Raw genomic sequence first — 57,671 nt, 5'->3', positions numbered from 1 at the left:
GGCCGTATCCGAGGCACGGGCTGCTCGTTGGCAGGAGGAGAACGCGGAAGCAATCGCGTACTACAACGACTACATCGAAAAGAACGGGCTGCCCCTCGAAGCCTACAGGATGTTTTGATGGAACGATTCACTGTCTATCCACATCCGGATAATCGTGGATACCTGCTGAACATTCAGGCCGACTCGATGGGACACCTCGGTTCCAAAGTGGTGATCCCGTTGCTACAAGCGTCCGAATATCGGCTTCCCGCGTCCAGGCTCAATCCACAGTTCGAAATCCTGGGGAAGCAGTACGTATTGCTAACACAGTCGATGGGCGCCATGCCCGTCAAACTGCTCAAGCAAGCCGTCTGCAATCTTTCAGATCGAGCTCACGAAATAGTTGCTGCAATCGACGTTCTGTTCAACGGCGTCTAATGCCCGTAACCCACGCCCGCCGTGTGCACCCTATGGGGCACCGGCGGGTTTGTCTTTTGGTTCGCAGGTCCGCAGGTTTGCTGTCGAGCTCCGCGGATTTGACGGGGCAGGTCAGATGGTTCCGGATTGTGAATTTTCCTAGAACCTCAATGAATTCGGGGCTAGCAGCGATTCCGCTTGCTACCTGAAAACATCATCGGAATACAATCTCCAACCGTTACATGCAATAGCCTAGACTAAATCTGACAGTGGTTGGTTTTTGGCGCTGCTGCGCGCCACGGAAGCGACAAGCTGCCTGCTCTTCGCTATCTGTACTGGCAAACCCACTGTACTGGCAAACCCACGCGGGTTCATCGACTGCCAGCGCCAGTGATCGGCGCACATGCGCTCGATGCCGAACTCCGCGCGCCAGCCGATGATCCGCTCGGTCGCGGCCGGATCGGCAAGGCACGAAGCCACATCGCCCGGCCGGCGCGCCACGATCGCGTAAGGCACCGGTTTGCCCGACGCCTTCTCGAACGAGCGGACCACGTCCAGCACGCCATATCGTTGCCCCGTTCCAGGATTCACGACGAAACTCGCATCGCGCTCGACCCGCGCATCGGGCGCGGCCAGGTGTCCGCGCGCCAGATCCACCACGTGGATGTAATCGCGCACCCCGGTGTCATCCGGCGTCTCATGGTCACCACCGGACACCCGCAGCTTCTCCAGCTTGCCAACAGCAACCGGCGCCACATACGGCATCAGGTTGTCAGGAATCCCGGCCGGATCCTCCACAATCGACCCGCTCTCATGCGCGCGAACCGGATTGAAATAGTGCCGCGTCGCGATCTGCCAGGAAGCATCCGCCAGGACGCATCCGCCACTTCCAGATCACGCAGAACCTGCTCCGCAATCAGCGTCGACTGCCCATAAGGACTGGTGGCCGATAGCGGAAACGATTTATCGATCGGCGAGGTCTTCGGCACGCCCACGCCATACACCGTCGCCGATGAACTGAACACGAACTGCTTCACTCGGCGATCGCGCATCACGCCGGGCAGACTCTTACGAGCCCGATGCCTTCTCCGCCCGCCCATATGTGTCTTCGAATCGCACAATGTCGTCTTCGCCGAGATAGGCGCCGGATTGCACTTCGATTAATTCGAGCGGGATCTTGCCCGGGTTCTTCAGGCGGTGCGTGATTCCAAGTGGAATATAGGTCGACTGGTTCTCTGTCAGGATGATCTCGTTGTCACCGTTCGTGACGAGTGCCGTGCCCTTCACGACGACCCAGTGCTCGGCACGGTGATGATGCATTTGCAGGCTTAACTGCGCGCCAGGGCGGACCACGATGCGTTTCACCTGGAAACGATCGCCGCCGTCGATGCCTTCGTATGAGCCCCAGGGACGTGCCACACGACGATGCGTGACTGACTCGTGGCGGCCCGCCGCATTTAACTGGGCAACGATTTTCCTGACGTCCTGCACCTGGTCCCGATTGGCGACCAGTACCGCGTCAGCGGTCTCGATGATGACGACATTGTCGAGACCGATGGCGGCCACCAGTCGGTGCTCCGCGCGCACATATGAGTTGCTCATCGATTCGGTGAGGACGTCGCCGAGAAGTGAATTGCCCTGGGCATCGTGTTCTGCAATGTCAGCAAGCGCAGTCCACGAGCCGATATCGTTCCAACCGAGGTTCGTTGTGGCAATGACCGCTGCGCGTTTCGTTTTCTCCATCACGGCGTGGTCGATCGAAATGTTCGGGCAGGCGGCGAACGCCTTAGCGTCGAGACGCGTGAAGTCGTTGTCGAGCTGCGCCCCGTCGAGCGCAAGTTCTGCCTGTGCAGCGATTTCTGGCTCGTAAAGGCGCAGTTCTTCCATGAAGGTCGAAGCCCGCAGCATGAACATGCCGCTGTTCCAGAAGTAACCTCCTTCACGAAGGAAACGCTGCGCCGTGGTCTCATCCGGCTTTTCGACGAATGCGTCCACGGCGAACGCATGGGTGTCGCCGTCAAGCTGCGCACCCGCACGGATGTAGCCATAACCGGTGTGCGGCTCAGTGGGTGCAATGCCGAAGGTGACCAGATAACCGTCGTTGGCGATCTCAGCCGCGGCTTCGGCTGCCTCGACGAACGCCGCCTCGCCGGTAATGACGTGATCCGACGGCAGAACGAGCAGGATGGATTCCGCGGATTCGCGCATCGCTGCCAGCGCGGCAACCGCAATGGCAGGCGCGGTGTTACGGCTGACAGGCTCCAGTACGATCGATGCCGGTGCAATATCCACCTGTCGCAACTGTTCAGCGACCAGAAAGCGCTGGTCATTGTTCGTGACGACGATGGGAGCCGCAACGTTCCTGATGCCGCGCAGGCGCAATACAGTTTGTTGAACCAACGTGTTTTCGCCGGTCAACCTGAGGTACTGCTTCGGGTATCCGCCGCGCGACATCGGCCAAAGTCGGGTACCGCTTCCGCCGCAAAGAATCACTGGATGAATGTTCATGGTCTCACTTCCTCCCTCGGTTTTATTTTTGTAGATGCCCATCTTAGCGCAAGCATAAGACGAAGCATTGAGTCACGCCCGTGCTCAAGAATGGCGGCACGCCCCGTGCGCTTTGCCTGCCAACTGCAAGAGCGCGCCACCGCCGAGCTTCGATCGACTCAGGCGAAATCGAATCAGGCGAATCCGTGCGGATTCGCCGCCTGCCACCGCCAGTGATCCGCACACATCCTCTCGATCCCAAACTCCGCGCGCCAGCCGAGCACATCCAATGCCGCCGCCGGATCCGCAAAACACGAAGCCACATCACCCGGCCGCCGCGCCACGATTTCATAAGGCACAGGGCGCCCCGAAGCTTTCTCGAACGCCTTGACGACGTCGATCACGCTATACCCCTGCCCAGTCCCGAGATTCACGACAAAACTGGCATCGCGCTTAACCAGCGCATCCAGCGCCGCCAGATGCCCGCGCGCCAGGTCAACAACGTGGATATAGTCCCGCACTCCGGTGCCATCCGGCGTCTCATAGTCGCCACCGAACACCCGGAGCTTTTCCAGCTTGCCGACAGCAACCTGCGCCACATACGGCATCAGGTTATTCGGAATACCGGCCGGATCCTCCCCAATCAACCCGCTCTCATGCGCGCCAACCGGATTGAAATAGCGCAGCGTCGCGATCCGCCAGGACGCATCCGCCACTTCCAGATCACGCAGAACCTGCTCGGCGATCAGCTTCGACTGCCCATAAGGATTGGTCGCCGACAGCGGAAACGATTCATCGATCGGCGAGCTCTTCGGCACGCCATACACCGTTGCCGATGAACTGAACACGAACTGCTTCACATTGCGATCGCGCATCACGCCGAGCAGCGTCAGCAAACTGCCGACGTTATTGCTGTAGTACTCGATTGGCTTGGCGACCGATTCGCCCACCGCCTTCAGCGCGGCAAAGTGAATCGCGCCGGTGATCGGGTGTGCGTCGAAAATACGGTTGAGCGCCGCGTCGTCTCGTGCGTCGGCTTCGTAGAAGCTCACGACCTTGCCCGTGATTTTCTCCACGCGCCGCAACGATTCGCGGTTGCTGTTCACGAGATTGTCGATTACCACGACGTCGTAACCGCCGTTGAGCAGTTCGACACATGTGTGCGAGCCGATAAATCCTGCACCGCCCGTTACCAGAATCGTACCCTTCGTGGTCATGCTGTTGCTCCGTTAAAGTAAAACGCCCGTCATTTTCTGCACCAGGTCTTTATACGTTTCGACGACCACGCGTTCGTCGAATTCTTCCGCGACTTTCTGTCGGCCGCGTTCTGCCATTGCACGGCGCTCGGCGCCGCTCATGTCGAGCATCTGCGCCAGCTTCTCCGCGAGACTCGCGGCATTGCGCACTTCGCACAGCAATCCATTGACGCCGTCCGCCACCACTTCACGGCAGCCGGGCACATCCGTCGTAACAATCGGCCGGCCCATCGCCGATGCTTCCATCAGCGTGCGCGGCACGCCTTCGCGATATGAAGGCAGGACGACGCAATCCGCATCGGCGATGAAAGGCCGCACGTCGTGCGCTTCGCCAAGATACTCGATGATGCCTTCCTGCTCCCACGCGGTCACTTCTTCGCGTGTGATTGCGCTCGGATTGTCGACGCCAACCGGGCCGAGCAATTGGAACCGCGCCTGAGGATAACGTTCACGCAAGCGCCGCGCGGCTTCGACATATTCGGCCACGCCCTTGTCCCACAAGAGCCGCCCGATCAGCACGAACTTGAATTCCGTCCGCTCCGGCAGCGGCGTGAAGGCGAATTGCTCGAGATCGACGCCTTCGCCGTGCAGGAGACGCGCACGCTCAGGATGCACCAACAAATTCTGCTCGACAAACGCGGCCTGGTCGTCGCGATTCAAAAACCAGATTTCGCGCGGGAAGCGGAAGGCGAAACGGTACAGTTTCTTGGCGACTTGCGCTGCGCGGCTGTGCTGGATGAACACGTAACCGAGCCCGGTCGTCACCGCCACCGACTGCACGCCCGCCAGTTTCGCGGCGACCGAGCCGTAAATGTTCGGCTTGATCGTGTAGTGGAACACGACGTGCGGGCGGATGCTTCGATACAAACGATACAACGACAAAAGTGTGCGCAGGTCCTCGCGCGGACTGGTGCCTTTGGACGCCACCGGCAATTCGATGCAGCGGCAGCCCATCGCGGTGAGCAGCTCGAACGTGCGGTCGCGCGGCGCGAGCACCGTCACGTCGACGCCGCGCCCAACCAGCGTGCGGATCAGCCCTTGCCGGTACGTATAGATTGCCCAGGCGGTGTTACAGACGAGTGTAATGCGCAGCGCGGGAGTCGATTTCAAGGCAGGCTTCATGCGGGAACGGGCTCGACGGTGAATGACAGGGTGAATGACGGCATAACGGAATCAATGGCCCGCACGCGGCGCGAGCAGCGTGCGTTTGACCCGCTGCAATGCGCGGTAAGGCGTCACGAAGTGCAGCAGATTTTTGGCGAGACCCAGCCAGTCGTACAGATTGGTGACGTTGAAGTAGCGCAGTTGCAGCCCCAGCGTCGAGCTGACCTGGCGGCGCCGTTTGGTCGCGCTGATGCCGCCTTCGTTCAGCTCGTAGTAGAGCCCGAGTTCCGGCAGGTTCGCGCAGTCGTAGCGCGCCATCAGGCGCACGAACAGATCGAGGTCTTCGGCGGAAGGATACGCAGCGCGATAGTTGCCGACCGCGCGCACTGCGTCGATGCGCAGCATCATCGAAGGATGCGCGAGGCATGAACGGAAGAAGCGCAGACGCCGGATCTCGTTCGGTTCGGCGGGCGGCGTCAGCATGAAAAGCGGCTTGCCTTCACGCGTAACGACCTGCGTCCACATGCCGAGGCCGGCCACTTGCGGATGCAATTCCATGAACATGCGTTGTTTGGCCAGGCGCTGCGGCACGCTGCGGTCGCCCGCGTCGATGCGTGCTGCGTAGCGAAAGCCGCGCTGCGCAAGGGCGTCGATGCCGGTTTGCAGCGCGCGCTCGATGCCGCCGTTCTGCGCCATGCGCAGCACTTCGATCTTCATGTTGGCGATCGCCGGCGCGACGATCGGCGGCGTGCTGCCGTCGTCGACGATCAGTACGTGGATCAGCGCGCTTTCGCTGAACGAGGCCAGCGTGAGATCGACGTCGGCCTGACCGTTGTACGCGGGCATCAGGACGGCGACGTCGTCGAGAGAAATCTGCGCGGCGGATGAATTCGTCATGGGCGCAATTTGAAACGAATGTAATAAAGATTAACTGACGCGGCGGCGAGATAACCGGCCGCGAGGCCGACCAGCGCACCGTAAGCGCCAAGCCGCGGAATCGCCAGCAGATTGACCACGAACGCAACGGCCAGCGCCAGCAGCCACTTCGAGAGCAACACGAATTTGGCCTGATATTTCAGCACGATCAGATTGCCGATCGCTTCGATGCCGGCCGGCACGGAAAGCCATACGGCCCAGCGGAAAATCTCGATGGCGCCTTCGAAGTCCGGTCCGAACACGCGGCGAATGATGAAGCCCGCCAGCAGATCCAGCACGATCGCGCCGCTTACCATCAGCGCGGCGGTCATGGCGGTCAGCCGCCACACGTTGCGGCGCAATTGCGCGGCATCCTGTACGCGGTAGACAAAGGCGGGCGCAATCGTCTGCGCAAGCATCAGCGCGAGCGTGATCCAGTTTTCGTTCAGTTGCTGCGCGGCGGAATAGCGCCCGAGATCAGCGAAGGAAATCGCCCGCTCGAGCATCAGTCGGTCCAGTTTCAGGAACAGATACATACAGATCAGCCCGATCCAGAACACCGTGCCCGCGGTCGCGAAGTGCTTGAAGAGCGAACGATCGAGGTGCCAGCCGAGCTTGCCGCCATGCCGGCCGGTGTAATAGATCAGCAGAACCGCGCCAATGGCCGCCGATTCGACCGCCCACAGCCAGCCAAAGCGCGCGGGCGTTGCCATTGCGCGCACCATCAGATAGGCGACACCGGCCTTCAGCACCGCGGTGCTCATGCTGGTGAGCAACTGCGGCTTGCTGTACGTCATGCTTTGCAGCCACGCATTGATCACGCCAACGAACGGTTCGCGAAACAGCATCGTCACCGCGAGGCCGGCGAGCATGGCGCCCACCAGCGGGTCGAAAAAGTGCAGCGCGATGCCGAGCCACGTGAGCAGCAGCGCCGCCACGGAAACCGAAAAGCGCAGCGCGAAGGCGCTGCCGAGCACCGTGCCCAGTTGACTTGGCGGCCGGCCGACGATGGTGGGAACCAGAATTTCCGCCCCGCACACCCAGGTGATCGGCGACAGCACCAGCAGCAGCGTGTTCGCGTACTGCCATTTACCGAAGGTGTCAGGTCCGAAGTAGCGCGCCAGCATGCCGCTGATCGCGATCGCCACGCCGATCTGCGTGAGCCGCTCCAGCCCGAGCCAGACGATGTTGGTGAAGGCGCGCGTGACGTCGGGATTGGCGAAGCGTTTGAGCGTCAGCATCCGGTGGACACTCGCCTGTGCGGTTGCACGCGTTGTAGGTGTTGCAGGTGTTGTGCGGGGGACGCAACGTGCGCCAGGGCGCAATGTGTAACAGCCCACCTGGCCGACTGTCGCGGCAACATTGCAAAAGCAGGGCGTCTAAGCATTAGAATGGATGTCTATTAGGGCATGTCCGAAAGGCGCAATTATAAGTTGGAACCGGATCGCTTCCGGCAAGGGCGCATCGCTCGGTTTAGCAGGTAGTTTTACCGATCTCTCGGCAATACGCCGGTCAAATTTTTCCATTGCACGCAAGTGAGCCAACATGATCTCCAAATCTATTTTCAAGGCATATGACATTCGCGGTGTGATCGGCAAGACGCTCGACACTGACGCAGCGCGTTCGATCGGTCTCGCTTTTGGCAGCGAAGTGCGGGCGCAAGGCGGCGACGCCGTGGTGGTGGCGCGTGACGGCCGCCTGTCGGGTCCCGATCTGATCCAGGCGCTATCGGACGGTCTGCGTGCAGCCGGCGTCGACGTGGTCAACGTCGGCATGGTGCCGACACCGGTCGGCTACTTCGCGGCCAGCGTGCCGTTGAAGCTCGACGGCGGCGAGCGCCGCGTCGATTCGTGCATCGTCGTGACGGGCAGCCACAATCCGCCTGACTACAACGGCTTCAAGATGGTCCTGCGCGGCGCGGCCATTTACGGCGAGCAGATCCTCGCGCTGCATCAGCGCATCGTCGACGAAAACTTTTCTGCAGGCAGCGGCACGTACACCGAGTACGACATCGCCGATGCGTATCTGGATCGCATCACCAGCGACGTCAAGCTCGCGCGCCCGATCAAGATCGTGGTCGATACCGGCAACGGTGTGGCTGGTGGCCTGGCGCCCAAGCTCTTCAAGAAGCTCGGTTGCGAGCTGGTGGAACTGTTCACCGAAATCGACGGCAACTTCCCGAACCATCACCCGGACCCGGCTCACCCGGAAAACCTCCAGGACGTGATCCGCGCGCTGAAGGAAACGGACGCTGAAATCGGTTTCGCATTCGACGGCGACGGCGACCGTCTCGGCGTCGTCACCAAAGACGGCCAGATCATCTATCCGGACCGCCAGCTGATGCTGTTCGCCGAAGAAGTGCTGTCGCGCAACAAGGGCGCGCAGATCATTTACGACGTGAAGTGCACGCGCAATCTGGGCAAGTGGATCAAGGAGAAGGGCGGCGAACCGCTGATGTGGAAGACCGGCCACTCGCTGGTCAAGGCGAAGCTGCGCGAAACCGGCGCGCCGCTGGCGGGCGAAATGAGCGGCCACGTGTTCTTCAAGGACCGCTGGTACGGTTTCGACGACGGCCTGTACACGGGCGCGCGGCTGCTGGAAATCCTGACGCGTGTGGCAGATCCGAGCAAGCTGTTGAACTCGCTGCCGAACTCGAATTCCACGCCGGAACTGCAATTGAAGCTCGAAGAAGGCGAAAACTTCGAACTGATCGCGCGTTTGCAGCAAAACGCGAAGTTCACCGGCGCGGACGACGTTGTGAAGATCGACGGCTTGCGTGTCGAGTATCCGGACGGCTTCGGTCTGGCGCGTTCGTCGAACACCACGCCGGTGGTGGTCATGCGCTTCGAAGCCGATAGCGACGCAGCGCTCAAGCGCATCCAGGAAGACTTCCGCCGCGTAATCATGGCGGAGAAGCCGGACGCGAAGCTGCCGTTCTAAAAGCTCCAGCGGCGGCGCGGTTCTTCGTGAACCGCGGTTGCTGTCGAACGCGGCGCGGGTTTCACTTACCGCGCCGCGTTTTTTCATGCCATTTACCGGTGTCGCGATAGAATTGCCGTCCTTTCATAGCATCTTCGGGCCGGATAGCCGGTTTTCCCACACTTGAGCGTGCAAAAGATACTAATCGTGAGGGTGTCGTCATTGGGCGACGTCGTTCACAACATGCCGGTGATCGCCGACATCCGACGCCGCCATCCCGAGGCCCAGATCGACTGGCTCGTCGAAGAAAGCTTCGTGGGGCTCGTGGAACTCGTCAGCGGCGTGCGGCGGGCGATTCCCGTGTCGCTGCGGCGCTGGCGCAAGCGCATCCTCTCGGTCGACAACTGGCGCGAGATCAGCGCGTTTCGCCGCGCGCTCGCCGCCGAGAACTACGACCTCGTGATCGACTGCCAGGGGCTCATCAAGACCGCGTGGGTCGCGAGCATGGCGCGCGGGCCGCTGGTCGGCCTCGCGAACCGTACCGACGGCGCGGGCTTCGAATGGCCGGTGCGCTTCTTCTACGACAAGCGCGTGCTGATCGAGCCGCGCACCCATGTCGTCGAGCGTACGCGCCAACTGGTGGCCGCGGCGCTGGACGACCCGCAGCCGCACCCCACCGACGAGATCGACTTCGGCATCGACACCGGGCGCGCGGCGCTGGCTTTGTCGGAGGCGAATCTGAATCTGCCGGTGCCTTACGTGGTGTTCGTGCACGCCACCTCGCGCGCCGACAAGCAGTGGCCCGATACCGCGTGGATCGAACTTGGGCAGTCTTTGGTGCGGCGCGGCGCGTCGATCGTCCTGCCCTGGGGCAGCGAGGAAGAGCGCGTCACCAGCGAGCGTCTGGCGAAGGAATTCGGCGGTGCGGCGATCGTGCCGCCCAAGCTGTCATTGCCGGCGGTGGTCGGCCTGATCGAAGGCGCTGCCGCGACAGTCGGCGTTGACACAGGTCTAGTTCACATTGCAGCGGCGCTGAAGCGGCCGACAGTCGAGTTGTACAATTTCGCCACCGCGTGGCGCACTGGCGGCTACTGGTCGCCGAACGTCGTCAATCTCGGCACGGCCGGCAAGCCGCCCACGCTGCAGGAAGTGAAGTCCGCGCTGGCCGGTTTCGGCCTACTCTAATGCTGTAGCGCTGTAATGCGGTGTGCTTCGCCTTACGCTCCATCCGTTTTCAAGGGCGACCATGAACGAAACCCAGATCATCGAAGTAGCGAACGCCGACTGGCACGGACGCAATCTGTCCGTGCCGCGCGAGATGCTGCTGGCCGGCGTCGAACGCGGCAAGGTGCTGTACTTCCCGAACCTGAACTTTGCCATCGAAGGCGGCGAACAGGCCTTGCTCGATCCCGCATTGGCCGATCCGAATCGCAAGAACATCAGTCTTGAGCCGAATGGCGGCGCGCTGCATGGCGTGGCCGGCGATGCGGTCACGCAATCGGCCGTGCGCGCGTTGATCGCGCGTTATCAGGCCAATGCGCGCACGCTGGTCGATGGGCTCTTTCCTGAATACAACAGCAGGTTGCGCGTCGCGCCGACGAGCCTGCGGCTGCATCAGGTGGAAGGGCGCGAGACGTCCTGGCGTAAGGACGACAGCCGTCTGCATGTCGATGCCTTTCCGTCGCGGCCGAATTACGGCGAGCGCATTTTGCGCGTGTTCACCAACGTGAATCCGCATGGCGCGCCGCGGGTGTGGCGCGTCGGCGAACCGTTCGAGGATATGGCCAAGCGCTTTCTGCCGCGCATCAAACCTCAGATGCCCGGCTCGGCGTGGCTGTTGAATCTGCTGCATGTGACCAAATCGCCGCGTAGCGAATACGACCATTTGATGCTGAATCTGCACGACGGCATGAAGGCCGATCTCGAGTATCAGAAGTCGAGCCCGCAGGAGACCATGCCGTTTCCGCCGGGCAGCGTCTGGGTGTGTTTCTCCGACCAGACTTCGCATGCGGTGATGTCCGGCCAGTTCATGCTGGAGCAGACCTTCTTCCTGCCGGTCAAGGCGATGGCGCAGCCGGACTGCGCACCGCTCGGCATTCTCGAGCGCCTGAAGGGCAGGGCTCTCGTTTGAGCGCCGCTGTCTGTTTCGATCGTGCGGTGAAACGCGCGCTTGCATTCGGATTCACGCTCGGGCGTGCGGAGTCCCGATGCTGAGGGCGATTTATAACGCGCTCTGGTGGATCGTCGCGCCGCTTGCCGTGCTGCGCTTGCTGATTCGTTCGCGCAAGGAGCGTGGCTATCGTGAGCATATCGCCGAGCGGTTCGGTTACTCGCGCGGTCGGCTGCCGGAAGACAATGCACCGCTGATCTGGGTGCATGCGGTGTCGGTGGGCGAGACGCGTGCTGCGCAACCGCTGATCGATGCGTTGATGAAGGCGCGTCCCGACGCGCGAATTCTTTTGACGCATATGACGCCGAGTGGCCGTGCCACCGGTGAGCAGATTTTCGGCGACCGTGTATTGCGCAGCTATCTGCCTTACGACATGCCGCGTGTGGTGCGGCGGTTTTTGCGGGCGTGGCGGCCGTCGCTTGGACTGGTAATGGAAACTGAAGTGTGGCCCACGTTGATCGACGAATGTCGTCGCGCGGATGTGCCGCTGGTGCTGACCAATGCGCGGATGTCGGCGCGCTCGTATAAGCGCGCGGCCAAGTTCGGCCATGCGACCAAAGACGTATTTGGTGGATTTGCGCGAGTGCTGGCGCAGAGTCCGTCGGATGCGGAGCGGCTTACTGCACTCGGTGCACGTAATGTCGCGGTGCTTGGGAATTTGAAGTTCGATATGAGCACGCCACCGGAATTGGCGGCGCGTGGTCATGCATGGCGTGCGGCGATCGGCACGCGGCCTGTGTGGGTTGCGGCGAGTACGCGTGAAGGCGAAGAGGAACTGGTGCTGCAGGCGTTCGCGGCGCTGGGTACCGAGGAGGCGTTGCTAATTCTGGTGCCGCGTCATCCGCAACGGTTTAATGAAGTGGCGGGGCTGGTCGAGAAGGCTGGTTTGCGTCTTGAGCGGCGTTCGATATGGGCGCCTGCTGCGACGGTGGCGTCGGGTGCTGCTTCAACTGTAGGCGGTGGTGTGCCTGTTTTGCCTTCTGACGTCAACGTGCTGCTCGGCGATTCGATGGGCGAGTTGGGCGCTTACTTTGCGGCTTCGGATCTGGCGTTTATCGGCGGGAGTTTGCTGCCGCTGGGCGGGCAGAATCTGATCGAGGCATGCGCGGTTGGGGTGCCGGTGCTGATCGGGCCGCATGTGTTCAACTTCACGCAAGCGACTGCGGATGCGGTCGCGGCGGGTGCGGCGGTGCAGGTGCAAGATCCGGCTGATCTGGCGCGGGCGTTGCGCGAGCTCTTCGGCGATAAGGCAAGGCGGCTGGCGATGGGCGGTGCAGCTTCGGCGTTTGCCGCGCGCCATCGTGGCGCGACGGCGCGGACTGTTGATGTGTTGATGGCGGTGTTGCCGGAGTAGTCGTTCGAGCGCCGCTAAGGCGGTGCTTGCGTTATCGCTTCGCGCGCCGATAAATCGTATATTCTGCCAACACTGGGCTTAAGCGCTGACGGTCCTGTGATCCAAACTGCCTTTTCCAATTTGCCATGACGCTTTTCACCGACCTCGGCTTTCAATGGGATCGCGCCGCGATCCCGCAAGACTTGCCGACCCATTCCATTAAACGGGTGTGCTTTCGCTTTCATCGGATGCTGCCGGAATTCGTGTGGGATGCGAGCGTGCTTGAAGGCAATCCGTTCACGTTTCCCGAGGTAAAGACGCTGCTCGACGGCGTAACGGTTGGCGGGCGGAAGATTTCTGATCAGGAGCAGGTCCTGAATCTGGCGGAAAGTTCGAAGCATTTGCTTGCGATCGTACAAAACGGTCGGTTTGCTCTCGACAAGGCCACGTTTTGCGACCTGCATCGGCTTGTTGCACGCAATGAGGCCCTCGAGTGGGGTATGTTCCGCGGCGAAGGAGAGGAAACGCGATACACGCCGGATGTGGCGTTAGGTGAAGCAGGGCGGCACACACCGCTACCGACCTTGCCTGGTGCTCCTGAACTCAACCGGGTTTTTGCCACTGGCACGCGCTCGCTGACCGATCAGGTTTCGAATGCCTTTGAGCGGGGTTGCGCTTTCTTCCTGTTCGGCGCGTTGCAGCAGTTCTTCTTCGACGGCAACAAACGCACGTCACGTTTCATGATGAACGGCGTATTGATGTCGAATGGTATCGACGCCATTAGTGTCCCAGCGCAGCGTGCCGGCGACTTCAATGAGAAGATGGTGCGATTTTATCTGTCGAAAGACGCGACGGAGATGATGGCATTCCTGCTTGAATGCCATCCGGGTGAATGAGGCTTTAAGCCTTCAACAACCCCTTCTTCTCGATAAATTTCACCACCACATCCAGTCCGTCGAGTGCCTTCAGATTGCACATCACGTAGGGACGCTCGCCGCGCATCTTCTTCGCGTCTGAAGCCATCACCTCCAGATTCGCGCCAACCATCGGTGCGAGGTCCGTCTTGTTGATCACCAGCAGATCCGATTTCGTAATGCCTGGGCCGCCTTTGCGCGGAATCTTCTCGCCGCCTGCTACGTCGATCACGTAGATCGTCAGGTCTGACAGTTCTGGACTGAAGGTCGCCGCGAGGTTGTCGCCGCCCGATTCGATGAACACGATGTCTGCATCGGGAAAACGCGTCAGCATGCGGTCGACGGCTTCGAGGTTGATCGACGCGTCTTCGCGAATCGCCGTGTGCGGGCAGCCACCCGTTTCCACGCCCATGATTCGTTCTGCGGGCAATGCGCCCGCTACGGTCAACAGACGCTGATCTTCCTTCGTATAGATGTCGTTGGTGATCGCGACGAGGTCATACTGTTCGCGCATCGCCTTGCAGAGCATTTCGAGCAACGTTGTCTTGCCCGAACCGACCGGGCCGCCGACGCCCACGCGCAGCGGCGGCAGTTTCTTCGTGCGGACAGGCGAGTGAGCGGGGTGATGAGGTGCGTTCATGATGGATTTGTTTAAGAGCGGAAGAGCCGCGAATACTGCGACTCGTGACGCGCCGACAGAATGCCCAATTGCGGCGCGAAGGTGTTGATGTTGTCGGGTGGCGTGGCCAAGGCTCGTGTGACGGCTGCGTCGATCGGCTCACGCAACGCGACGATGATGCGCTGGCCGGCGAGTTGGCCGAGTGGCACGGCCTTCAACGCGGCAGCGGCCTGGTTTTCCACCCAGCTGAATGCGTAGGCGGCGAGCGCGGCGTCAGGCGCTGCATCGTGTGCGTACGCGGCGAAGGCGAAAGCCGTGGGTTGGGCCAAGGGCTTGAGCGATGCCAGCGTCGTGCGCCGTTCGGCGTCGCCCCATTCAAGGGACACGCACAACTGGCGTAGTGACCAGCCCATCTGTTCCGTCTCGCGTCTTAGTTCCACAGACTCGCGGCTTGCCAGGAATTCGCTGTTTGCTTCCTTCAGACCATCAGCATCGTGCGCTCGCCAGCGTTCCATCTGATGCGCAAGAAACGGCAACTCGCCTCGCGCAAGCACGTCGGTTAAACCGCTCGCGATCCAATCGCGTGTGGAATCCGCGTCGGTGATGAGTTGCGCTTCAATCGCCGCTTCGAGACCCTGCGAGTAGCTGAACGCGCCGATCGGCAATGCCGGCGACGCGAGATGCAGCAGCGCTGTGAGTTCACCGATGCGCATGGTGATGATGTCCGTGGCCGCACGATTCGTCGTGGACGTGATCGCTTTCTTTTTGATCGTGCGAATGGTCGTTGCCGTGGTCATGGTCGTGCGAGTGACCGTGTGCGTGGCTGTGACCGTGTTCATGATCGTGTGGGTGGTCATGGCCATGCGAATGCCCATGCTCATGCTCATGATCGTCCGAATGCTCATGCCCATGATGCTCGCCGAACACCTGCTGAGCTAATGCATAGTCTTCAGCAAAGGTCTCATCGTGACCATGCTTGTGACCACCGCCGTACGCGCCGGATTCCGGTTGGAACGGCATCGACACCTGATCCACGCTTGCGCCGATGCGCTTCAGCATATCGGCCAGCACCGGATCGTATTCAAGCTTCAGATAATCCGCGCCGACTTCCACTGGCGTGTGACGATTGCCGAGGTGATACGCGGCGCGCGTCAACGTCAGGGCATCTTTCGCGCGGACAACCAGCACGGCTTCAGGAGCAGCGACCACGCGCACCAAACCACCATCATCGGCGACCAGAACATCCCCATCGCGCAGCACCGTGCCGCGCGGCAACAGCAGCGCGATTTCCTCGCCGTTATCCAGCGTTGCCGCGAGACGGCTCTTACGGCGATCATCAAAAGCAAGCGTCAAAGTCGGCGCGCGCTTCACCAGCACCGGTGCCAGCTTCAGATGCGGCGCAATCAGTTTGTCGATAGTGCGCATGGCTTAGAACAAAAAGTAACGCTGCGCCATCGGCAGCACAGTGGCCGGCTCGCAAGTCAGCAACTGCCCGTCGGCGATGACCTGATACGTCTCAGGATCGACGCTGATCGCCGGACGCCACGCGTTGTGAATCATGTCCGCCTTCGTGATCTTGCGGCAGTTCTTCACAGCAACGATACGCTTATTCAGGCCATAGCGTTCGCCGACGCCCGCATCGGCAGCCATCTGCGAAACGAAGGTCAATGAAGTACGTCCCAACGCACCGCCGCGCGTCGCGAACATCTCGCGATAGTGGACTGGCTGCGGCGTCGGAATCGACGCGTTCGGGTCACCCATCTGCGCCATCGCGATCATGCCGCCCTTCAGGATCAGCGACGGTTTGATGCCGAAAAACGCCGGCTCCCAGAACACCAGATCGGCCCACTTGCCCGGCTCGATCGAGCCGACTTCGTGCGAGATACCGTGCGTGATGGCCGGGTTGATCGTGTACTTGGCAACGTAACGCTTCGCGCGGAAATTGTCGTGCCGTGCGTTATCTTCAGGCAGCGCCCCGCGTTGCACCTTCATCTTGTGCGCGGTCTGCCACGTGCGGATGATCACTTCGCCCACACGTCCCATCGCCTGCGAATCCGACGACAGCATCGACAACGCGCCGAGGTCGTGCAGAATGTCTTCGGCAGCAATCGTCTCGCGACGAATACGCGACTCGGCAAACGCGATATCTTCCGCAATCGATGGGTCCAGGTGGTGGCACACCATCAGCATGTCGAGATGCTCTTCGAGCGTGTTGACGGTGTACGGGCGCGTCGGATTGGTCGACGAGGGCAGCACGTTCGCTTCGCCGCACACCTTGATGATGTCCGGAGCGTGGCCGCCGCCCGCGCCTTCCGTGTGATAGGTGTGGATCGTGCGGCCCTTGAACGCAGCCACGGTCGCTTCAACGAAACCGGCTTCGTTCAGCGTATCCGTGTGGATCGCGACCTGCGTGTCGGTGTCGTCGGCGACGGAAAGACAGTTGTCGATTGCAGCCGGCGTCGTGCCCCAGTCTTCGTGCAGCTTCAAACCGATCGCGCCCGCGGCGATCTGTTCAAGCGCCGGTTGCGGCTGGCTCACATTGCCCTTGCCGAGAAAGCCGAGATTCATCGGATAGCCATCGGCCGCTTGCAGCATGCGTTCGAGATGCCACGGACCCGGCGTGCAAGTCGTCGCGTTCGTACCGGTTGCCGGACCCGTGCCGCCGCCGAGCATCGTCGTCACGCCGCTCGCGAGTGCTTCTTCGATTTGCTGCGGGCTGATGAAGTGAATGTGCGTATCGATGCCACCCGCCGTCACGATCAGGCCTTCGCCGGCGATCACTTCGGTGGACGCGCCGATCGCGATCGTCACGTTCGGCTGAATGTCGGGATTGCCCGCTTTGCCGATCGCGGCAATGCGGCCGTTCTTGATGCCGATGTCGGCCTTGACGATGCCCCAGTGATCGAGAATCACCGCATTCGTCACGACGGTGTCGACCACGTCGGCGTGCACGCGTTGCGACTGGCCCATGCCGTCGCGAATCACTTTGCCGCCGCCGAATTTCACTTCTTCGCCGTAAGTCGTGAAGTCGCGTTCGACTTCGATTAGCAACTCGGTGTCGGCGAGGCGCACACGGTCGCCGGTCGTGGGGCCGAACATTTCCGCGTATGCGCGGCGGCCAATGCGTAATGTCATGGTGTGGGTCCGGAAATGAGCAGGGTGGTCAAAGCAAGCTTGCGCGGATCGCGCATCAGAGCTTGCCCATCACCTTGCCGTTGAAGCCGTAGACGACGCGGTCGCCCGCCAGTTCGACCAGTTCGACGGTGCGTTCCTGGCCGGGCTCGAAGCGCACGGCGGTGCCTGCCGCGATGTTCAGGCGGAAGCCGCGCGCCGCTTCACGATCGAAGGAGAGCGCCTCGTTCACTTCATAGAAGTGATAGTGCGAGCCGATCTGCACCGGACGGTCGCCGGTATTCGACACGACCACCGTGACGGTGGCGCGGCCCGCGTTGAGTTCGTGTTCGCCGTCGTCGATGAGGAGTTCGCCGGGAATCATGAGGCTGCCTTGCGTGATTAGGGGATCGGGTGATGAACGGTGACGAGCTTGGTGCCGTCGGGGAACGTGGCTTCGACCTGGATGTCGGGGATCATTTCCGGCACGCCTTCCATCACATCGGCGCGCGTCAGCAGCGTGGTGCCGTAGTGCATGACCTCGGCGACGGTCTTGCCGTCACGGGCCGCTTCCATCAGCGCGGCGGTGATGAAAGCGATCGCTTCCGGATAGTTCAGTTTGAGGCCGCGAGCGCGGCGCCGTTCGGCGAGCAGCGCGGCGGTGAAGATCAGCAGCTTGTCCTTCTCGCGAGGTGTCAGCTTCATCGGATGTCAAGTTGGGTTACGCCTGTCCCAGCGAGGACAGGCGTCGGATGCGATCGGGGTCGCGCTTCGTTGTGCGCCATCGCGGCCGCTCGAAATGCGACGCGAAACAGACCGCGACAAGCTTACTGCCAGATCAGCTTACAAAGATATCAAGCTGAATTAACGACCCGCTTACAGATTGGTTGGCAAGGGCGCGCCGAACCACTTCTTCGACATCGTGTCGAGCGTGCCGTCCGCCTTCGCTTGGGCGATGGCGGCGTTGACCTTCGCCTGGAGCCGGCTTTCATTTTTGTTCATGCCGACGAAACATGGTGAATCCTTTATAACGAACTTCGGTTCCGGACGACGCGGCGGATTCTTCGCATTGATTGCGGCGGCGACGATATTGCCGGCAGCGATCAACTGCACCTGACCCGAGAGGAACGCGGCGATGGTCGCGTTGTTATCTTCGAAGCGTTTGATGGTGGCGTTCGGCGCCATTTGCGTGAGGCCGATTTCTTCGAGCGCGCCGCGCGTAGCGCCGACAGTCTTGCCGGTGAGATCGGCGGGGCCGGTGACCTTGATGTCGGCGGGACCGAACACGCCCTGGTAATACGGCGCATAGGCCGTCGAGAAATCGATGACCTTGTCGCGCTCAGGCGTTTTGCCGAGCGACGAGATCACCAGATCGACCTTACCCGTCTGCAGATACGGAATACGGTTTGCGCTGTTGACCGGCACGAGTTCGAGCTTCACGTTCATCGACTTCGCGAGCAGGGCAGCGGTATCGATGTCATAGCCTTGCGGCTTCATATCCGCGCCGACCGAGCCGAACGGCGGATAGTCTTCGGGAACTGCAACTTTCAGCACGCCGGCTTTGGCGATGTTGTCGAGCGTATCCGCGTGGGCGGCGGGCGCATTGATGGCGAGGACGGGCGAGAGCAGCAGTGCGGCGAGCCAGGCGCGACGCGCAGGGCGAAGGGTCGATCGGGTCATGTTAGGCGAGCGGTGGTGGCGAGTGGTCGGCTGCCGTCAGGATGCGGCAGCATCGTGGGAGATTTCGATGCAAGGTATGTGCCATGGCGGGGCAGCATGGCTTGGCGGGGCGAATGACACGGTGATGCACCGACTTGGAGTGGTCGGCTGCGCCAGATTGGTGCTTGCGACGTCTTACAAAGGTGAAAGGCACGCTGAGCTGCCAGGCGGCAATGTTCAGCGAATCAGGTCGACCAGATTCGAAGTGGCACAGCGTCGACGCCATGCACGACCGGGCGCAATTGAAGCCAACACTGAGTTAAGGCACGTTGCAGCGTCTCCATAGACCGCGACACCGCCCGCACGAGCAAAACCCCTTCAGTGACACAGGAAGCCGCCGCCCGCAACGAATCGTCAAACGGTAGCTGGGCAGTGAGCGCTTCAGCGAGTGCATCATCGCAGGCCGCCCCGACCGCCCAGAGCGTCCCATACGCAGGAAACCCGGCAAGGCCTTGCGCGGCATCCCGCAATGAATCTTCCGCGCTGAGGCTCGCACGTTCGAGCCACAGCGCCTCGCCATTCGCCCCAACGATCCGCGATACGGCTCGCAACTGCCCCTTTGACCACCGCTCACCAGCCGCTTGCCGCCCAAGCTGAGTCGCATCCCACCCAATTGCGCTAGCCCCTTCGCCAAGCGTCAGCGAAAAATCCAGCATTGCGTTGGCGTGATCGAAAACGATATTGTTTTGCGGCAGCCAGTCGAGCTTCGCCTGAGGGCCGACACGCACCGCAATATTCTGCCGTGCCGCACGGCCATTGGATTTGTACCACTTGGTTGCGCCGGGCGTGGTGATAACGGCGTGCGCACTATCGCCGACATCCACGTCGATATCGAGTTGATCGCCGCCCGCGATCCCACCCGGTGGATGCACGATCACCGCGTGGCAGATCGCGTGGCCTTCCGGATAGAGCGGCCGCTGCACGCGCAACGGACCATCATGCAGCCGATGCTTGAGCGTCGTCCGTTCGCCGTCTTTGACGAAGCCGAGTTCGAGGCGCGCGCGCCATTGCGAGTGCGCGGTGGGATGCGCGGTGGCGAGTGCAGCGTGGTTTTCGTGAAGCGACATGCGAGCGGACTTGCGAATGAATGAGCGGCTGGGCGCGATATTGGGCACGGTAACAGACGCGGCAACAGACGCGTCAATGCGCAGCGTGCCTGCACGCGTTAGGCAGCGACGAGCCGTGTTGCCACAGGATGCGGCGAGAATAGCACGCTGCGGTGCTTGCGCCGGTCAGACGGCGATCAGTGCGCGCACGCCATCCGTATCCATGTTGGCGCCTTCACCGCCCGCGACGATTTCACCACGGCTCATGACCCAATACCGATCAGCGATCTCTTTGGCGAAGTCGTAATACTGTTCGACGAGCAGCACGGTCATGCCCATTTCTTCGACCAACTGACGCAGCGTGCGGCCAATGTCCTGAATGATCGAGGGCTGGATGCCTTCGGTGGGTTCATCGAGGATCAGCAATTGCGGATCGCTCATCAGCGCACGGCCGATCGCGAGCTGTTGTTGTTGACCACCGGAGAGGTCGCCGCCGCGGCGGCTGCGCATGTCCTTCAGGACTGGGAAGAGTTCGTAGATACGGTCCGGGATTTTTTTCGGGGCTTTTTTGCTGGCCGCACCGACCAACAGATTTTCTTCGACGGTCAACCGCGGGAAGATGTCACGGCCTTGCGGAACATAGGCGAGACCTTTTTCTACACGCGAGTAGGTCGGCAGCTTGGTGATCGGCGCGCCGCGCCAGGCGATTGAGCCGCTCTTGGTTTGGACGACGCCCATCAGGCATCTAAGCAGCGTTGTCTTGCCGACACCGTTGCGACCCAGTAGCACAGTGAGCTTGCCGTCAGGCACCGTGAGTTTCACATCACGAAGAATGTGGCTACCACCGTAGTACTGGTTGAGGTTCTCTACTTCTAGCATGTCGGTCGATCCTTGAATTCTGGTGGCTTTTTGCGGCCGTGATTTGATTGTGGCCATTACCGCCCGAGATAAGATTCGATCACCGTCTCATCTCTCTTCACCTCATCAAGCGTGCCGTGAGCGAGAACCCGCCCTTCGGCCATCACCGTCACCTTCCCCTTCTCACCCGACAACGCCGCCACAAACTCCATATCGTGTTCGACAACCATCATCGAGCAACTCCCACGCAAATGATTGAGCAGCTCGGCTAACTGCATGGTCTCGTCATCGGTCATGCCCGCGGCAGGCTCATCGAGCAAAAGCAGCGCCGGTTGCTGCATCAGCAACATCCCGATCTCGAGCCGCTGTTTCTGCCCATGCGACAACTCGCCGGCAAGCCGCCGCGCTTCGCTCTCCAAGCCAATCAAAGCCAGCGTCTCTTCAATCCGCGCTTGCGCCTCACGATCCAATCGCGCACGCAAAGAAGCCCACCATCCCTTGTCAGCCTTCATGGCCAACTCAAGGTTCTCCCACACAGGATGCTGTTCAAAAACAGTAGGCTTCTGAAACTTGCGCCCAATCCCTGCGCGCGCAATAGACGGCTCATTCATCCGCGTCAAGTCGATCGACTGCCCGAGAAAGACCTTGCCGGAATCGGGCTCGGTCTTCCCGGTGATGACATCCATCATCGTCGTCTTGCCGGCCCCATTCGGCCCGATGATGCAGCGCAACTCACCCGCGTTGATCGATAAAGTCAGCGCGTTCAACGCGCGAAACCCATCGAAACTCACGGTCACGTCTTCAAGGTACAGAATCGTCCCGTGCGAAATATCGATCTCGCCCGGCACCACCGCGTGCCCCATGCTCGCGACACCGCTCAACGACCGTTCAGCAGGCTCTTCAGGTAATGCAAGATCAGGGACCATCGGGTTTTCGTTCATGAGTGGTCCCTCTTGCGCGTGACCATTTCGATCAGGCCCATGATGCCGTTCGGCAACAACAGCGGGACCAGCACGAAAATCAGACCAAGAAAGAACAGCCAGTATTCAGGGAAGTTCGCCGTAAAAAAGCTCTTCGCGCCATTCACCGCGAACGCGCCGATGATCGGTCCAATCAACGTGCCGCGTCCACCCACCGCAACCCAGATTGCCATCTCGATCGAGTTGCCCGGTGACATCTCCCCCGGGTTGATGATGCCGACCTGCGGCACATACAACGCCCCTGCAATTCCGCACAAAATAGCGGAGACGGTCCACACGAACAGCTTGTACGCGAGCGGGCTATAGCCGAGGAACATCAAACGCGTTTCACCATCACGTACTGCAGTGACCACGCGGCCCAGCTTCGACGTGACGATTGCCCGCGCGCCGATGAAGGCCAGGATCAACACCGCAAACGTGATCAGCAGGAGGGCAGTGCGCGTGCCTGGATGCGTAATCGGAAAACCGCCGATACGCTTGAAGTCGGTGAAGCCATTGTTACCGCCGAAACCCATTTCGTTGCGGTAGAACAGCAGCATGGCGGCAAACGTCATCGCCTGCGTGATGATCGACAGGTACACGCCCTTCACCCGCGAGCGGAACGTGAAGAAGCCGAACACCCACGCGACAACGGCGGGTACCAGCACCACCAGCAGCAGCGCATAGCCGAGATGCTGCGTGCCTTGCCAGTACCATGGCAGTTGGTGCCAGTCGAGAAACACCATGAAGTCCGGCAGGTCGCTGCCGTATTTGCCTTCGTGGCCGATCGAGCGCATCAGGTACATGCCGATCGCGTAGCCGCCCAACGCAAAGAACAACGCGTGTCCCAGGCTCAGAATGCCGCAATAGCCCCACACGAGATCGAGTGCCAGCGCGGCGATCGCGTAGCACATGAACTTGCCGGTGATCGTCATCGCATACGCGGACAGATGGAACGCGCTTGTCTCCGGGACCACCAGCGTGGCGAATGGCACGCCGAGACCGAACACGATGATCAGTGCGATCAGCGCGAGCCACGCGCGGCGTGACAGCAATGCAGGACGCGGAGGCAAGCCGAGCGCGAAGCCTGACTGCGCCTCGCGTCCGGTAGAAGCGCCACTGCTTGCTGAGCCGACGTGAGCCGAAGAGGTAGCCGATGTCATCTCATGCCTCCGCGCTACGGCCCTTGAGGGCGAACATGCCCTGCGGACGCTTCTGGATGAACAGCACGATCAGCACGAGCACCGCGATCTTGGCGAGCACCGCGCCCCAGAACGGTTCGATCGCCTTGCTGATCAACCCGAGACCGAAGCCGCCGATCACCGTGCCGGCGAGTTGGCCGACGCCGCCGAGCACCACGGCCATGAACGAATCGATGATGTAGCTCTGGCCGAGATCCGGGCCCACATTGCCGATCTGCGACAGCGCGCAGCCACCCAGTCCGGCAATACCAGCACCGAACGCGAATGCATACGAATCGACGCGCGCGGTTTTCACGCCGACGCATGCTGCCATCCGCCGGTTTTGCGTGACGGCTCGCACGAACAGACCCAGGCGGGTTTTAGTCAGGACAGCCCACGCAATCCCGACGACGATCAGCGAAAACGCCAGAATCGCCAGCCGGTTGTACGGCAGGATCAGATTCGGCAGCACGGTCACGCCGCCGCTCATCCATGCAGGGTTGATCACCTGGACGTTTTGCGCGCCGAACACCATACGTGTCGCCTGAATCAGAATCAGGCTGACGCCAAAGGTGGTCAGCAGGGTTTCGAGCGGACGGCCATACAAATGCTTCAACACCAGCCGTTCGAGCACGATGCCGACCAGGCCGGCTGCGGCGAATGACGCCGGCACGGCAAGCAGCGGATACCAGTCGAACGCACCGGGCGCAAAGCGCTGGAACAGGTTCTGCACGACATACGTTGCGTACGCGCCGATCATCAGGAATTCGCCGTGCGCCATGTTGATGACGCCGATCAGTCCATACGTGATCGCGAGACCGAGTGCGGCGAGCAGCAGCACGCTGCCGAGCGACAAGCCCGCGAACAGCGTCCCCGCGATCTGGCTGCGGCGCTGAATCGAATCGAGTTCGTCGATGCCGCTTTGCGCGGCGGAGCGCACGCGATCGTCCGCTTCGTTGAAGGTGCCGTCCGGCTTCTTAGCGACGAGCGGGCGCAGCAGTTCGTTCATGTCGAGATCGTGCCGCGCGGCGACCAGTTGCACGGCTTCGAGGCGCTTGGCTGGGTCGGCGTCGTGCAAGGCGGTCATCGCCCACAGCGTGTCGAGACGCTTCTTCAGCGCAGGGTCGGTTTCCTTTGCACGCGCCGCATCGACGAGCGGTTTGATCGACGGATCGGGGTTTTGCAGCAGTGCGGTGATGGCCGCGTCGCGCGTGGCGGCGTCGGGTGAATCGAGTTGCAGACCCGAGAGTGCGCCCGCCACTTTCGAGCGCAGCAGGTTGTTCAGGGTGACCGGTTGCGCGTCGCCTGCGGCGACCGTTTTACCGGTGACGGCATCGCGCGCCGTGTCGCCGTCTTGCAGCAGCACCGCGCCGGAATCGGTGGCGAGCGCGCTGTCGTCGGACAGGGCTTTGAGCACCGCGAGCGATTCTTTGTCGTGGTTGGCAATCAGCTTGTCGATTGCCGCGGATTTCGCATCGAAGTCGTCACCGGCGAGCGGCGCGACATCGGCCGGCGTGAGCGCAAAGGCGGTCAGCGGCGCGCTAACGATAAGCGCGAGCGCGAGGCCGCCGATGTTGCGTCGTGCGAATTTCAGAAATGAAAACGCCATGGTGGCCTTTGAAGAAAAACCGGCGAGGCGGCGCGGCATCGAGGTGATGCACCGGTGCCACGCCGGTGTCTTGCGTCTTGCAGCGTCCTGTCGGGCAGAGCAGCGGTTCGGCCCCGGCTCTGCCCAGGTTCAGGCTCAGGTTCAGGCAACCCGCGAGCGCTTCAGGAATGCGGGAATCGAACTGACCACATCCGGCTTGCTCGAATTGCCGGCGATGAACGGGCTCCACGGCTGCGCGCGAACCGCGGTCTTGGTGCGCCACACCACGTTGAACTGGCCGTCGGCACGCACTTCGCCGATCATCACCGGCTTGTGCAGATGGTGATTGCCGTCCATTTCGAGCGTGAAGCCCGACGGCGCCGCAAACGTCTGGCCAACCATCGCCACGCGCACCTTGTCCACATCCGTGCTCTTTGCTTTTTCGACGGCCTGCTTCCACATATGGATGCCGACGAAAGTCGCTTCCATCGGGTCATTGGTCACGCGCTTGGTGCCGCCCGGCAGGTTGTTGTCCTTGACCCATGCAGCCCATTGCTTCTTGAACTTCTCGTTGGCCGGGTTGCGCAGCGACATGAAGTAGTTCCATGCCGCGAGATTGCCGACCAGCGGTTTCGTATCGATGCCGCGCAGTTCTTCTTCGCCGACCGAGAATGCGACCACCGGCACGTCGGACGCCTTCAGCCCCTGGTTGCCGAGTTCCTTGTAGAACGGCACGTTCGAGTCGCCGTTGACGGTCGAGATCACCGCGGTCTTGCCGCCCTGCGAGAACGTCTTGATGTTCGCGACGATGGTCTGATAGTCGCTGTGGCCGAACGGCGTGTAGACCTCCTGGATATCGGCTTCCTGCACGCCTTTCGACTTGAGGAACGCGCGCAGGATCTTGTTGGTCGTGCGGGGGTACACATAGTCGGTACCCAGCAGGAAGAAGCGCTTGGCGCCGCCGCCTTCCGCGCTCATCAGGTATTCGGTTGCCGGAATCGCTTGCTGATTCGGCGCGGCGCCCGTGTAGAACACGTTGCGCGACATTTCTTCGCCTTCGTACTGCACCGGGTAGAACAGCAGGCCGTTCAGTTCTTCGAACACCGGCAGCACTGACTTGCGCGACACCGACGTCCAGCAGCCGAACACGACGGCGCACTTTTCCTGGGTGATCAGTTGGCGTGCCTTTTCGGCGAACAGCGGCCAGTTCGACGCCGGGTCCACGACCACCGGCTGCAGTTGGCGGCCCATGACGCCGCCGTTCTTGTTGATGTCCGCGATGGTCATCAGCGCGGTGTCTTTGAGCGATGTCTCCGAGATCGCCATCGTGCCGGAGAGGGAATGTAGAACGCCTACTTTGATCGGACCGCTGCCCGATTGCGCCTGAGCAAACGGAACCTGACCTGCAAGCGCCAATGCGCCCGACATGGAGCCGAACTTCAACAGACTACGACGTTTCATGTATTTCCCCTTGCCATTGATGGTGACTGTTTATGGGCGTCGATTTCAGCCAGCAGGGCTTATCCCGCATGACTTGCCGCTTCTGTACTGCAAGGCACATGCCATGCAGTAATTTCGACTTGAAGTCCGCGAATCGCGTGCTGCGACGCGGTGATGCGCCGCGTCAGTTATGCGTATCGCGGCGCAAAATTGGTGCAGGAGCAGGGCGTGCGCCTCGTTCAGGTGCGTACCGCGCCGCAACGAAGCGTGTCCGTCGGCCAGCGGGCGTCGGCGGTGCATGGTCGCTGCCCCTTTGTGCATGTAGCGCGCTCTGCCTACGCCACGCGTGGTGATGGGCAGCGCATGAGGTTTATCGGACGCGAGCGTGGATATCACGGTGTGGGATTCGGCGGGATTGCAGTGGGAGTGGTAGCAAGAGAAGAGGCCGGCGCCTCGCGGCGCCGGCCTCTTCTTTGTAGACGACATCTGTGTTGCAGCCGATTGTCAGAAGGCGACGAACGGCCCAGTCTGCGTACCGATCTTGGCGCCTTCGAGCACGGTATACACGCTACGGCCGAAGAAGAACGGTAGGCCCCACATGAAACCTCCGGAAAATTTCGCGCCGAGACTGTCGTAGGCCGCGTTCAGGTTTGCCCGCAAGCTGAGTCCATTGCCGACCGAGAACGGCACAGTGACTGGTGTGCCGACTCCGCTAGTGGCCTTCAAGATGGCGGACAGGTTAAGGGCGGGAGACGGCGTGTACCAGACGCCCGCGTAGGGAATTGTGGCATCCGGGAAGTTATACACATTCGTGCCACTGTCGAACACGCCAGTGAGCGTATTGCCCTTGTACACGGTCGTGAAGAAACCGTTCTGATCCACCGGCACGATATTCGCCATCGATGGCAGCGCATTGTTCTGACGCGTCCCGACGCCGAACACGAGTTCACCTGTCGCCGTGGCTTGACCGTCTGCGGGCAAGGCCGGCAAACGGATGATGGTGCCGTTGTTATCGGAGGTAAAGTCGGCGACAGGATTCATGACTTGCGTGTCGAGTGGTACGCGCGTACCCGTGCACGAACTCGTCGAGGGACAGTAGTAGTAGGTCGCCGACAGCACTTGTCGAGCCGCGAGCGGATAGTCGCGCGCCGTATGGCCGATGCCTATCACACCGTTCGCACCGAGCGCGGCTGCCGTATTGAGATCGATCATGCCGCGGGAATTGCACTCCGATGGCATGGCATATGCGCCGTCGCCGATCACTTGAACCGGCAGATTGCCCGCGGTTTTGCCTCCGATAGTTACGTCGGCTCGTTTGATCGAGCCCCACGTGTAGCCACCCATAAAAATCGCGCATTGGGCAATTGGAGCGCCTCCGGTCGGATCGTTAGAGGCACCTGTTTGCGCCGGCAAGCGGGAAGCGAGCGTTGAGCCCAGCGCACTTCCCATCACGCGCACGCCGACCGAGCCGGTGTCGAGCAGCATGTGATCGACAGTCGAGCATTGGGTGCTGCCTTGCGAGCCGGGGAGGCATATGGTTGCGCTCACATAGAGCATGTTTGTCTCGCCCATCGTCCGATCGACGACAATCGGCACGGTGTTCACGTCGGCGACTGGAGTTGGTGTCGGAGTCGGAGTTGGCGTCGGAGTTGGCGTCGGAGTTGGCGTCGGAGTTGGCGTCGGAGTTGGAGTCGGAGTTGGAGTCGGAGTCGGAGTCGGAGTCGGTGTCGGCGTTGGCGTTGGCGTCGGAGTCGGAGTCGGACTCGGAGCGGGACTCGGCGAAGGCTTAGGACTCGGCGTCGGCGTCGCCGGCTTATCGTTGTCTTTGGTCGCATTCGAATTGCCGTCGTCGCCACCGCCGCCACCGCAGGCTGAAAGAGCCAAACTAGCCGTTAGCAACGCGAAGCAAAGTTTCTTATTGAGGGTCGTCATGTTTCTTGTGTTCCGTGAAATCGATGTGCCGTGTCACTGCAGATCGTCAACACGAACATTCGCGGGGACGAGGCGCGGCAGAACTGCCTTGCCGAAGAAGTTTCCCGCTCGGCCCGCGGACTCGATCTGAAAGTCGCTGTTGCGTTCGATCAACGGACCGGTGCCGCGCGCGCGGCCCGCACCGGCGGAGACAGCGTTCGGAAAATAGCTGCCGAGTAGCGCAACCATGTCGGGGCGCACGGGCCCTTGCCACGTGACGGCAAACACGACATTGGTAGGCAGCACGTATTCGCGAATCCTGACGCCGTCGGCGTCATGTGACTCGCGCACGGTATAAGCCGTGGTTGAAGCAGGAGAGGAATTAGGCGCAGCCGACTGGAGCAAGGACTTCGGGGCCGAACCCGCACCCGGTGCCCCACCCAACGCCGCATACGACGCGAGCGGCAAAAGCGCCGACACGGTCAGCACGATCTTTACAAATCTCATCACATTGCTCCAAAAAACAGGTCGGAGCATGTTGCCTGCGGGCGATTAATGAGAGGCTCTGAAACGTCCTAACGATGAGTAGGAAACGCCGATGCGATTCGGCCGCTTCCGCGCGGCGCCAGCAGGTAGGAAAGCAGGAGGCAGACGTCTCGCAACGCCGCCTCCCAAACAAGCACGACGCAATCGTCAGAACGCGACGAACGGTCCGGTTAACTTACCGATCTTGGCGTTTCCGATCACCGTATACACGCTGCGGCCATAGAAGAACGGCAAGCCCCAGAGGAACATGCGGCTGTGCGGGGAGTACGCACCGACGTTGTTGTACGCAGCGTTACCGCTTGCCATCAGGTTCAGTGCGTTGTCGATCGGGAAGGTCATGCTAACCGGCGGACTGGAACCGTCGGTGGGCTCCATTGTTGCCGCCAGGTTGAGCGGGCTCGATGGCGTGTACAACTCCCACTCGGAAGTCGTGGGAATCGTGTCGTCGGGGAACACGTACGCATTCGTGCCGCTATCGATCGCGCTCCAGTTAAGCACGGTGCCGTGATACTGGGTCGTCATAGTGGCGTACTGGTCGAGCGCAAAGATGTTGGCATTGGCCGGCGGCGTATTGTTTGACTGGGTGCCGACGCCGAATATCAACTGACCGGAGACGCCCGCCTGGCCACCCGCTGTAATCGCCGGCAAGCGGATGACCGTGCCGTTGTAATCGGCGTCGAATGCCGCAACAGGGTTCATCACCTCCTTGGCAACTGTCATACGCGTACTGACGCAGGAATTCGCCGACGGGCAGTAATAGTAGAGCCCAGGTACCGCCTTCTGCAGCGCGTCCTTTGAGTCTTGAGTGAAGTGTCCAATTCCCAGAATACCGTTGGCACCCAGACTCTTGGCGGAGCTGAGGTCGGCCCCACCGCGTGCAGCGCATTCCGCTGGCGTGGTAAATGCGCCGTCTCCGGTCACCTGGATCGGAACGTTGCTCGCCGTCCGGTTGCCGATCGTGATGTCAGCGCGCTTGACCGAGCCCCACGTGAAACCGGAGGCGAACGTCATGCATTCGGCGATCGGGAAGGCGCCGGTATTGTCGTCGGGAGCACCGACTTGCGTGAGCAACTGTGAATTGAGCGACTGCAGCGCGCTCGCCGCAATGCGTACGCCCGTCGACCCGGTGTCGACCAGCATGCGGTCGACGGTCACGCAGGGCCCTTTGCCCTGCGTGCCGGGCGCGCACACCTGGATCGAGGCGTACAGCATGTTGATGCTGCCCATCGAGTTGTCGACGCGGACGGTTACCGTATTGTTCTTGTCGGTTTTGATGTTGCTCGTGTAGCCGGCGTTATCCGAGCCGCTGGTGCCGCCGGAGCCGTTGGGCGGGGTGATCCAGTCGGGCGTGGCGTTCCAGCCGATGGAGCTGCCGTCACCGCTGCTCCCACTGCTTCCACCGCCGCAAGCCGCAAGTAGAACGCTGGCAGCCGTCATGGCCGCCCAGAACGTTTTGTGAATGGTTTTCATATTTTTCCGTAACTCGGTGGCCGTCTTATTTCAGATCGCCCGGGCGGACGCTGGCGGGTTTCAGGCGGGGGAGATAGGCGACGCCGAAGAAGTGGCCGAGGCGGCCGGCAGACTCGACGCGAAAGTCGTCATTGCCTTCGACCATGGGGCCGGGCCCGCGCACACGGCTTTCACCCGCGTTCACATAGTTGGGGAAATAGCTGCCGAGCAGCGCCTTCATATCCGGCCGTATCGGCCCTTCCCAGGTGACCGCAAATACGACATTGCTGGGCAGCACGTATTCGCGGATCGTGACGCCGTCGGCGTCGAGCGACTCGCGCACGGTGTAGGGCGCCGTGGCGGTTGCGTTGGCGGCTCCAGTGCTTGCAGCGGCGGCAGACTTTGGCGTAGCGCGCAGCATGGACGGAGAGGATGAACTCGAGTTCGGCGCTCCACCCAAAGCCGCATACGACGCAAGCGGCAACAGCGTTGCCGCCAGCATCGCGATCTTCAAAATTCTCATCACCTTGCTCCTCCAAAAATGGTCGGAGCATGGTGCCCAGGCAAAGCTCAGGAAACCGTACGAAAATTCTGCGGCGCAGAGCGGAAGGATCGCAATGAAAGGGCGGTGTCAGGGAGATCGAAAACGGTCAGCGCCCTGTGGATGTGCGAGGAGTCGCATACGTCGGCAATCAACGACAGGTAACAACCCGCGGCAAGCAACGAACAACGACGAGCAGCAGGTAGCCCAAGCGCGCAACGAATGAAACGCTGCGTAGACAAAGGGTCAATCGGGGAATGAAAAAGATGAAGCGAATCGGTTTACTGCGGCGCCATCACATTCGGTAACGCCCGCCGACCAAGCTTCCCGGCAGCGCCTTTCGCCGCGACGCCCGGATGCGGCACAGCCGGTACCTGCGGAAGTGCAGTCAACGAACCATCATCGACCGGCGACAGCAGCGCACTCAACTGCAACACGTCCTGATCGGTCAGATTGGCGGTCGAAGCCTGCAGCTTCAGACTATTAATCAGCGTGTCATAACGCGCCTTCGCCAGATCGCGACGCGCCGAAAACAGTTGATCCTGCGCATTGAGCACATCGATATTGATCCGCACGCCGACCTGATAACCAAGCAGATTCGATTCAAGCGAGGTATTCGCCGATCGCTCGGCGGTCTGCAGCGCGCGCACCTGCGCGAGCCCACTCACCACACCGAGAAACGCTTGCCGTGCCGACAGCGCGGCATTGCGCCGAGCCGTATCCAGATCGGCTGCAGCCTGGTCTTCGAGCGCGCGCGTTTGACGTACACGGCTTTGCGTCGCGCCGCCCGCAAAGATCGGAATCGTGAGCTGCACGCCGATCGTGCTGTTCGTGTATGTGGACCCCAGATTGCCCAGTTCCGCGGCGAGCGCCGGCGTGCCGGGCGAGGGCGTATTCGCGCCGCTGCCAAAGCCGCCACCGAAATTGCCGCCGAAGTTACCCGCACCGGCCGCACCGAGACTGCTGCGCGAGCGGCTCGCCACCAGGTCGACGGTCGGCAGATGACCGGCCTTGGCCTTCGACGTTTCGTGCTGTGCGCTATCCAGCGCGATCTGCTTCAGCACGACCTGATAGTTCGCGTCGGTGGCCGCGTCGACCCACAGATTGATATCGGCGGGCACTGGCGGCGGCAGCGGCGCGCCGACGGCGAGCCCATCCACACGCTCGACCGGATGCCCGACAATCTGCTGCAACGTGGCGAGCTTCACCGCGAGATCGTTCTGCGCAGCGATTTCCTGCGAGATCGCCTGATCGTATTTAGCCTGGGCTTCGTTGGTATCGGTGATCGTCGTGTTACCGACTTCGAAAGAACGCTTGGCCGATTCAAGCTGCTGCGCGATCGACGCCTTCTGCGAACGCACAATCTCGAGGCTGTCCTGTGAGGCGAGCGCGTCGAAGTAAGCCTGGCCAAGCCGCACGATCAGATTATCGACGTGGATCAGCGGCTGCGTGAGCGAAATCGTGTAGCCGTTGCTATTGCCGTACGAGGCAGGAAAGCCGCCGCCGAAATCGGTGTTCTGGCGATTCCCGGTGAGCGACGCGGAGACTTGCGGCAGCAGTCTGGCGCGGGCGAGCGGCAACTCTTCGCTATTGGCGGCAAGCGCCGCACGCGCGCTTTACAACTGCGCGTCGCTCGATAGTGCTTCGTCGTAAAGCTGGGAGAAGCCGACGGCGTGTGCGGAAACCGGGAGAAATGCGAGAACCGCGCAACGAAGCGCCAGAGCGGCCGCGTGGACCGGCACCCGCTGACGGATCACCGCGACCGTGCGATCAATAGGTGGGAACGGTCGGATCGACCTGACGCGACCACGCGTCGATTCCGCCTTGCAGATTGAAGACGTTGGTGTGGCCGCGCGATTCGAGGAACATCGCGACCTGGGCGCTGCGCGCGCCGTGATGGCATACGCAGACGATTTGCGCGTCGTCGTCGAGTTCTTCGCTGCGCGCGGGAATCTCACGCATCGGGATCGACACGGCGCCGGCGATCGACGCCGTCTGGATTTCCCACGGTTCGCGCACGTCGAGCAGCACGGGTGCGGGGCGCGATTGATCGGCGAGCCATTCAGCGAGCGCGGGAGCGGTCAGATTTTGCATCAGCAGGACATCCAGTTCAGAGGACGGCGGCGTGCCGGCCGTCCAGAAAAACGTGCGAATTAAAACTTGAAGCGCGGCGGCTGCACGGCGTTGATCAGCGGTTCGACATAGGTTTCGAATACGTCCGCAATGCGGTACTGCTTCTCGTCGATACGTGTGATGACTTGCGCCTTCATGACCGGCGCGGTGCCGACGAACGCCGCCAGACGGCCGCCGATCTTCAGGTGTTCGAGGATTTCCTGCGGCAGCACCGGCAGGCCGCCCGATACGCAGATCACGTCGTACGGTGCGGCGTTGGCCCAGCCGCGCGAGGCGTCGCCCGTGACGACTTCGGCGTTCAGCACGCCGTTGGCGATGAGGTTGTTCTTCGCCAACTCAGCCAGTTCCGGTTCGATGTCGACCGTCAGCACGTGCTGCGCGCGGTGCGCGAGCAGGGCGGCCATGTAACCCGAGCCGGCGCCGATTTCGAGCACGCTTTCGTGTTTCTTCACCGACAGTTCCTGCAGCACGCGCGCTTCGACGCGCGGCGCCAGCATGTGCTGGCCGGCCGGCAGCGGTACTTCGAAGTCGACGAAGGCCAGATCGCGGTAGACGGTGGGGACGAAGTTTTCACGCTTGACGATCGAGAGCAGATTCAGCACGTCCTGGTCGAGCACTTCCCAGGGGCGGATCTGCTGTTCGATCATGTTGAAACGCGCTTGCTCGATGTTCATGGTGGATTCGGCAGTGTGGTTTGGCGAGTTTGCGATTCTGTGCCACTGACCGGCGGCCTCGGAGTGCGACTCCGGGTGTAACGCCGGGGTAGAGCCCCGGGGTACAGCCCAGTACGCAGGCCACGGCAGGGTAACTGCGGGATTGTACCAAATGGCGGCGCGAATCCACGCCGTCGCGGCCAGTGCGCCGCCGGGCCGAACCCTGGGTGGGCTCTCGCCATGCCTGCTCGACCCAGTGTTAATCCCTAGCGATCCGTCCTTGCGATTGCGTCGTCCATCGCTCAAGAATGTAATCGATTACATTTTTGAGGCGAATCCACTTGTCCAAGCCGGTGTCCAAAGCGGCCCCCGCGACGCCGTCGTCGGCGGCGTCGTCGAAAGCGCGCCCGCAGCCTGAGGCTCGGCCGCCGCGTCCGGCCGAGGGCCTTTCGATTGCTCAGGTGGCGGAGCAGGCGGGGGTCTCGGTGGCGACGGTGTCGCGCGTGCTGAACGGCCACGAGAACGTGCGGCCCGCCACGCGCGACAAGGTATTGGCGGCAGTCGACGCCAGCGGCTATCGCGTCAACGAACTCGCGCGCAACCTGCGCACCGCCGAAAGCCGCCTGCTGCTGACGATGGTGCCCGACGTCGGCAACCCGTTCTATGCGGAGATCGTGCGCGGCATCGACAGCGTCGCGCGGCAGCATGGCTATTTCATGCTGCTATGCGACACAGGCGCCGATCCGGGACGCGAGCGCAGCTATTTCGATCTGCTGCGCCGCCGCCGCGCGGACGGCGCGATCTGCCTCGATCCCGCCACTATCCAGCAGGCGCTCGGTGAGGCATCCAGCGCGCTGCCGTGGGTCGCGTGCTGCGAGTTCGATCCGGCCATGGGCGTGCCGTACGTCGGCATCGACAACTACCGGGCGGCGGGCGACGCAGTGCGGCATCTGCTCGCGCGTGGCCACCGGCGCATCGGCCTCATCAATTCGGACGTCGACTATCTATACGCGCGGCAGCGTCAGCAAGGCTATCTGGACGCGTTGACCGATGCGGGCATCACGCCGGACGAGCGTTGGCGCATGAACCTGAACAGTCTTGACTACGAGGCGGGCGCATCGGCCGCGGCCTTGCTGATGCAGCAGCCTCACGCGCCGAGCGCGATCTTCGCCGTTTCCGACACGCTGGCGATCGGCGTGATCCACGGCTTGCGCAGCGTCGGCAAGCGTGTGCCGGACGATGTCGCGGTGGTCGGCTTCGACGATATCTCGCTCGCCGCGCAAGTCGATCCGCCGCTGACCACCATCGCCCAGCCGATGCGCGAACTCGGCGAAACCGCCGCGCGCCTGCTGCTGCAGCGGCTTGCGAATCCGCTGGCGAACGTACCGGGCGTGTTGTTGCCGCATCGGCTTGTGATTCGCGGGAGCGCGTAAGCTATGAGCCTCGCCATTCGCTTCGACGATATTCGCAAAGACTTCGGGCCGGTGCGCGTGCTTCACGGAGTGAGCTTTGATTTGGCGCCGGGACGCATCTACGGTTTGCTCGGCGAGAACGGCGCGGGCAAGTCGACGCTGATGAAGATCCTCGCCGGCTACGAAACGGCGACCTCGGGCACCTTGCTGGTCGACGGTCATGTGCAGCAGTTCATCGGTTCGCGCGACGCGGAAGCGGCCGGCATCGTGCTGATTCACCAGGAGTTCAATCTCGCCGAGCATCTGACCATCGCGCAGAACATGTATCTCGGCCATGAAAAAAAGCGCGGCTGGTTCGTCGACGACGCTGCAATGCGGGCAGAGGCCGCGCGTTTTCTCGCGCAGGTGGGGCTGGAGAAAGCGCCGGATACGAAAGTGCGCGAATTGATCGTCGCGGAAAAGCAGATGGTGGAGATCGCAAAAGCGCTGTCACGTCGCGCGCGTTTGCTCATCATGGACGAACCGACTGCCACGCTCACGCCGGCCGAAACCGAGCGCCTCTTCACGCTGATGGCGAAGCTGAAAGCCGACGGCGTGACCATCGTCTACATCTCGCACAAGCTTGATGAAGTCGAGCGCATCACCGACGAAGTGATCGTGATGCGCGATGGCCGCTTCGTCGCGCGCAGCGAAACCTCTGGGCTTGCGCGGCAGCAGATGGCGAATCTGATGGTCGGGCGCGACGTGTCCGATATGTTCCCCGACAAGATCACCGTGCCTGCCGACGCGCCGATTGCGTTAAAGGTAGAGGGCCTTGCTGTACCGGACTGGGTCGAAGACCTGAGCTTCGACGTGCGCGCCGGCGAAGTGCTGGGTTTCGCGGGCCTCGTCGGCGCGGGCCGTACCGAAGCATTCGAAGCGCTCATCGGCCTGCGCAAACGCACGGCGGGTCGCATCGAGATCGCGGGCCGCCGCGCCGATCTGAAGAGCCCGCGCGACGCCATGCGCCACGGCATTACGTATCTGAGCGAAGACCGCAAAGGCAAAGGCCTGCATGTGAATCTAAGCCTGCAGGACAACGTCACGCTGATGACGCTCGAACGCTACGCGCATCCCTTGCTCGACATGAAAGCGGGGCGCGCGGCCTTGACCCAGGCCGTGAACGACTTCGGCATTCGCACCGGCGATCTGTCGAGCCGCGCACGCATGCTTTCCGGCGGCAATCAGCAGAAGCTCGCGCTCGCCAAGTTCCTGCAACCCGATCCGAACGTGATCGTGCTCGACGAGCCGACTCGCGGCGTCGATGTCGGCGCGAAACGCGACATCTATTTCCTGATTCATCGTCTCGCCGCGCAGGGCCGCGCGGTAATCGTCATCTCATCCGAACTGATCGAGCTGATTGGCTTGTGCCATCGCGTCGCCGTGATGCGCGCGGGACGCCTGCAAACCACGCTCACGCTCGAACACCTGACCGAAGAGGAGTTGATCGCCCATGCGACCGGCACCCACTGAAGCTGTCCAATCCGGCCGCGCGTTGCGCTTCGCGCATCGTCTGTATGCGCTCGGGCCGCTCGTTGGGCTGATCCTGCTGTGCATCGTCGGCACGCTGCTCAACCGCGATTTCGCGACACTCGACAACATGATGAACGTGCTCACACGCACATCGTTCATCGGCATCATCGCGGTCGGCATGACCTTCGTGATCATTTCGGGCGGCATCGATCTGTCGGTCGGGTCGATGGCGGCGCTGATCGCGGGCAGCATGATCTGGCTGATGAACGGACTTGCTGCGGGTGTCGGCGGCCATACGTTCGCGCCGTTGCTGATTGTGACGCTCGGCATTGTGCTCGCCCTGGTGCTCGGCGGTTTGTTCGGCTGCGCGCACGGCCTGCTGATCACCAAAGGACGTATCGAGCCGTTCATCGTGACGTTGGGGACGTTGGGCATTTTTCGCGCGGTGCTGACGTGGCTCGCGGATGGCGGCGCGCTGACTTTGGATAACTCGTTGTCCGATCTATACGGACCGGTTTACTACGCGAGCCTCTTTGGTGTGCCCGTCCCGATCTGGGTGTTCCTGGTCGTTGCGGCGGGCGGCGCATTGATCCTCAATCGCACGGCGTTTGGCCGCCACGTTCAGGCGATCGGCTCGAACGAACAGGTTGCGCGCTACGCGGCGATTCGCGTTGATACCGTGAAGATCGTGACGTACGTGCTGCTCGGCATCTGCGTCGGCGTGGCGACGGTGTTGTATGTGCCGCGGCTGGGCTCGGCTACGCCGACCACGGGTTTGCTTTGGGAACTCGAGGCGATTGCGTCAGTAGTGGTGGGCGGCACTGCGCTGAAGGGCGGCGAAGGGCGCGTGGTCGGCACGGTGATCGGCGCGATCCTGCTTTCGGTGATCGCCAATATTCTGAATTTGACCAGCATCATCAGCGTGTATCTGAACGCGGCGGTGCAGGGCGTCGTGATTATCTTCGTCGCGTTTGTGCAGCGCGGACGGCGGTAGGTGGTGGGCGTTGAGCTTCAAGGAATACAGCGGCAAGTTCGGGAATCGGGGCGCATGAACGCCTCATAACGCAGCTATGTGGCATGGATCGACATAGGAGACACAACCATGAAGCAAATCATTCGAGCGGTCGGCGCCGGCATGCTGGCGTTGGGGATACTGGGCACGGCAGGCGTCGCGCGTGCCGATGAGAAGGTCACGCTGGGCGTCGCGATTCCGACAGCCGATCACGGCTTTACGGGCGGCATCGTCTGGTGGGCGAACAAGGCGAAAGCCGACCTGGAGAAAGCGCATCCTGATCTGAAGGTGATCGTGAAGACAGCGGCCGGTGCGCCCGAGCAGGCGAATCAGTTGCAGGATCTGGTGACGGTGAACAAGATCAACGCACTGGTGATTTTCCCGTTCGAATCGGCCTCGCTCACGCAGCCGGTTGCTCAGGTGAAGAAGAAGGGCGTGTACGTAACGGTAGTTGATCGCGGCCTGACGGATACCAGCGCACAGGATGCGTATGTTGCGGGTGACAACACTGCGTTCGGCAAGATTCCCGCCGAGTATCTGGCGAAAGCGCTCGACGGCAAGGGCGACATCGTCGCGCTGCGTGGCATTCCGACGACGCTCGACAACGAACGATGGACCGCGTTTACGGGCGTGCTGAAGGCGTATCCGAACATCAAGATCCTCGACGGCAAATACGCGAACTGGAATCGCGACGACGCCTTCAAGGTGATGCAGGACTACCTCACGCGCTTCAAGCACATCGACGCGGTCTGGGCCGCCGACGACGACATGGCCGTGGGCGTCCTCAAGGCGATCGAGCAAGCGAAGCGTACCGACATCAAGATCGTGTTCGGCGGCGCGGGTTCGAAGGGCATGGTGAAGAACGTGATGGACGGCGCACCGATGATCAAGGCGGACGTATCGTACTCGCCGAAATTCATCTACGACGCGATCAAGCTCACCGCAGAAGCGCGTCTGAAGGGCGAAAAACTGCCGCCGACCACGATCATCCCGTCAGTGCTGATCACGAAGGAAAACGCGCAGCAGTTTTATTTTCCTGACTCGCCGTTCTGATCCTGGGCATCCGGCGCGCGCTTGCCATGTCTCTGTCGCAGAGGCGTGACAAGCGCGCCATAGTTCGAGGAACCGTACGATGAAAACCATCAAAGGACCGGCGATCTTTCTCGCTCAATTCATGGGCGACGAGGTGCCGTTCGACAACTTCGCGCATCTGGCGGGCTGGGCCGCGAGTCTCGGCTTCAAGGGGATTCAGGTGCCGTGTGATGCGCGTCTGATCGATCTTGAACAGGCAGCCGCGAGCCAGGCGTATTGCGACGAGTTGCGTGAGGTCGCTGAAGATGCGGGCGTGACGATCACTGAACTGTCGACGCATCTGCAAGGGCAACTGGTGGCCGTGCATCCTGCGTATGACGTGTTGTTCGACGGCTTTGCCGCGCAGCATGTGCGCGGCAATCCTGCTGCGCGCACCCAGTGGGCAGTCGAGCAGATGAAGCTCGCGGCGAAGGCCCCCCCCCCCCCCCCCCCCCCCCCCCCCCCCCCCCCCCCCCCCCCCCCCCCCCCCCCCCCCCCCCCCCCCGCAGCGTCCGGCAGGTTTGATAGAAGCGGCCTTCGATGAACTCGCGCGCCGCTGGACACCGATTCTCGATGCGTTCGACGAAACGGGTGTGGACGTGTGCTACGAACTGCATCCGGGCGAGGACCTGCACGACGGCGTGACCTTCGAGCGCTTTCTCGACGCCGTGAAGCAACACCCACGCGCGAACATCCTCTACGATCCGAGCCATTTCGTTTTGCAGCAACTCGACTACCTTGCGTTTATCGACATCTATCACGAGCGCATCAAGGCGTTCCACGTGAAGGACGCGGAGTTTCGTCCGAACGGCAAGCAAGGTGTGTATGGCGGCTATAGCGGCTGGGTCGAACGCGCGGGGCGTTTCCGATCGCTCGGTGACGGGCAGATCGATTTTGGCGCGATCTTCTCGAAGATGGCGCAATACGATTTTCCCGGCTGGGCGGTGCTGGAATGGGAGTGTGCGCTGAAGCATCCCCAGGACGGCGCGCGTGAAGGCGCGGAATTCATTCGCCGCCACATCATTCGCGTGGCTGATCATGCATTCGATGATTTCGCGGGCAGCGGCGTGGATGCCGCGCAGCTAAAACGCGTGCTAGGCATTTGACGGTGAGTTGGCTGCGAGCTAACCGCGAGGCGGATGAAGCAGATCGCAAAGGAGTGAGCGCGATGGCACAAAGAAGACTCAGGCTCGGCATGGTCGGTGGCGGGCAGGGCGCATTTATCGGCGCAGTGCATCGAATCGCGGCGCGGCTCGACGACCGGTTCGAACTGGTAGCGGGCGCGTTGTCGTCCGATCCGCAGCGCGCGCAAGCGAGCGCCGCTGAGGCCGGCATCGCGCGCAGCTATACAGACTGGCGCGAGATGGCGCGCGCCGAAGCCGCGCGCGACGACGGTATTGACGCAGTCGCGATCGTCACGCCGAATCATCTGCATGCGCCGGTGGCGACGGCCTTTCTCGAAGCGGGCATCCATGTGGTGTGCGACAAGCCGCTGGCGATTTCGTTGGCGGAAGGCGAGGCGCTCGCGAAGCTCGCACGCGAGAAGAACAGGTTGTTCGCGCTGACGCATACGTATTCCGGTTATCCGCTGGTGCGCCATGCTCGCGAGCTCATCGAAAAAGGAGAGCTTGGCGAAATACGCGTAGTGCAAGTCGAATACGCGCAGGACTGGCTGGCTGAACCGATAGAAACGAGCGGGACGAACAAGCAGGCAGGCTGGCGCACGGATCCATTGTTGGCGGGTCCTGCCGGTTGTCTGGGTGACATCGGCACGCATGCGTACCACTTGGCCGCGTTCGTTACGGGGATGTTGCCTTTGGAGCTATCGGCCGAGTTGCACACCTTTGTGCCGGGACGTCGCATCGACGACCACGTGCAGGCGATGCTGCGCTATCCGAACGGTGCGCGCGGCATGCTGTGGGCAAGCCAGGTGGCAAGCGGCGCGGAGAATGCGCTGCGTCTGCGGGTGTATGGGACGAAAGCGAGTCTCGCCTTCGATCAGGAGAATCCGAACGAATTGTGGTTCACGCCGCTCGGTGGGTCGGCTGAGCGACTGACGCGCGGACGCGTGAAAAGTGCGATCGCGGCGCACGCGACGCGTGTGCCCCAGGGGCATCCTGAGGGTTATCTGGAAGCGTTCGCGCAGTTGTACAAGGATGCGGCGTTACAGATCGAAGCGTTGAATGCAGGTCAACCGTTGCCCGCTGAAAGCCTGTTGCTCACCACGGTGGATGACGGGGTGGCGGGCCTGCGTTTTATCGATGCAGTGTTGGCAAGCAGTGCCGCGGACGGTCAGTGGCAAGAGATAAAACCCGCTTGACCTTGGATACGTGACGCGCACGTCGGGCAGCGAAGGGAGCCTTTCAATTCCAACGCCGCCTGATTTTCAACCAGGCCTTGAGCGTGCCGAGGTCCTGGAACTCCACCAGATCGTACTCGAGCGACTCGATCTGTTCCTGCAGCATAAAAACGTCCGCTGTCAGCCCGTGCATTATCTTCTTCGGCGTGATGGGAGCCATCGGGTCGAGCCCGTAGCGTTCCTTGAACGCCATTTCGACAAACATAATTTCGTCGTCGAGTTCGCCTACCTGCTCCTTCAGTATCTTGTTGTAATGCTTGAGCCGGTCTTCGCTCAGGTTATCGAGCGCGTTCTGGTCGATGTGTTCCAGTTCAAGCTGCAATTCGAGCAAATGCAGCAGGTTGTTCTTGCTGTAGGCCTCGTTGACCCGTTGCATCAGCGCGGTTTTCCGTTTGCGTTCCTCTGGATCGTTTTCGCGATCGGGATGCAACGCGCTGGCCAGCTTACGATACACCTCACGAATCGAGCGACTCAGTTGGGCCTCTTCTTCCTCGCGGCGCGTTTCGGCCGCCATCTGCTTCGCCGTCTTCTTTTTCTTGGCGCTTTGCGCCTGGCGGGCCTGATGTTCCGCTGCTTGCGCGGCGTCGTCCTGTTCGATATGCGTCTGCAGGCGATCCAGAACTTCATCGGGCGAGTTCATGTCGATGTCGTCTAGCTCGACACCTAATACCGTCTCCAGCATCGATTTCATTTCGTCTAACTCGGACGCTCTTTCCTCGTCGTAGTCGGACCCGCTGTGGCGGTTGTATAGCGCTTTCAACTCCTCGCTATCTTCTTCCCCGAGACACCTCGCCGCCAGATCGACAATCACCGCTGAAAGGGTGCGCCGCTCGGTCTGCGTGATACGTTTTTGATTGCTCTGCTCGTCAAGAAGGTGCGCCATCCGCGCACGCAAATGTTGCATCTTCTGCGTTAGCGGCAGCAGTTCATTCACGTACTTTTGCTGGAAAGCCGGCGTGAACTCCTCCCACGCGCTCAAACTCGCGCGCCGCTTTTCGATCTGTTTGATCAGCGTGTTGAACGCTTTCTGGCCCTTCGACAGGGTGGGTTGATTGTGGTCCGGCGCGATGCTGACGGACCTGGCGCTTGTCCTGGTCATGGAGCGGATATCTTCGATCGCAAATGGGGTGCGGCGCTGCCTAGCTGCCCTTGCTCTTCTTGATCTGCTCTTCAAAAGCAATATCGAGCTTGCTCGCCTTGCGCGGCTTCGGCGGTCCGAAACCGTCGACGAATTTGACGAAATCGTCGAGCGTTAGCGGATCGGAGACTTTCTTATCGGTACCGCTCGATTTGTCGACCAGATAAAACAGGCCGCCGGACAGGCTGATCGCCGCGAACTGCGGGTTGCCGCTGCGGGTTTTCAGCCGCTCGACGGCGTGGATGGCTCGGGTGGTGCGCATGATGGGGGAACGGCGAATTGAAGGTATGCACTTTAACAGCAATCTGCAGTGGTGCCTGCCTGTCAAGCGGGTGATGACCCGTGCCGGCATTGCATGCGCTACTACGGTGACGGGCGCTGTGGTTTCCCTGAGTCTGATGGCTGAATGCATCTTTGAACCTGGTGCACGCACGGGGGCGGCGACGAGTAGTGAGTTGAGAGCGTGTACGATTTTTGGCGTATGTACGATTTTATGGTACATTCATAAAAATCGTACACGAGTAAGCCATGCCTCGCCCCGCCAATTCGTTCCTTGAAGCACAGATTCTTGGAGAAGCGTGCGACGCATTCGGACGCTCGACCGGCGTCTACAAGGCGAAGCCGGCTCGTACGCTCATTTCGTACGGCGATGCAGCAATCGAATTCGACCTCTCCGGCCGAAAATTCAAAATGCCCGTGTTCATCACCACACGGGCAAGTGCAGTGGATATCGCGAACATTCTTCTCGCGCAAAATCGTCCCCACGCAACGGAACCGCATTCGGCACGACGCCCGCTCATGCTGATCGCGCCTCACGTCGACCCGGACCTCGCCGGCCGTTTGATTGAACAGAACGTGCCGTTTCTGGACGCAGCGGGCAACGCCTTTCTGCGCGAGCCTGAAGGTATGGTCATGATTAGCGGCCGGCCAAAGCCACAGCATGTGCAGAAACCGCAGACAGGACGTGCTACCACACGCAAAGGACTGCAAGTGATGTTCGCCATTGCGACACAGCCTGGCCTCGTGTCGCAACCGTATAGAACTATCGCACAGGCCTCTGGCGTGGCATTGAGCACGGCCAACCAGGTCATCGACGATCTGCAGTTTCGGGGGCTCGTCGCGCTGAAGAGCAGCGGCGAGCGCATCTTTCCCGACTGGCAGAAATTTGTCTTCGAGTGGACTAGCCTCTATCAGACGCGCCTGCGATTCAAACTTGGTGCGCGGCGCTTCGCAAGCACGACACCTGACTGGTGGCGCGTGTTCGACTTTGCAAGTTTCGACACTCGACTTGGTGGCGAGTCGGCGGCTGACATCCTGACACATGAATTGAAGGCCGCGAACGTCACGCTTTACAGCCGTGCTCCACTTGGCAGTCAGTTCATGCTGAGCGCGCGGCTGCGCCCTGATCCACGTGGCGACGTCGAGATTCTTGAATCGTTCTGGCCGGAGTCTCTCGAGCATGCCTGGATCAAGTCTGACCGCCAGCCGCTAGTCCACCCCTTGCTCATCTACGCGGACCTCGTCGCTTCAGGCGACAGTCGAAATCTTTCCGTGGCTACCCAAATCTATGAGCAGTATATTTTCCAGCCTTAAAGTTGCCGAAGAGCGGCCCGTGCACCCAGTCACCGCAGCGCTGCTTGCCCACGTCCAGGAGACTGCGCATCGGCTTGGCGTGAAGTTTGTTGTCGCCGGCGCGACCGCACGGGATCTGATGCTTTGGCATGTGCACGGCATTCGTGCGGAGCGCGCCACGCGCGATGTCGACGTTGCCGTTTGTGCCGTCAGTTGGGATGCGTATGGCGCCCTGATTGCCGGGCTTGAGCGGACAGGCCTGTTCAGGGCGAGTGCCGGCGCACAGCAGACCCTGGTTTTCGATGATCCGGACGTCGGTCGCCCGGTGCCGTTGGATCTGGTTCCGTTCGGAGAACTCGAAGCACCCGAAGGTTCGGTCGCCTGGCCGCCCCGTGGCGAGGTTGTGATGAATGTTCTTGGGTTCCGGGAGGCCATCGATACGTCTGTCGAGATTGATCTTGGTGAACGCCTCATGGTGCCGGTCGTGAGTCTGCCGTCCCTTGTGCTTCTAAAAATTCTTGCATGGCACGACCGGCGTGTCTCCAGGAATACGGACGCGTCGGACCTGCTTCTGATCCTTCGCAACTACTGGGACGCGGGCAATACGGATCGTATCTGGGTGGACGGCGCAGACCTGCTTGAGCGGCATGATTTCGATGTGGGTCTTGCGGCTTCGGCGCTGCTCGGCCGCGAATCGCGGCAAATTGCTTTGCCGGTAACGTTCGGTGCCGTCTCGGCGATCCTCTCGGACGATGCCATATACGACACGCTCAGGCGCGACATGCTGGCACGTGCCGCCGTTCAGATGCTGGACGACTTTGCTGATGGATCCGACCGGACGTTATCAGCTTTCCGGAATGCGTTCCTAGGCATATAGGGCGGCTATTGCTCCAGTTTGGCGGTTCTGACTTTGCTGAATTTATTCCGCAACCAATCCGCCCAATCCTCCAGCACCGTATAGACCACCGGCACCACCACCAGCGTCAGAATCGACGACGTAATCACCCCGCCGATCACCGTTTGCCCGAGCGGCCCGCGTTGCTCCCCGCCTTCACCGAGCGCGGCTGCCAGCGGCAGCATGCCGAAGATCATCGCCAGCGTGGTCATCAGAATCGGCCGTAGACGCACGCGCGCCGCTTCGAGCAGCGCTTCACGCCGCTCCATGACGCGCCCTCTGCCGGAAGCATCGAGCAAAGTGCCGCGCCGTGCCTGATTCGCGAAGTCGATCAGCAGAATCGCGTTCTTCGTCACAAGGCCCATCAGCATCACGAAGCCGATGATCGAAAACATGTTCAACGTGCTGCCGAACAGCAGCAGCGCGATCAGCACGCCGATCAAGGTGAGCGGCAGCGACGCCATGATCGCGAGCGGCTGCGCGAAGCTCGCGAACTGAGACGCGAGAATCATGTAGATGAAGATCACCGCGAGCGCCAACGCTTCTACCGCGTACACGAACGATTCGTTCATGCTCTTGGTCGAGCCTTCGAAGCGGTAGTGGTAGCCCGCCGGCAGATGCATCGCATCGAGCGTTTTCGCGACGTCCGCAGCCACTTCGCCGGGCGAGCGGCCATTCACGTTCGCCGACAGCATCACCTCGCGTTGCAGGTCGCGCCGGTTCAACACGTCGGGACCGGTCGTCTTGACGATATCCGCGATCTGCCGCAGTGGCACCAGCACTGGCGCACCGTTCGCGTCGGTGCGGCTGGTGGCGATCATGACCTTCGCCAGATCGTCGACGTCCTCGCGCTGCGAGCGCGGCAAACGCACGCTGACGTCATAGTCCTGGTCGTCGGGCGCGCGCCATGTGCTGATGGCGTCGCCGGAGAGCAGCGGCCGCAATGCAGTGCCGATATCGGCCACACCTACGCCGAGGTCGGACGCCAGTTCGCGCTTCACATTGATCGCGACAATCGGTTTATCCGCCTTGAGACTCGAATCGAGATCGACGAGGCCCGGGATCTTTGCCATCCGTGCCTGAGCCGCATCCGAAAGCCGGCCCAGTTCGTCGATGTTGTCGCCCTGCAAGCTCAACTGGATCGCTTTCGTGCTGCCGGCGCCGTCGGGCTCGCCGATTTCGGTGATCGACACGCCCGCCACCGTGGCGAGCCGCGCGCGAAACACCTGGTTCAATTCGACCATGCCGCGCGTGCGGTCGCGCCGGTCTTTCAGGCGCACGGTGATCAGCGCGGTGTTTTTGCCTTGCGTGTTGCCCGAGTTGACCGTCGCGTAACTGAAGCGCACTTCGGGGTAGGTGGCGAGAATCGCCTGCACCTGTTTCACTTTTTCGGAGGTGGCGTCGAGCGAGGTGCCCACCGGCGTGTTCAATCCGATCTGCGTCTCGGAGAAGTCCGCATTCGGCACGAACTCGGTGCCGACGAACGGCACCAGAAACAGGCTACCAAAAAACGTGGCAGCAGCCACGACCAGCGTGATCGCGCGATGCTTTAGCGACCAGCCGAGCAGGCGCTGGTAGAACGTGGTGAGCTGGTCGATCTGCTTGTCGAACAGATGCAGTGAACGTTCGATGATGCGCCCATAGCGATAGCCTTTGCGGCCCGTGTCCGCGTCATGCAGATCGGGGTCCGGCCAGATGGAGGACAGCATCGGATCGAGCGTGAACGACACGAACATTGAGATCAGCACGGCAGCGGCGACCGTGATACCGAACTGGTGGAAAAAGCGGCCAATGATGCCGCCCATGAAGCCCACCGGCAGAAACACGGCGACGATCGAGAAGGTGGTCGCCAGCACGGCGAGCGCGATTTCCTTGGTGCCGTCGAGCGCGGCCGTGCGATGGTCCGCGCCGAGCTGCACGTGCCGCACGATGTTCTCGCGCACCACAATCGCATCGTCGATCAGCAAGCCGACGCATAAGGAGAGCGCCATCAGCGTGATCACGTTGATCGTGAAGCCGCACGCGTACATCACCGCGAAGGTGCCAATCAGTGCGATCGGTAGGGTGAGGCCGGTGATCACCGTGCTGCGCCACGAGCCGAGGAACAGGAACACGATCAGCACCGTCAGCAGCGCGCCTTCAAGCAGGGTGCGCTTCACTTCGTTGACGCTTTCTTCGAAGTTGATCGAGGAATCGTCGGTGATATCGAGTTTGACGCCCGGCGGCAGTTGCGGCTGCAGAAGAGCGACTGCGTCACGCACGCCGTGCGCGACGTCCACAGTGTTCTCGCCCTGCGCCTTGATGATCGACAAGAACAGCGCGCGCTGTCCGTTCAGCAAGGCCATGCTGTCCGGTTCCTGCTGACCGTCCACTACCTCGGCGACCTGGTCGAGCGTGACCGGTTGCGTCGCCGACGAAGCAGTAGGAATCGCCGACTGCGCGCCGCGCCGCGCGACGATGATGCGTTTGAAGTCGTCTGGTTTCTCGAAACGGCCTTTGACCTGCACAGTCTGCTCGACATTGCTCGATGTGAGCGGCCCCGCCGGAATCTCCTGATTCTCGTTCTGTACCGCACGGATCACCTGATCGACGCCGATCGAAAGCGCCTGCAGCTTCTCCGGATTCACGTCGATCTGCACTTGCCGCTTCACGCCGCCCACCAGCGACACCGAGCCGACGCCGCGCACGGTTTCGAGCCGCTTGCGCACGATCTGATCGGCGACGGTGGTGAGATCGCGCGTGGACAGCGAGGCGCCCGGCGCGTTCGAGATGGCGACCGTGATGATCGGCATATCCGCCGGGTCATAGCGCAGCACGTGCGGGTCCTTCACGCCGTCGCGCAGATCAGGGCGGATCAACGCGATCTTGTCGCGCACGTCCTGGGCGGCCTGCACTGGGTCCACCGAGAGATCGAACTGCACGATCACGATCGACTGCGCATCGTACGAACGCGAAGTGATTTCGTCGATGCCGCTGATCGTGTTGACCGCTTCCTCGATCTTGCGCGTGACGTCGGATTCGACCGATTCCGGCGACGCCCCCGGATACGCGGTCTGCACGACCACGACTGGGAACGCGATGTCCGGGAACTGATCGACCTTGAGCCGCTGATAAGAGAACAGACCGATGACGAGCAGTGCCATCATCATCATCGTGGCGAGCACCGGGTTGCCGATGCTGATGCGGGTGAACCACATAGGCGAGGGCTCCGGTCAGCGTGCGCTGCTTGCGCCCGGCGCGCTGGCCGCTTGCGGGGCAGGCTGAGCGGGCTGCACCACGTGCACGGTGCTGCCGATCCGCAATGAGCCGAGATTGTTCTTCACGATCTGTTGACCGAGCGCCAACGGGCCGCCGACGATTTCGGTCCACGTATCGCCGTCGGCATTACCTGTCGCGCCGGTCTGCACCAGCTGCTCGACCAGCTTGCCGTCGACGAGCGCATAGACGCTGTGACGCGTGCCGTCCGTACGGATGGCGGTGGCGGGGACGACCAGCACGTTCTGCCGGCTGCCGACCGAGATCGTGCCGGTGCCGAACATGCCGACCCGCAGCGTGCCCGACGGGTTGGTGACCTGCACATACACCATAATCGACCGCGAGCCGGCTTGCGCGGCCGGGTTGATGCGCGTGATCGCGCCTTGGATCGGTGCGTCGATACCGTCGAAAGCGATCTGGATCGGCTGGCCGATTCGAACGCGGCCGATCTCGCCGACCGGTACCGGCGCTTCCAGTTCGAGCGTGCGCAGATCAACCACGTCGAACAGTTTGGTATCGACGGGCACCTTCTCGCCCGGTTCGACCGAGCGCGAGGCGATCTGTCCATCGAGCGGCGAGCGCACAACGGTGTCGTCCAAAGACAGATTCGACGACGCCAGCGCCGCCTTTGCCGCATCGAGATTCGCGCGGGCGATTTGATACTGGCTTTGCGCGGTGTCGAAGGCGTTTTTCGAAATGAAGCCCTTTTCGACCAGCACGCGGTTGTTGTCGAGCGTTTGTTTGGCGATGTCGAGCTGGCCGGCCATGGCTGCCATCTGGCCGCGCGTCTGTTCGGCACGGGCGACGTAGTCGCGGGCGTCGATCTTCGCGAGGATCTGGCCGGTTTTGACCGGATCGCCTTCGCGCACCATGACGTTGAGCGCCGAGCCGGCCACTTTCGATTTGACCGCGGCTTGCGTGACGGCGCGCAGCGAGCCGGTCAGCGGCAGCGTTTCGGAGAGGGTGCGGCGGCTGACGGTGGTGAGGTCGTCAGGTGCGAATTCGACGACGGAAGAAGGGACCTCGACGCCGGCGGCAACGGCGCCGTTGCGCTTCCTGATGGCGTGGCCGATCGCGATGGCGAGGATCACAACAGCTACAACGGCGGCGATGATGATGCGTTTTCTGGTTTTTAGCATGCGCGGTCTGACGGACTTCACGGGCTGGCGAGAGGCGGCAGCCTTGTGGTCTCAAGGCGCCGCACGCTCGCACGGAGTCGGCAAAATTAGCCTCCGCTTGCGCTCACTGCAAGCTGGCCGTCAGCGTGGTACACGGAGCTTGCGCCGCACGCGCCGCTCGAACGGTGTGCTCGCACTGCAGACGTGCGTATTGACTCAAAAGTGACAAATTCAGACCGGCAGATGGCGGCTATGCGTGGTGGGACACGCGGCTGAACCGTGACGGAACTCGCCGCGCGCATATGCCATGTTCACTGACTCAAATAAACGAACTTACCGTTCCTGATGATGCCCATCACGCTGGCGCGCTGATCCAGCCCAACGTGATCCTTCGGGCTCGTATTGACCACACCGTTCGGCACGACCAGTTCATGCGCGTGCTCCAGTTCGTCACGCAATGCGGTGCGGAAAGCCGGCGTGCCGGGCTGCGCTGTCTTCAACGCACGCGCGACCGCATCCTGCAACCGCGGGTACACGCCTGCCGCATCGCCCGCAAATTGGGTCACGCTGCCCGGGCCGTACTTCGCTTCATATTCGTTGGTGAAGGCGAGCGCCGCCTTCTTCGCCGGATGATCGGCCGGCAACGTGCGCGCCACCACGACCGGCTGCGTCGGGAACAGCGTGCCTTCCACGTCCTTGCCGCCCAGCTTGATGAACTCGGGCGTGGCGATACCGTGCGTCTGATAGATCGGGCCCTTGAAGCCGCGTTCGATCAGCGTGCGCTGCGGTAGCACGGTCGGCGTGCCGGCGCCGGCGATCAGGATCGCGTCGGGCTTCGCGGCCATCAGCTTAAGGATCTGGCCGGTGACGCTCGCGTCGGTGCGGTTATAGCGCTCGGTGGCCACCAGTTGAATATGCCGCAAGGCCGCGAACTTGCTGAACTCGTTGAGCCAGCTTTCGCCGTAGCCGTCCGCGAAACCGATGAAGCCCACCGTCTTCACGTTGTGGTTCGACATGTAGCGTGTCATCACGTCAGCCATCGCGCTGTCGGTCTGCGCCATCTTGTAGGCCCACACCTTCTTGCCTTCCTGCGGTTCGACCACGCTCGCCGAGCCGACGAGCGTGATCATCGGTGTCTGGCTTTCCGCGACCGGATCGAGCGCGGCCATTGCCGCCGGCGTGATATTCGGGCCGACGATCACATCGACGTGGTCCTCATTGATCAGCTTGCGGATGTTGCGCACCGCGTTGCCCGGGTCGGAGCCGTCGTCGAGGAAGATGTAGTCAGCTTTCTGGCCTGCGATCGTGGCCGGCCACATCAGCATCGCGTTCTTGCTCGTGATGCCGATCACGGCTGCGGGGCCGGTGCTCGACAGGTCGATGCCGACCTTGATGTCGGCCTGTGCTGCGGTAGCGAGCAAGAGCGCGCCGAGAGCGGCCAGGCCGCGAAGTTTGTTCTTATGCGACGTCATCAAGGGTCTCCGTAGCGGGAAGCGTGGTCAGTTCAAAGTTCGTAGGTTTCGTGTTCGCCTTTGAGCGCCTGTTCGATCAGCTTGCGGTTCATGCTCGGCGACAGCAGTTCGACGAGCGTATACACATAGCTGCGCAGATAGGCGCCCTGTTTCAGCGCGACCCGCGTCACATTGCTGCCGAACAGGTGGCCGACCGGCATGGCGCGCAGATGGCGGTCGCGCTCAGCGTTGAACGCGATATCCGCCATGATGCCGACGCCCAGACCCAGTTCGACGTAGGTCTTGATCACGTCGGCGTCGATCGCCTCCAGCACGATGTCGGGATGCAGCCCGCGCAGGCGGAATGCCTCGTTGATCTTGGTGCGGCCGGCGAACGCGTTGTCGTACGTAATCAGCGGATATTGGGTCAGATCATCCAGCGACAAAAGTTTGCGGTCGAGCAGTGGATGATCCGGTTGCATCACGGCGACGTGGTGCCACTGGAAGCAGGGCAGCGAGACCAGCTCCTTATAGTTGGCGATCGCTTCGGTGGCGATGCAGAGGTCGGCCTGGTCGTGGATCACCATTTCGGCCACTTGGGTCGGGCTGCCTTGCAGAATTGAAAGGTGAACTTTCGGGAAGCGCTTCTTGAATTCGGCGATCGCGGCCGGAAGTGAGTAGCGCGCCTGGGTGTGGGTGGCGGCGATCACCAGGTTGCCCTGATCCTGGGCCGCGTAATCTTTACCGACCCGCTTGAGGCTCTCGACCTCCTGCAGAATCTTCTCAACCGACTGAAGAATGATGCGTCCCGGCTCGGTCAGCGAGCGCACGCGCTTGCCGTGTCGTGTGAAGATTTCGACGCCCAGCTCGTCTTCCAGCTCGATGATCGCCTTGGAGACGCCCGGCTGGCTTGTAAACAGTGCTTTGGCCGCTTCGGTCAGGTTGAAATTCTGCCGCACAGCCTCGCGGACGAAGCGGAATTGATGCAGGTTCATATATAACCTCTCCGCATATCAAAAGAATTTTTTAGTCGTTTGAAATATAAGGCGAGTTTATTACGATCTGTCCATCTTTTTCAATATGGATATCTGTATTTGTCATAAGCAAATGAGAGATGGGTCTAAACCCTGACTCGGCTGGACTGACAAATAGAGATATCCGGAGCGCGGCGTAACCGGAACGCCACGTGTAACGCAAAAATTGGGGTCCCCGAATGTACCAATACGATCAGTACGACCAGACCATCGTCGATGAGCGGGTCGCGCAATACGCCGATCAGGTTCGCCGCCGCTTGTCGGGCGAATTGAGCGAAGAGGAGTTCCGTCCGCTGCGCCTGCAGAACGGCCTGTACATGCAGCGTCACGCGTACATGCACCGCATCGCGATTCCGTACGGCAATCTGCGCAGCGATCAGATGCGCGTGCTGGCCCAGATCGCCCGCGAGCACGACCGCGGCTACGGCCACTTTTCGACGCGCTCGAACATCCAGTACAACTGGATCAAGCTCGAAGAAACGCCGGAAATCCTGCGCAAGCTCGCGGCCGTGCAGATGCACGGCATCCAGACCTCGGGCAACTGTATCCGTAACATCACGGCCGACCAGTTCGCCGGCGTAGCGCCGGACGAAGTGGTGGATCCGCGTCCTTGGGCCGAAATCCTGCGCCAATGGTCGACGTTCCACCCGGAATTCGCCTGGCTGCCGCGTAAGTTCAAGATTGCCGTGTCGGGTTCGAAGGAAGACCGCGCTGCCGTGCAGATTCACGACATGGGCGTGTATCTGAAGACGAACGAGCAGGGCGAGCTGGTGGCCGACATTCTGGCCGGCGGCGGCATGGGCCGTACGCCGATCATCGGCGCGATCATCCGTAAGGATCTGCCGTGGCAACACCTGCTGACGTACTGCGAAGCCGTGCTGCGCGTGTACAACCGCTACGGCCGCCGCGACAACATGTACAAGGCGCGGATCAAGATTCTCGTGAAGGCCCTGAGCCCGGAGAAATTCTCGGCGCAAGTCGAAGAAGAATGGCAACACCTGAAGGACGGTCCTTCGACGCTGACGCAAGCTGAAGTCGACCGCGTGTCGCAATACTTCCAGCCGCCGGTGTACGAAAAGCTGCCGGATACGGATGCTTCGTTCGAGAACCATCTGCTGGAAAACCGTGCGTTCGCCCGTTGGGTCGAACGTAACGTGCGTCCGCACAAGGTCGAGGGTTATTCGTCCGTCACGTTGTCGCTGAAGCCGACCACGATTGCCCCGGGCGATGCAACCGACGTGCAGATGGAAGCGGTCGCCGATTGGGCCGACGAATACTCGCTCGGCGAAATCCGCGTGTCGCACGAACAGAACCTGATTCTCGCGAACGTGAAGAAGCGCGACCTGTTCGCGCTGTGGGAAAAGGCCAAGGCGCAAGGTTTCGCGACGCCGAACATCGGCTTGCTGACCGACATCATCGCGTGCCCGGGCGGCGATTTCTGCTCGCTCGCAAATGCGAAGTCGATTCCGATTGCGCTGGCGATTCAGGAACGCTTCAACGATCTCGACTACGTGTATGACCTCGGCGACGTATCGCTGAACATCTCGGGCTGTATCAATGCCTGCGGTCATCACCACGTCGGCAACATCGGCATTCTGGGCGTCGATAAGGACGGCTCGGAGTGGTATCAGGTGACGCTCGGCGGCGAGCAGGGCACGGGTGCAACTGGCGCGCATCTCGGCCGCGTGATCGGCCCGTCGTTCTCGGCGGAAGAAATGCCGGACGTGATGAGCAAAGTGATCGACACGTTCGTGGAGAATCGCCACGAAGGCGAGCGCTTCATCGAAACGTACAACCGCATCGGCATGGCTCCGTTCAAGGAGCGTGTGTACGCCTCGCGTCAACCGGCTCACGCGTAACCGCGAAAAGGATACTGAACAGATGGCTTCTATTATCAAGAATCGCGCGATCGTCAACGACGACTGGACGGTGGTGCGCGCCGCTGAAGACGGCACGCTGCCCGCAGTCGACGCCTTGCCGGCCGGCAAGGTGCTGGTGCCGCTCGCGCTGTGGCAAGCTTCGCGCGAGGCGCTGATCGCTTCGCGCAGCACCGCTGAAATCGGCGTGTGGCTCGCGCCGGATAGCGAACCGGCGGATATCGTCGTCGACTTCGACACGGTCGCACTGATCGGCGTGGACTTCCCGGTGTTCCGCGACGGCCGCGGCTACAGCATCGGCCGCCTGCTGCGTGAGCGCTATGGCTACAAGGGCGAACTGCGCGCAATCGGCGACGTGCTGCGCGATCAGTTGACGTTCATGTTCCGCTGCGGCTTCGACGCTTACGCATTGCGTGAAGACAAAGACTTCGACGACGCGCTCAAGGCGTTCGACGAATTCAGCTTCAACTATCAGGGCGCGGTAAACTCGTCGCCGCTGTTCCGCCGCCGTGAAGCGGGCGAACTGGCAAAGGCCTCGGCATGAGCGGCGCTCAATCTCTCACGCCGGAACTCGCCGCGAAGGTCGAGCGCCTTAATGCGCTGCTCGACTCGATCGCCGCGCGTCACGCGAATGTGAAGCTCGCCAGCAGCCTCGCAGCGGAAGACATGCTGCTCACGCACGCGATTCTGTCGCGCGGCGTGAAGATCGGCATCTTCTCGCTGAACACGGGCCGTCTGCATGCTGAAACGCTCGGCATGCTCGATCGCGTGAAAGAGCGCTACGGCTACGATATCGAGCAGTTTCACCCGCAAGCCGCCGCGGTTGAAGAGTATGTCGGCTCGCATGGTCTGAACGCGTTTTATGAAAGCGTCGATCTGCGCAAGCGCTGCTGCGAAATCCGCAAGGTCGAGCCGTTGAACCGCGCGCTATCCGATGTCAGCGCATGGGTGACGGGCCAACGCCGCGAGCAGTCGGTGACGCGTGCTGAACTGCACGAGGAAGAACACGACGCCGCTCGCAATATCGCCAAGTTCAATCCGCTGACGGACTGGACCGAAGCTGAGGTGTGGGACTACCTGAAAGCGTTGGACGTACCGGTCAATCCGCTGCATGCACGCGGTTATCCGAGCATCGGCTGCGAACCTTGTACCCGCGCGATCCGTCCCGGTGAAGACAGCCGGGCAGGGCGCTGGTGGTGGGAGTCGCGCGATACGAAGGAATGCGGACTGCACATCACGACGATTACGCCGATCCCAGTCAGCAGCAGCGAGAACGCTTCGGCATAAAGCATTCAGGCCGTTCAGGCCTTGGTTTTTGACCTGAACGCCGCACATACCGATTTGAATACTTCCGCGACGCAGGCAACCGCTTGCGACGCGAATCAACGAAGGACCCAAACATGAGCACCACGCTCGATTCCACTGTGAATGCACCGCTTGCCAACACGGCGAACCGGATGGACCACCTCGATTGGCTCGAAGCCGAGTCGATCCACATCCTGCGCGAGCTGGTCGCCGAATGCAGCAAGCCCGCGTTGCTGTTTTCGGGCGGCAAGGATTCGGTCGTGGTGCTGCACCTCGCACTGAAAGCCTTCGGCATCGGCGCAAATCGCAAGACTGTACTGCCGTTCCCGCTCGTGCATATCGACACCGGTCACAACTACGACGAAGTGATCGACTTCCGCGATCGCCGCGCGAAAGAGATCGGCGCGGAACTGGTGGTGGGACATGTCGAAGATTCGATCAAGCGCGGCACCGTGCGCCTGCGCCGCGAACTGGATTCGCGCAATGCCGCGCAAGCCGTGACGCTGCTCGAAACGATCGCTGAACATGAGTACACCGCGCTGATCGGCGGCGCGCGCCGCGACGAAGAAAAGGCTCGTGCAAAAGAACGGATCTTCTCGTTCCGCGACGAATTCGGCCAATGGGATCCGAAGGCGCAGCGCCCGGAACTGTGGAGCCTCTACAACGCGCGTTTGCATAACGGCGAACACCTGCGCGTGTTCCCGATCTCGAACTGGACCGAGCTCGACGTGTGGCAGTACATCGCCCGCGAACAGCTCGAACTGCCGTCGATCTATTACGCGCATCAACGCGAGATCGTGCGCCGCAACGGCCTGCTCGTGCCGGTTACGCCGCTCACGCCGATGCGTGAAGGCGAGACCAGCGAAACCGCGCTGGTGCGTTTCCGCACCGTGGGCGATATCAGCTGCACGTGCCCGGTGGAAAGCGATGCGGATGATCTCGAGAAGATCATCGCCGAAACGGCCGTGACCGAAATCACGGAACGCGGCGCGACGCGGATGGACGATCAAGTCTCCGAAGCCGCGATGGAACAGCGTAAGAAGCAAGGTTATTTCTAATATGGGACTGGAGTTAGTGCTTCGCCCTAACTCCGATCGACCGCAACAAGTTGCATGGGATCGGAGTAAGCGCTAAAGCGCTAACTCCGATCGACAGAGGGTAAGACAATCATGAGCGGTATTCACCAACCAGAAGACCTCGGCGTGCTGCGTTTCATTACTGCGGGTAGCGTCGACGATGGCAAGAGCACGTTGATCGGCCGCCTGCTGTACGACAGCAAGGCCGTGCTGAGCGACCAGCTCTCGGCACTGTCGCGCGCAAAAAATAAGCGTACCGTTGGCGACGAAATCGATTTGTCGCTGCTGACGGACGGCCTCGAAGCCGAACGTGAGCAGGGCATCACGATCGACGTTGCCTACCGTTACTTCGCAACGGCCAAGCGCAAGTTCATCATCGCCGACACGCCGGGCCACGAGCAGTACACGCGCAACATGGTGACGGGTGCATCGACCGCGCATGCAGCGATCATCCTGGTCGACGCAACGCGTGTAACGTTCATTGACGGCGTCGCGCAACTGCTGCCGCAAACCAAGCGTCACAGCGCGCTGGTGAAGTTGCTGGGCTTGCAGCATGCGATCGTCGCGATCAACAAGATGGACCTCGTCGACTACAGCGAAACGCGTTTCAACGAGATTCGCGATGCGTATGTCGAACTCGCGCGTCAACTCGGTCTGAACGATGTGCGCTTCGTGCCGGTGTCGGCGCTGAAGGGCGACAACATCGTGACGGCTAGCGAAAGCATGCCGTGGTACGCGGGCGAGCCGCTGCTCGATTTGCTCGAAGCGTTGCCGGTGGAAGTTCCGACGGGCCAGGCGCTGCGTTTCCCGGTGCAATGGGTCGCGCGTCAGGACGGCAGCCAGGCCGACGATTTCCGCGGCTACATGGGCCGTGTCGAAGCGGGTGAGGTGAAGGTCGGCGACACCATCGTCGTGCTGCCGGCGAACCGTGAAGCGACGGTTGCCGAGATCATCGCACCGGTGACGGGCGGAACGGCAGCGGTGGACCGCGCGTTTGCCGGCCAAACCGTGACGATTCGCCTGGCGGAAGACGTCGACGTATCGCGCGGCGACACCTTCGTGCTGCGCGAAGCGGCGCCGGAACCGGCCAAGAAGCTGGAAGCCGACCTGTGCTGGTTCGACGACACGCCGCTGTCGACGCAACGCAAGTATCTGTTGAAGCAGACCACCAACACGGTGTTCGCTCGGATCGGCGCGATCAAGGAAGTGCTCGACGTGCATACGCTGTCGCAGGCAACCGATCGCAAGGACCTGACGATGAACGACATCGGCCGTGTGTCGCTGACGTTGCAAAAGCCGCTGGTGTGCGACGTGTACGACTCGCATCAGGGCACGGGCGCATTCGTGCTGATCGACGAGGCGACGCATCACACCGTCGCGGCTGGGATGATCCGGTCGTTTTCGGCTTGAGTCACCGACTGGGTAACTAACGCGCGCTCGCGGCTTTGGGTTTCGCACGAACTGGACGAATGGGGTTAAGGCGAATGGGTAAGGTGTATCTGATCGGTGCAGGGCCAGGGGCCGCGGATCTCATCACGGTGCGCGGCGCGCGGCTGCTCGGCGCGGCGGATGTCGTGTTGCATGACGCGCTTGTCGAGCCGGCAATGCTCGACTATGCACCTTCCCACGCGCGGCGGATTGCGGTTGGCAAGCGGTGCGGTCAACTGTCGACGGCGCAGCAGTTCATCAACAAGCAGATTGTGGATGCTGCGCTTGAGCACGATGTGGTGGTGCGTTTGAAGGGCGGCGATCCGATGTTGTTTGGGCGCGCGGATGAGGAGATGCGGGCGCTTGAGGCGGCTGGTATCGAGTATGAGGTGGTGCCTGGGATTACGGCTGCGCTGGCTAGTGCGGCTTCTTTGAAGCGTTCGTTGACGCTTCGCGGCGTGTCTCGTAGCGTTGCGTTGGCTACGCATAGCCGGGCGGCGGATACTGCGGCGATTCGTGAGCAGGTGAATGCTGATTCGCTCGTGTTTTACATGGGGCGGGATAGTGGGCCTGAGATAGCACAGGAGTTGATTGATGCTGGGCGCGATGGGGCGACTCCGGTGGCGATTGTCGAGGCTTGTAGTACGCCTCGTGAGCGGATGCTTACTCTTACGCTTTCGGGGCTCGCCTGTGGCGAGGCTCAGCAGTGGCTTGATGCTTCGCAGCCTAGTCTTCTTATGATAGGGGAGGCGTTTGCTGCTCGGCAGCAGGGGGCTCGCTCCGCGGATGGGTTGTTGGTGGCTGCTTGATGTTTTTTTGCCTTTTGCGGCGCTTGTTTTGGCCGTGTTCTTAGGGCTTTGGCCTTTCCTTGAATTGTTAGTGGTCTATTAGTGTTGCCCCTGTGCGGG

General features: G+C 61.6%; 52 protein-coding genes and 2 pseudogenes (1 of these 54 running past the window's edge). 21 read left to right on the top strand and 33 right to left on the bottom strand.

The window, feature by feature from the left end; genetic code table 11:
- Both M0D67_RS36675 and M0D67_RS36670 read left to right on the top strand, forming a co-directional pair.
- Positions 1-118, top strand: partial view of a type II toxin-antitoxin system CcdA family antitoxin gene (locus tag M0D67_RS36675; RefSeq protein WP_054043691.1) — the final stretch only. Its footprint begins 125 nt before the window's first position; 118 of the gene's 243 nt are visible here — the last part of the coding sequence; the start codon falls outside the window, past its left edge; it ends in the stop codon at positions 116-118.
- Entirely contained in the window at positions 118-417 is a 300-nt protein-coding gene (locus tag M0D67_RS36670; RefSeq protein WP_266242034.1) for a CcdB family protein, read from the top strand. The genes M0D67_RS36675 and M0D67_RS36670 overlap by 1 nt, the downstream gene beginning before the upstream one ends.
- A gap of 336 nt (positions 418-753) precedes the next feature.
- On the opposite strand, the pseudogene M0D67_RS36665 reads toward M0D67_RS36670, so the two are convergent.
- The 6 genes and pseudogenes from M0D67_RS36665 to M0D67_RS36640 form a co-directional block, all read right to left on the bottom strand.
- Positions 754-1,451: pseudogene (locus M0D67_RS36665) on the bottom strand (GDP-mannose 4,6-dehydratase); the annotation flags it as partial.
- A 13-nt stretch (positions 1,452-1,464) separates the two neighbouring features.
- Positions 1,465-2,904, bottom strand: a complete 1,440-nt coding sequence (locus M0D67_RS36660; RefSeq protein ID WP_266242032.1) for a mannose-1-phosphate guanylyltransferase/mannose-6-phosphate isomerase — start codon at positions 2,902-2,904, stop codon at positions 1,465-1,467.
- Between the two features lie 173 nt (positions 2,905-3,077).
- Positions 3,078-4,100, bottom strand: coding sequence for a UDP-glucose 4-epimerase GalE (gene galE / locus M0D67_RS36655; protein ID WP_266242030.1), 1,023 nt, complete (start codon positions 4,098-4,100; stop codon positions 3,078-3,080).
- Positions 4,101-4,112: 12 nt separating this feature from the next.
- Positions 4,113-5,261 carry a glycosyltransferase family 4 protein gene (locus M0D67_RS36650; RefSeq protein WP_266242028.1) on the bottom strand — a complete coding sequence of 383 codons (1,149 nt, stop codon included), beginning with the start codon at positions 5,259-5,261 and terminating at the stop codon, positions 4,113-4,115.
- A gap of 51 nt (positions 5,262-5,312) precedes the next feature.
- The gene (locus M0D67_RS36645; RefSeq protein WP_266242026.1) at positions 5,313-6,140 is read right to left on the bottom strand and encodes a glycosyltransferase; all 828 of its coding nucleotides are present in this window, start codon (positions 6,138-6,140) and stop codon (positions 5,313-5,315) included.
- Positions 6,137-7,399 carry an oligosaccharide flippase family protein gene (locus tag M0D67_RS36640; RefSeq protein ID WP_266242024.1) on the bottom strand — a complete coding sequence of 421 codons (1,263 nt, stop codon included), beginning with the start codon at positions 7,397-7,399 and terminating at the stop codon, positions 6,137-6,139. The genes M0D67_RS36645 and M0D67_RS36640 overlap by 4 nt, the downstream gene beginning before the upstream one ends.
- A 304-nt stretch (positions 7,400-7,703) precedes the next feature.
- Between M0D67_RS36640 and M0D67_RS36635 the strand changes: the two genes are divergently transcribed.
- From M0D67_RS36635 to waaA, 4 genes are all read left to right on the top strand, one after another.
- The gene (locus M0D67_RS36635; RefSeq protein ID WP_211705756.1) at positions 7,704-9,098 is read left to right on the top strand and encodes a phosphomannomutase/phosphoglucomutase; all 1,395 of its coding nucleotides are present in this window, start codon (positions 7,704-7,706) and stop codon (positions 9,096-9,098) included.
- Positions 9,099-9,260: 162 nt separating this feature from the next.
- On the top strand, positions 9,261-10,262 hold the full coding sequence (gene waaC, locus M0D67_RS36630) for a lipopolysaccharide heptosyltransferase I (RefSeq protein ID WP_266242022.1): 1,002 nt from the start codon (positions 9,261-9,263) through the stop codon (positions 10,260-10,262).
- A gap of 61 nt (positions 10,263-10,323) precedes the next feature.
- Complete coding sequence (locus M0D67_RS36625) at positions 10,324-11,208, top strand: Kdo hydroxylase family protein (protein WP_266242020.1); 885 nt, start codon at positions 10,324-10,326, stop codon at positions 11,206-11,208.
- A 76-nt stretch (positions 11,209-11,284) separates the two neighbouring features.
- Positions 11,285-12,601 (top strand): lipid IV(A) 3-deoxy-D-manno-octulosonic acid transferase, encoded by a 1,317-nt coding sequence (gene waaA / locus M0D67_RS36620; protein WP_266242018.1) that lies wholly within the window; start codon positions 11,285-11,287, stop codon positions 12,599-12,601.
- Positions 12,602-12,615: 14 nt separating this feature from the next.
- Here the strand turns inward: waaA and M0D67_RS36615 are convergent, their stop codons facing one another.
- On the bottom strand, positions 12,616-13,044 hold the full coding sequence (locus M0D67_RS36615; protein WP_266242016.1) for a hypothetical protein: 429 nt from the start codon (positions 13,042-13,044) through the stop codon (positions 12,616-12,618).
- A gap of 36 nt (positions 13,045-13,080) precedes the next feature.
- Here M0D67_RS36615 and M0D67_RS36610 point away from each other — a divergent pair, with 36 nt between their 5' ends.
- The gene (locus tag M0D67_RS36610) at positions 13,081-13,476 is read left to right on the top strand and encodes a hypothetical protein (protein WP_266242014.1); all 396 of its coding nucleotides are present in this window, start codon (positions 13,081-13,083) and stop codon (positions 13,474-13,476) included.
- A gap of 4 nt (positions 13,477-13,480) precedes the next feature.
- Here M0D67_RS36610 and ureG read toward each other — a convergent pair whose 3' ends face one another.
- The 20 genes from ureG to M0D67_RS36510 all read right to left on the bottom strand — a co-directional run bounded on the left by ureG (position 13,481) and on the right by M0D67_RS36510 (position 33,269).
- Positions 13,481-14,134, bottom strand: a complete 654-nt coding sequence (gene ureG / locus M0D67_RS36605; protein WP_266242012.1) for an urease accessory protein UreG — start codon at positions 14,132-14,134, stop codon at positions 13,481-13,483.
- An 11-nt stretch (positions 14,135-14,145) separates the two neighbouring features.
- Positions 14,146-14,826 carry an urease accessory protein UreF gene (locus tag M0D67_RS36600; RefSeq protein ID WP_266242039.1) on the bottom strand — a complete coding sequence of 227 codons (681 nt, stop codon included), beginning with the start codon at positions 14,824-14,826 and terminating at the stop codon, positions 14,146-14,148.
- Positions 14,813-15,538, bottom strand: coding sequence for an urease accessory protein UreE (ureE, locus tag M0D67_RS36595; protein ID WP_266242010.1), 726 nt, complete (start codon positions 15,536-15,538; stop codon positions 14,813-14,815). Before ureE ends, M0D67_RS36600 begins: the two co-directional genes overlap by 14 nt.
- Before the next feature lie 3 nt (positions 15,539-15,541).
- Positions 15,542-17,248 (bottom strand): urease subunit alpha, encoded by a 1,707-nt coding sequence (gene ureC, locus M0D67_RS36590; RefSeq protein ID WP_054041795.1) that lies wholly within the window; start codon positions 17,246-17,248, stop codon positions 15,542-15,544.
- 55 nt (positions 17,249-17,303) lie between these two features.
- On the bottom strand, positions 17,304-17,609 hold the full coding sequence (locus tag M0D67_RS36585; RefSeq protein ID WP_054041797.1) for an urease subunit beta: 306 nt from the start codon (positions 17,607-17,609) through the stop codon (positions 17,304-17,306).
- Positions 17,610-17,626: 17 nt separating this feature from the next.
- Positions 17,627-17,929 (bottom strand): urease subunit gamma, encoded by a 303-nt coding sequence (gene ureA, locus M0D67_RS36580; protein WP_054041799.1) that lies wholly within the window; start codon positions 17,927-17,929, stop codon positions 17,627-17,629.
- Positions 17,930-18,100: 171 nt separating this feature from the next.
- Entirely contained in the window at positions 18,101-18,904 is an 804-nt protein-coding gene (locus M0D67_RS36575) for a transporter substrate-binding domain-containing protein (RefSeq protein WP_266242007.1), read from the bottom strand.
- A gap of 224 nt (positions 18,905-19,128) precedes the next feature.
- Positions 19,129-20,010 (bottom strand): urease accessory protein UreD, encoded by an 882-nt coding sequence (locus M0D67_RS36570; RefSeq protein ID WP_266242005.1) that lies wholly within the window; start codon positions 20,008-20,010, stop codon positions 19,129-19,131.
- A 165-nt stretch (positions 20,011-20,175) separates the two neighbouring features.
- A complete protein-coding gene (gene urtE / locus M0D67_RS36565; protein ID WP_074286084.1) occupies positions 20,176-20,868 on the bottom strand; it encodes an urea ABC transporter ATP-binding subunit UrtE in 693 nt (230 codons plus the stop codon).
- Positions 20,869-20,924: 56 nt separating this feature from the next.
- On the bottom strand, positions 20,925-21,788 hold the full coding sequence (gene urtD, locus M0D67_RS36560; RefSeq protein WP_097391608.1) for an urea ABC transporter ATP-binding protein UrtD: 864 nt from the start codon (positions 21,786-21,788) through the stop codon (positions 20,925-20,927).
- Positions 21,785-22,969 (bottom strand): urea ABC transporter permease subunit UrtC, encoded by a 1,185-nt coding sequence (gene urtC / locus M0D67_RS36555; RefSeq protein ID WP_266242001.1) that lies wholly within the window; start codon positions 22,967-22,969, stop codon positions 21,785-21,787. The genes urtD and urtC overlap by 4 nt, the downstream gene beginning before the upstream one ends.
- 1 nt (position 22,970) lies before the next feature.
- Positions 22,971-24,596, bottom strand: coding sequence for an urea ABC transporter permease subunit UrtB (gene urtB / locus M0D67_RS36550; RefSeq protein WP_266241999.1), 1,626 nt, complete (start codon positions 24,594-24,596; stop codon positions 22,971-22,973).
- A gap of 141 nt (positions 24,597-24,737) precedes the next feature.
- The gene (gene urtA, locus M0D67_RS36545) at positions 24,738-26,036 is read right to left on the bottom strand and encodes an urea ABC transporter substrate-binding protein (protein ID WP_171926778.1); all 1,299 of its coding nucleotides are present in this window, start codon (positions 26,034-26,036) and stop codon (positions 24,738-24,740) included.
- Between the two features lie 483 nt (positions 26,037-26,519).
- Entirely contained in the window at positions 26,520-27,620 is a 1,101-nt protein-coding gene (locus M0D67_RS36540) for a DUF3443 domain-containing protein (RefSeq protein WP_266241997.1), read from the bottom strand.
- Positions 27,621-27,980: 360 nt separating this feature from the next.
- Positions 27,981-28,433, bottom strand: coding sequence for a DUF2844 domain-containing protein (locus M0D67_RS36535; RefSeq protein WP_266241995.1), 453 nt, complete (start codon positions 28,431-28,433; stop codon positions 27,981-27,983).
- A gap of 186 nt (positions 28,434-28,619) precedes the next feature.
- Positions 28,620-29,942 carry a DUF3443 domain-containing protein gene (locus tag M0D67_RS36530; RefSeq protein WP_266241993.1) on the bottom strand — a complete coding sequence of 441 codons (1,323 nt, stop codon included), beginning with the start codon at positions 29,940-29,942 and terminating at the stop codon, positions 28,620-28,622.
- 25 nt (positions 29,943-29,967) lie between these two features.
- Complete coding sequence (locus tag M0D67_RS36525) at positions 29,968-30,444, bottom strand: DUF2844 domain-containing protein (protein WP_266241991.1); 477 nt, start codon at positions 30,442-30,444, stop codon at positions 29,968-29,970.
- A gap of 299 nt (positions 30,445-30,743) precedes the next feature.
- The gene (locus M0D67_RS36520; RefSeq protein ID WP_233468858.1) at positions 30,744-32,042 is read right to left on the bottom strand and encodes a TolC family outer membrane protein; all 1,299 of its coding nucleotides are present in this window, start codon (positions 32,040-32,042) and stop codon (positions 30,744-30,746) included.
- A 190-nt stretch (positions 32,043-32,232) separates the two neighbouring features.
- Positions 32,233-32,556: a rhodanese-like domain-containing protein gene (locus tag M0D67_RS36515; RefSeq protein WP_115782076.1), complete on the bottom strand. Its 324-nt coding sequence runs from the start codon at positions 32,554-32,556 to the stop codon at positions 32,233-32,235.
- A gap of 59 nt (positions 32,557-32,615) precedes the next feature.
- The gene (locus M0D67_RS36510) at positions 32,616-33,269 is read right to left on the bottom strand and encodes a protein-L-isoaspartate O-methyltransferase (protein WP_171926773.1); all 654 of its coding nucleotides are present in this window, start codon (positions 33,267-33,269) and stop codon (positions 32,616-32,618) included.
- Positions 33,270-33,589: 320 nt separating this feature from the next.
- Here M0D67_RS36510 and M0D67_RS36505 point away from each other — a divergent pair, with 320 nt between their 5' ends.
- From M0D67_RS36505 to M0D67_RS36480, 6 genes and pseudogenes are all read left to right on the top strand, one after another.
- Entirely contained in the window at positions 33,590-34,681 is a 1,092-nt protein-coding gene (locus tag M0D67_RS36505; RefSeq protein WP_266241985.1) for a LacI family DNA-binding transcriptional regulator, read from the top strand.
- Positions 34,682-34,684: 3 nt separating this feature from the next.
- Entirely contained in the window at positions 34,685-36,172 is a 1,488-nt protein-coding gene (locus M0D67_RS36500; RefSeq protein ID WP_171926771.1) for a sugar ABC transporter ATP-binding protein, read from the top strand.
- Complete coding sequence (locus M0D67_RS36495; protein WP_171926770.1) at positions 36,153-37,166, top strand: ABC transporter permease; 1,014 nt, start codon at positions 36,153-36,155, stop codon at positions 37,164-37,166. The genes M0D67_RS36500 and M0D67_RS36495 overlap by 20 nt, the downstream gene beginning before the upstream one ends.
- Positions 37,167-37,274: 108 nt before the next feature.
- Positions 37,275-38,237 carry a substrate-binding domain-containing protein gene (locus tag M0D67_RS36490; protein WP_266241982.1) on the top strand — a complete coding sequence of 321 codons (963 nt, stop codon included), beginning with the start codon at positions 37,275-37,277 and terminating at the stop codon, positions 38,235-38,237.
- A 79-nt stretch (positions 38,238-38,316) separates the two neighbouring features.
- Positions 38,317-39,361 (top strand): annotated as a pseudogene (locus M0D67_RS36485) (sugar phosphate isomerase/epimerase family protein).
- A 62-nt stretch (positions 39,362-39,423) separates the two neighbouring features.
- The gene (locus M0D67_RS36480) at positions 39,424-40,575 is read left to right on the top strand and encodes a Gfo/Idh/MocA family protein (RefSeq protein WP_171926767.1); all 1,152 of its coding nucleotides are present in this window, start codon (positions 39,424-39,426) and stop codon (positions 40,573-40,575) included.
- 43 nt (positions 40,576-40,618) lie between these two features.
- Here M0D67_RS36480 and M0D67_RS36475 read toward each other — a convergent pair whose 3' ends face one another.
- Together M0D67_RS36475 and M0D67_RS36470 are read right to left on the bottom strand one after the other, a co-directional pair.
- On the bottom strand, positions 40,619-41,548 hold the full coding sequence (locus tag M0D67_RS36475) for a J domain-containing protein (protein WP_266241980.1): 930 nt from the start codon (positions 41,546-41,548) through the stop codon (positions 40,619-40,621).
- 205 nt (positions 41,549-41,753) lie between these two features.
- A complete protein-coding gene (locus tag M0D67_RS36470; RefSeq protein WP_154565923.1) occupies positions 41,754-42,014 on the bottom strand; it encodes a hypothetical protein in 261 nt (86 codons plus the stop codon).
- A gap of 266 nt (positions 42,015-42,280) precedes the next feature.
- On the opposite strand from M0D67_RS36470, the gene M0D67_RS36465 reads away from it, so the two are divergent.
- Both M0D67_RS36465 and M0D67_RS36460 read left to right on the top strand, forming a co-directional pair.
- Positions 42,281-43,345: a type IV toxin-antitoxin system AbiEi family antitoxin gene (locus M0D67_RS36465; protein WP_154565922.1), complete on the top strand. Its 1,065-nt coding sequence runs from the start codon at positions 42,281-42,283 to the stop codon at positions 43,343-43,345.
- 79 nt (positions 43,346-43,424) lie between these two features.
- Entirely contained in the window at positions 43,425-44,201 is a 777-nt protein-coding gene (locus M0D67_RS36460; RefSeq protein WP_266241971.1) for a nucleotidyl transferase AbiEii/AbiGii toxin family protein, read from the top strand.
- Between the two features lie 5 nt (positions 44,202-44,206).
- Here the strand turns inward: M0D67_RS36460 and M0D67_RS36455 are convergent, their stop codons facing one another.
- From M0D67_RS36455 to M0D67_RS36440, 4 genes are all read right to left on the bottom strand, one after another.
- Positions 44,207-47,416: an efflux RND transporter permease subunit gene (locus M0D67_RS36455; RefSeq protein WP_266241969.1), complete on the bottom strand. Its 3,210-nt coding sequence runs from the start codon at positions 47,414-47,416 to the stop codon at positions 44,207-44,209.
- A 15-nt stretch (positions 47,417-47,431) separates the two neighbouring features.
- Entirely contained in the window at positions 47,432-48,613 is a 1,182-nt protein-coding gene (locus M0D67_RS36450; RefSeq protein WP_266241967.1) for an efflux RND transporter periplasmic adaptor subunit, read from the bottom strand.
- A gap of 290 nt (positions 48,614-48,903) precedes the next feature.
- On the bottom strand, positions 48,904-50,064 hold the full coding sequence (locus M0D67_RS36445) for an ABC transporter substrate-binding protein (protein ID WP_171926763.1): 1,161 nt from the start codon (positions 50,062-50,064) through the stop codon (positions 48,904-48,906).
- Between the two features lie 32 nt (positions 50,065-50,096).
- Complete coding sequence (locus tag M0D67_RS36440; protein WP_007175965.1) at positions 50,097-51,038, bottom strand: CysB family HTH-type transcriptional regulator; 942 nt, start codon at positions 51,036-51,038, stop codon at positions 50,097-50,099.
- A 218-nt stretch (positions 51,039-51,256) separates the two neighbouring features.
- On the opposite strand from M0D67_RS36440, the gene M0D67_RS36435 reads away from it, so the two are divergent.
- The 6 genes from M0D67_RS36435 to cobA all read left to right on the top strand — a co-directional run bounded on the left by M0D67_RS36435 (position 51,257) and on the right by cobA (position 57,572).
- The gene (locus tag M0D67_RS36435; protein WP_171926762.1) at positions 51,257-52,936 is read left to right on the top strand and encodes a nitrite/sulfite reductase; all 1,680 of its coding nucleotides are present in this window, start codon (positions 51,257-51,259) and stop codon (positions 52,934-52,936) included.
- Positions 52,937-52,958: 22 nt separating this feature from the next.
- Positions 52,959-53,498 carry a DUF934 domain-containing protein gene (locus tag M0D67_RS36430; protein ID WP_171926761.1) on the top strand — a complete coding sequence of 180 codons (540 nt, stop codon included), beginning with the start codon at positions 52,959-52,961 and terminating at the stop codon, positions 53,496-53,498.
- Positions 53,495-54,241, top strand: a complete 747-nt coding sequence (locus M0D67_RS36425) for a phosphoadenylyl-sulfate reductase (RefSeq protein WP_171926760.1) — start codon at positions 53,495-53,497, stop codon at positions 54,239-54,241. Before M0D67_RS36430 ends, M0D67_RS36425 begins: the two co-directional genes overlap by 4 nt.
- Positions 54,242-54,354: 113 nt before the next feature.
- Complete coding sequence (cysD, locus tag M0D67_RS36420) at positions 54,355-55,317, top strand: sulfate adenylyltransferase subunit CysD (RefSeq protein ID WP_063495035.1); 963 nt, start codon at positions 54,355-54,357, stop codon at positions 55,315-55,317.
- A gap of 111 nt (positions 55,318-55,428) precedes the next feature.
- A complete protein-coding gene (locus M0D67_RS36415) occupies positions 55,429-56,745 on the top strand; it encodes a sulfate adenylyltransferase subunit 1 (protein WP_171926759.1) in 1,317 nt (438 codons plus the stop codon).
- 74 nt (positions 56,746-56,819) lie between these two features.
- A complete protein-coding gene (cobA, locus tag M0D67_RS36410; RefSeq protein ID WP_266241966.1) occupies positions 56,820-57,572 on the top strand; it encodes a uroporphyrinogen-III C-methyltransferase in 753 nt (250 codons plus the stop codon).
- Positions 57,573-57,671: the final 99 nt, after the last annotated feature.

This window comes from Paraburkholderia sp. SECH4 (genome assembly GCF_030511745.1).
GTDB lineage: Bacteria > Pseudomonadota > Gammaproteobacteria > Burkholderiales > Burkholderiaceae > Paraburkholderia > Paraburkholderia madseniana.
Note: the sequence above shows the minus strand (reverse complement) of the source record. Positions and strands in the feature narration are given on the sequence as shown.

Bases quoted from the DNA above. Each gene is read 5' to 3' on its own strand.
- M0D67_RS36670 (WP_266242034.1), top strand. From the start codon at position 118: ATGGAACGATTCACTGTCTATCCACATCCGGATAATCGTGGATACCTG.
- M0D67_RS36660 (WP_266242032.1), bottom strand. From the start codon at position 2,904: ATGAACATTCATCCAGTGATTCTTTGCGGCGGAAGCGGTACCCGACTT.
- galE (WP_266242030.1), bottom strand. From the start codon at position 4,100: ATGACCACGAAGGGTACGATTCTGGTAACGGGCGGTGCAGGATTTATC.
- M0D67_RS36650 (WP_266242028.1), bottom strand. From the start codon at position 5,261: ATGAAGCCTGCCTTGAAATCGACTCCCGCGCTGCGCATTACACTCGTC.
- M0D67_RS36645 (WP_266242026.1), bottom strand. From the start codon at position 6,140: ATGACGAATTCATCCGCCGCGCAGATTTCTCTCGACGACGTCGCCGTC.
- M0D67_RS36640 (WP_266242024.1), bottom strand. From the start codon at position 7,399: ATGCTGACGCTCAAACGCTTCGCCAATCCCGACGTCACGCGCGCCTTC.
- M0D67_RS36635 (WP_211705756.1), top strand. From the start codon at position 7,704: ATGATCTCCAAATCTATTTTCAAGGCATATGACATTCGCGGTGTGATC.
- M0D67_RS36625 (WP_266242020.1), top strand. From the start codon at position 10,324: ATGAACGAAACCCAGATCATCGAAGTAGCGAACGCCGACTGGCACGGA.
- waaA (WP_266242018.1), top strand. From the start codon at position 11,285: ATGCTGAGGGCGATTTATAACGCGCTCTGGTGGATCGTCGCGCCGCTT.
- M0D67_RS36615 (WP_266242016.1), bottom strand. From the start codon at position 13,044: ATGCAGGTCGCAAAACGTGGCCTTGTCGAGAGCAAACCGACCGTTTTG.
- M0D67_RS36610 (WP_266242014.1), top strand. From the start codon at position 13,081: ATGTTCCGCGGCGAAGGAGAGGAAACGCGATACACGCCGGATGTGGCG.
- ureG (WP_266242012.1), bottom strand. From the start codon at position 14,134: ATGAACGCACCTCATCACCCCGCTCACTCGCCTGTCCGCACGAAGAAA.
- M0D67_RS36600 (WP_266242039.1), bottom strand. From the start codon at position 14,826: ATGCGCATCGGTGAACTCACAGCGCTGCTGCATCTCGCGTCGCCGGCA.
- ureE (WP_266242010.1), bottom strand. From the start codon at position 15,538: ATGCGCACTATCGACAAACTGATTGCGCCGCATCTGAAGCTGGCACCG.
- ureC (WP_054041795.1), bottom strand. From the start codon at position 17,248: ATGACATTACGCATTGGCCGCCGCGCATACGCGGAAATGTTCGGCCCC.
- M0D67_RS36585 (WP_054041797.1), bottom strand. From the start codon at position 17,609: ATGATTCCCGGCGAACTCCTCATCGACGACGGCGAACACGAACTCAAC.
- ureA (WP_054041799.1), bottom strand. From the start codon at position 17,929: ATGAAGCTGACACCTCGCGAGAAGGACAAGCTGCTGATCTTCACCGCC.
- M0D67_RS36575 (WP_266242007.1), bottom strand. From the start codon at position 18,904: ATGACCCGATCGACCCTTCGCCCTGCGCGTCGCGCCTGGCTCGCCGCA.
- M0D67_RS36570 (WP_266242005.1), bottom strand. From the start codon at position 20,010: ATGTCGCTTCACGAAAACCACGCTGCACTCGCCACCGCGCATCCCACC.
- urtE (WP_074286084.1), bottom strand. From the start codon at position 20,868: ATGCTAGAAGTAGAGAACCTCAACCAGTACTACGGTGGTAGCCACATT.
- urtD (WP_097391608.1), bottom strand. From the start codon at position 21,788: ATGAACGAAAACCCGATGGTCCCTGATCTTGCATTACCTGAAGAGCCT.
- urtC (WP_266242001.1), bottom strand. From the start codon at position 22,969: ATGACATCGGCTACCTCTTCGGCTCACGTCGGCTCAGCAAGCAGTGGC.
- urtB (WP_266241999.1), bottom strand. From the start codon at position 24,596: ATGGCGTTTTCATTTCTGAAATTCGCACGACGCAACATCGGCGGCCTC.
- urtA (WP_171926778.1), bottom strand. From the start codon at position 26,036: ATGAAACGTCGTAGTCTGTTGAAGTTCGGCTCCATGTCGGGCGCATTG.
- M0D67_RS36535 (WP_266241995.1), bottom strand. From the start codon at position 28,433: ATGAGATTTGTAAAGATCGTGCTGACCGTGTCGGCGCTTTTGCCGCTC.
- M0D67_RS36530 (WP_266241993.1), bottom strand. From the start codon at position 29,942: ATGAAAACCATTCACAAAACGTTCTGGGCGGCCATGACGGCTGCCAGC.
- M0D67_RS36525 (WP_266241991.1), bottom strand. From the start codon at position 30,444: ATGAGAATTTTGAAGATCGCGATGCTGGCGGCAACGCTGTTGCCGCTT.
- M0D67_RS36515 (WP_115782076.1), bottom strand. From the start codon at position 32,556: ATGCAAAATCTGACCGCTCCCGCGCTCGCTGAATGGCTCGCCGATCAA.
- M0D67_RS36510 (WP_171926773.1), bottom strand. From the start codon at position 33,269: ATGAACATCGAGCAAGCGCGTTTCAACATGATCGAACAGCAGATCCGC.
- M0D67_RS36500 (WP_171926771.1), top strand. From the start codon at position 34,685: ATGAGCCTCGCCATTCGCTTCGACGATATTCGCAAAGACTTCGGGCCG.
- M0D67_RS36495 (WP_171926770.1), top strand. From the start codon at position 36,153: ATGCGACCGGCACCCACTGAAGCTGTCCAATCCGGCCGCGCGTTGCGC.
- M0D67_RS36490 (WP_266241982.1), top strand. From the start codon at position 37,275: ATGAAGCAAATCATTCGAGCGGTCGGCGCCGGCATGCTGGCGTTGGGG.
- M0D67_RS36480 (WP_171926767.1), top strand. From the start codon at position 39,424: ATGGCACAAAGAAGACTCAGGCTCGGCATGGTCGGTGGCGGGCAGGGC.
- M0D67_RS36470 (WP_154565923.1), bottom strand. From the start codon at position 42,014: ATGCGCACCACCCGAGCCATCCACGCCGTCGAGCGGCTGAAAACCCGC.
- M0D67_RS36465 (WP_154565922.1), top strand. From the start codon at position 42,281: ATGCCTCGCCCCGCCAATTCGTTCCTTGAAGCACAGATTCTTGGAGAA.
- M0D67_RS36455 (WP_266241969.1), bottom strand. From the start codon at position 47,416: ATGTGGTTCACCCGCATCAGCATCGGCAACCCGGTGCTCGCCACGATG.
- M0D67_RS36450 (WP_266241967.1), bottom strand. From the start codon at position 48,613: ATGCTAAAAACCAGAAAACGCATCATCATCGCCGCCGTTGTAGCTGTT.
- M0D67_RS36445 (WP_171926763.1), bottom strand. From the start codon at position 50,064: ATGACGTCGCATAAGAACAAACTTCGCGGCCTGGCCGCTCTCGGCGCG.
- M0D67_RS36440 (WP_007175965.1), bottom strand. From the start codon at position 51,038: ATGAACCTGCATCAATTCCGCTTCGTCCGCGAGGCTGTGCGGCAGAAT.
- M0D67_RS36435 (WP_171926762.1), top strand. From the start codon at position 51,257: ATGTACCAATACGATCAGTACGACCAGACCATCGTCGATGAGCGGGTC.
- M0D67_RS36430 (WP_171926761.1), top strand. From the start codon at position 52,959: ATGGCTTCTATTATCAAGAATCGCGCGATCGTCAACGACGACTGGACG.
- M0D67_RS36425 (WP_171926760.1), top strand. From the start codon at position 53,495: ATGAGCGGCGCTCAATCTCTCACGCCGGAACTCGCCGCGAAGGTCGAG.
- cysD (WP_063495035.1), top strand. From the start codon at position 54,355: ATGAGCACCACGCTCGATTCCACTGTGAATGCACCGCTTGCCAACACG.
- M0D67_RS36415 (WP_171926759.1), top strand. From the start codon at position 55,429: ATGAGCGGTATTCACCAACCAGAAGACCTCGGCGTGCTGCGTTTCATT.
- cobA (WP_266241966.1), top strand. From the start codon at position 56,820: ATGGGTAAGGTGTATCTGATCGGTGCAGGGCCAGGGGCCGCGGATCTC.